Annotated in this window: 59 protein-coding genes (1 of these 59 only partly in view); 40 read left to right on the forward strand and 19 right to left on the reverse strand. The window is 61.2% G+C overall.

What is annotated here, in order from left to right; genetic code table 11:
- Positions 1-823 precede the first annotated feature (823 nt).
- From RA29_RS22675 to RA29_RS23085, 3 genes are all read left to right on the forward strand, one after another.
- Positions 824-1,213: a hypothetical protein gene (locus RA29_RS22675; RefSeq protein WP_152612876.1), complete on the forward strand. Its 390-nt coding sequence runs from the start codon at positions 824-826 to the stop codon at positions 1,211-1,213.
- A complete protein-coding gene (locus RA29_RS00010) occupies positions 1,213-1,914 on the forward strand; it encodes a hypothetical protein (protein ID WP_039681732.1) in 702 nt (233 codons plus the stop codon). The genes RA29_RS22675 and RA29_RS00010 overlap by 1 nt, the downstream gene beginning before the upstream one ends.
- A gap of 266 nt (positions 1,915-2,180) precedes the next feature.
- Positions 2,181-2,336: a hypothetical protein gene (locus RA29_RS23085; RefSeq protein WP_193743426.1), complete on the forward strand. Its 156-nt coding sequence runs from the start codon at positions 2,181-2,183 to the stop codon at positions 2,334-2,336.
- A 150-nt stretch (positions 2,337-2,486) separates the two neighbouring features.
- On the opposite strand, the gene RA29_RS00015 is transcribed toward RA29_RS23085, so the two are convergent.
- The gene (locus tag RA29_RS00015; RefSeq protein WP_152612877.1) at positions 2,487-2,717 is read right to left on the reverse strand and encodes a hypothetical protein; all 231 of its coding nucleotides are present in this window, start codon (positions 2,715-2,717) and stop codon (positions 2,487-2,489) included.
- A 41-nt stretch (positions 2,718-2,758) separates the two neighbouring features.
- Between RA29_RS00015 and RA29_RS00020 the strand changes: the two genes are divergently transcribed.
- Entirely contained in the window at positions 2,759-3,226 is a 468-nt protein-coding gene (locus tag RA29_RS00020) for a hypothetical protein (protein WP_039681735.1), read from the forward strand.
- A 69-nt stretch (positions 3,227-3,295) separates the two neighbouring features.
- Complete coding sequence (locus RA29_RS00025; RefSeq protein WP_039681737.1) at positions 3,296-3,730, forward strand: hypothetical protein; 435 nt, start codon at positions 3,296-3,298, stop codon at positions 3,728-3,730.
- A 32-nt stretch (positions 3,731-3,762) separates the two neighbouring features.
- Here RA29_RS00025 and RA29_RS00030 read toward each other — a convergent pair whose 3' ends face one another.
- Both RA29_RS00030 and RA29_RS00035 read right to left on the reverse strand, forming a co-directional pair.
- Positions 3,763-4,119 (reverse strand): hypothetical protein, encoded by a 357-nt coding sequence (locus tag RA29_RS00030; protein WP_039681738.1) that lies wholly within the window; start codon positions 4,117-4,119, stop codon positions 3,763-3,765.
- Positions 4,120-4,155: 36 nt separating this feature from the next.
- Entirely contained in the window at positions 4,156-4,854 is a 699-nt protein-coding gene (locus RA29_RS00035; protein WP_039682301.1) for a DUF599 domain-containing protein, read from the reverse strand.
- A gap of 84 nt (positions 4,855-4,938) precedes the next feature.
- On the opposite strand from RA29_RS00035, the gene RA29_RS00040 reads away from it, so the two are divergent.
- The 8 genes from RA29_RS00040 to RA29_RS00075 all read left to right on the forward strand — a co-directional run bounded on the left by RA29_RS00040 (position 4,939) and on the right by RA29_RS00075 (position 12,145).
- Positions 4,939-6,387: an FAD-linked oxidase C-terminal domain-containing protein gene (locus RA29_RS00040; protein WP_039681740.1), complete on the forward strand. Its 1,449-nt coding sequence runs from the start codon at positions 4,939-4,941 to the stop codon at positions 6,385-6,387.
- A gap of 59 nt (positions 6,388-6,446) precedes the next feature.
- Entirely contained in the window at positions 6,447-7,562 is a 1,116-nt protein-coding gene (glcE, locus tag RA29_RS00045) for a glycolate oxidase subunit GlcE (RefSeq protein WP_052249406.1), read from the forward strand.
- Complete coding sequence (locus RA29_RS00050; protein WP_039681742.1) at positions 7,562-7,915, forward strand: hypothetical protein; 354 nt, start codon at positions 7,562-7,564, stop codon at positions 7,913-7,915. The genes glcE and RA29_RS00050 overlap by 1 nt, the downstream gene beginning before the upstream one ends.
- 1 nt (position 7,916) lies before the next feature.
- The gene (gene glcF, locus RA29_RS00055) at positions 7,917-9,230 is read left to right on the forward strand and encodes a glycolate oxidase subunit GlcF (protein ID WP_039681744.1); all 1,314 of its coding nucleotides are present in this window, start codon (positions 7,917-7,919) and stop codon (positions 9,228-9,230) included.
- Positions 9,231-9,305: 75 nt separating this feature from the next.
- Positions 9,306-10,100 (forward strand): trypsin-like serine protease, encoded by a 795-nt coding sequence (locus tag RA29_RS00060; RefSeq protein WP_039681746.1) that lies wholly within the window; start codon positions 9,306-9,308, stop codon positions 10,098-10,100.
- Positions 10,097-10,903 (forward strand): trypsin-like peptidase domain-containing protein, encoded by an 807-nt coding sequence (locus tag RA29_RS00065; protein WP_039681748.1) that lies wholly within the window; start codon positions 10,097-10,099, stop codon positions 10,901-10,903. The genes RA29_RS00060 and RA29_RS00065 overlap by 4 nt, the downstream gene beginning before the upstream one ends.
- A 129-nt stretch (positions 10,904-11,032) precedes the next feature.
- Positions 11,033-11,497 (forward strand): Hsp20 family protein, encoded by a 465-nt coding sequence (locus tag RA29_RS00070; protein WP_039681750.1) that lies wholly within the window; start codon positions 11,033-11,035, stop codon positions 11,495-11,497.
- Between the two features lie 144 nt (positions 11,498-11,641).
- Positions 11,642-12,145 carry a ClbS/DfsB family four-helix bundle protein gene (locus RA29_RS00075; RefSeq protein ID WP_039681752.1) on the forward strand — a complete coding sequence of 168 codons (504 nt, stop codon included), beginning with the start codon at positions 11,642-11,644 and terminating at the stop codon, positions 12,143-12,145.
- Between the two features lie 4 nt (positions 12,146-12,149).
- Here RA29_RS00075 and RA29_RS00080 read toward each other — a convergent pair whose 3' ends face one another.
- From RA29_RS00080 to RA29_RS00100, 5 genes are all read right to left on the reverse strand, one after another.
- Positions 12,150-12,899: an alpha/beta hydrolase gene (locus tag RA29_RS00080; protein ID WP_039681754.1), complete on the reverse strand. Its 750-nt coding sequence runs from the start codon at positions 12,897-12,899 to the stop codon at positions 12,150-12,152.
- 56 nt (positions 12,900-12,955) lie between these two features.
- Positions 12,956-14,203: an Hsp70 family protein gene (locus tag RA29_RS00085; RefSeq protein WP_039682305.1), complete on the reverse strand. Its 1,248-nt coding sequence runs from the start codon at positions 14,201-14,203 to the stop codon at positions 12,956-12,958.
- A 117-nt stretch (positions 14,204-14,320) separates the two neighbouring features.
- Positions 14,321-16,492: an esterase-like activity of phytase family protein gene (locus tag RA29_RS00090; RefSeq protein ID WP_039681756.1), complete on the reverse strand. Its 2,172-nt coding sequence runs from the start codon at positions 16,490-16,492 to the stop codon at positions 14,321-14,323.
- 85 nt (positions 16,493-16,577) lie between these two features.
- On the reverse strand, positions 16,578-17,546 hold the full coding sequence (locus tag RA29_RS00095; protein WP_039682307.1) for a threonine dehydratase: 969 nt from the start codon (positions 17,544-17,546) through the stop codon (positions 16,578-16,580).
- A 19-nt stretch (positions 17,547-17,565) separates the two neighbouring features.
- Positions 17,566-18,390: a hypothetical protein gene (locus RA29_RS00100; RefSeq protein ID WP_039681758.1), complete on the reverse strand. Its 825-nt coding sequence runs from the start codon at positions 18,388-18,390 to the stop codon at positions 17,566-17,568.
- 165 nt (positions 18,391-18,555) lie between these two features.
- Between RA29_RS00100 and RA29_RS00105 the strand changes: the two genes are divergently transcribed.
- Positions 18,556-18,846: a hypothetical protein gene (locus tag RA29_RS00105; protein WP_039681760.1), complete on the forward strand. Its 291-nt coding sequence runs from the start codon at positions 18,556-18,558 to the stop codon at positions 18,844-18,846.
- A gap of 529 nt (positions 18,847-19,375) precedes the next feature.
- Positions 19,376-20,389, forward strand: a complete 1,014-nt coding sequence (locus tag RA29_RS00110; protein WP_039681763.1) for a Hint domain-containing protein — start codon at positions 19,376-19,378, stop codon at positions 20,387-20,389.
- A gap of 258 nt (positions 20,390-20,647) precedes the next feature.
- Here RA29_RS00110 and RA29_RS00115 read toward each other — a convergent pair whose 3' ends face one another.
- Both RA29_RS00115 and RA29_RS00120 read right to left on the reverse strand, forming a co-directional pair.
- Complete coding sequence (locus tag RA29_RS00115; RefSeq protein ID WP_039681765.1) at positions 20,648-21,313, reverse strand: L,D-transpeptidase; 666 nt, start codon at positions 21,311-21,313, stop codon at positions 20,648-20,650.
- Positions 21,314-21,501: 188 nt separating this feature from the next.
- Positions 21,502-22,977, reverse strand: a complete 1,476-nt coding sequence (locus tag RA29_RS00120; protein ID WP_039682309.1) for an NAD-dependent succinate-semialdehyde dehydrogenase — start codon at positions 22,975-22,977, stop codon at positions 21,502-21,504.
- A gap of 78 nt (positions 22,978-23,055) precedes the next feature.
- On the opposite strand from RA29_RS00120, the gene RA29_RS00125 reads away from it, so the two are divergent.
- From RA29_RS00125 to RA29_RS00185, 13 genes are all read left to right on the forward strand, one after another.
- The gene (locus RA29_RS00125) at positions 23,056-23,847 is read left to right on the forward strand and encodes an alpha/beta hydrolase (protein WP_039681767.1); all 792 of its coding nucleotides are present in this window, start codon (positions 23,056-23,058) and stop codon (positions 23,845-23,847) included.
- 98 nt (positions 23,848-23,945) lie between these two features.
- A complete protein-coding gene (locus tag RA29_RS00130) occupies positions 23,946-25,154 on the forward strand; it encodes a M24 family metallopeptidase (RefSeq protein WP_039681769.1) in 1,209 nt (402 codons plus the stop codon).
- 119 nt (positions 25,155-25,273) lie between these two features.
- Positions 25,274-26,359, forward strand: a complete 1,086-nt coding sequence (locus RA29_RS00135; protein ID WP_039681771.1) for a histidine kinase dimerization/phosphoacceptor domain -containing protein — start codon at positions 25,274-25,276, stop codon at positions 26,357-26,359.
- Positions 26,360-26,478: 119 nt separating this feature from the next.
- Positions 26,479-27,555: a hypothetical protein gene (locus RA29_RS00140; protein WP_039681772.1), complete on the forward strand. Its 1,077-nt coding sequence runs from the start codon at positions 26,479-26,481 to the stop codon at positions 27,553-27,555.
- A gap of 21 nt (positions 27,556-27,576) precedes the next feature.
- Positions 27,577-27,933, forward strand: a complete 357-nt coding sequence (locus tag RA29_RS00145) for a hypothetical protein (RefSeq protein WP_193743427.1) — start codon at positions 27,577-27,579, stop codon at positions 27,931-27,933.
- Positions 27,930-29,045 (forward strand): hypothetical protein, encoded by a 1,116-nt coding sequence (locus RA29_RS00150; RefSeq protein ID WP_039681776.1) that lies wholly within the window; start codon positions 27,930-27,932, stop codon positions 29,043-29,045. Before RA29_RS00145 ends, RA29_RS00150 begins: the two co-directional genes overlap by 4 nt.
- 71 nt (positions 29,046-29,116) lie before the next feature.
- Positions 29,117-31,051, forward strand: a complete 1,935-nt coding sequence (locus RA29_RS00155; protein ID WP_039681778.1) for an ATP-binding protein — start codon at positions 29,117-29,119, stop codon at positions 31,049-31,051.
- Entirely contained in the window at positions 31,048-32,079 is a 1,032-nt protein-coding gene (locus RA29_RS00160) for a hypothetical protein (protein ID WP_039681780.1), read from the forward strand. The genes RA29_RS00155 and RA29_RS00160 overlap by 4 nt, the downstream gene beginning before the upstream one ends.
- Positions 32,076-32,369: a hypothetical protein gene (locus RA29_RS00165; protein WP_039681782.1), complete on the forward strand. Its 294-nt coding sequence runs from the start codon at positions 32,076-32,078 to the stop codon at positions 32,367-32,369. The genes RA29_RS00160 and RA29_RS00165 overlap by 4 nt, the downstream gene beginning before the upstream one ends.
- Complete coding sequence (locus RA29_RS00170; RefSeq protein WP_039681783.1) at positions 32,366-32,662, forward strand: hypothetical protein; 297 nt, start codon at positions 32,366-32,368, stop codon at positions 32,660-32,662. The genes RA29_RS00165 and RA29_RS00170 overlap by 4 nt, the downstream gene beginning before the upstream one ends.
- Positions 32,659-33,990, forward strand: coding sequence for a DUF6638 family protein (locus RA29_RS00175; RefSeq protein ID WP_039681785.1), 1,332 nt, complete (start codon positions 32,659-32,661; stop codon positions 33,988-33,990). Before RA29_RS00170 ends, RA29_RS00175 begins: the two co-directional genes overlap by 4 nt.
- A gap of 4 nt (positions 33,991-33,994) precedes the next feature.
- A complete protein-coding gene (locus tag RA29_RS00180; protein WP_039681787.1) occupies positions 33,995-34,258 on the forward strand; it encodes a hypothetical protein in 264 nt (87 codons plus the stop codon).
- Positions 34,259-34,270: 12 nt separating this feature from the next.
- On the forward strand, positions 34,271-34,918 hold the full coding sequence (locus RA29_RS00185; protein WP_039681789.1) for a DUF1523 family protein: 648 nt from the start codon (positions 34,271-34,273) through the stop codon (positions 34,916-34,918).
- 57 nt (positions 34,919-34,975) lie between these two features.
- Here the strand turns inward: RA29_RS00185 and RA29_RS00190 are convergent, their stop codons facing one another.
- Entirely contained in the window at positions 34,976-36,094 is a 1,119-nt protein-coding gene (locus tag RA29_RS00190; protein ID WP_039681791.1) for an RNA methyltransferase, read from the reverse strand.
- A 45-nt stretch (positions 36,095-36,139) separates the two neighbouring features.
- The gene (locus RA29_RS00195) at positions 36,140-37,717 is read right to left on the reverse strand and encodes a DUF5928 domain-containing protein (protein ID WP_039681792.1); all 1,578 of its coding nucleotides are present in this window, start codon (positions 37,715-37,717) and stop codon (positions 36,140-36,142) included.
- Positions 37,718-37,859: 142 nt separating this feature from the next.
- Between RA29_RS00195 and RA29_RS00200 the strand changes: the two genes are divergently transcribed.
- On the forward strand, positions 37,860-38,678 hold the full coding sequence (locus RA29_RS00200) for a sulfotransferase family protein (RefSeq protein WP_039681795.1): 819 nt from the start codon (positions 37,860-37,862) through the stop codon (positions 38,676-38,678).
- Between the two features lie 3 nt (positions 38,679-38,681).
- On the opposite strand, the gene RA29_RS00205 is transcribed toward RA29_RS00200, so the two are convergent.
- The 3 genes from RA29_RS00205 to RA29_RS00215 form a co-directional block, all read right to left on the reverse strand.
- Positions 38,682-39,419 carry a leishmanolysin-related zinc metalloendopeptidase gene (locus tag RA29_RS00205; RefSeq protein ID WP_052249375.1) on the reverse strand — a complete coding sequence of 246 codons (738 nt, stop codon included), beginning with the start codon at positions 39,417-39,419 and terminating at the stop codon, positions 38,682-38,684.
- 146 nt (positions 39,420-39,565) lie between these two features.
- Positions 39,566-40,117, reverse strand: coding sequence for a septation protein IspZ (locus RA29_RS00210; protein WP_039681797.1), 552 nt, complete (start codon positions 40,115-40,117; stop codon positions 39,566-39,568).
- 207 nt (positions 40,118-40,324) lie between these two features.
- Entirely contained in the window at positions 40,325-40,996 is a 672-nt protein-coding gene (locus RA29_RS00215; protein ID WP_039681798.1) for an SGNH/GDSL hydrolase family protein, read from the reverse strand.
- Between the two features lie 111 nt (positions 40,997-41,107).
- Here RA29_RS00215 and smpB point away from each other — a divergent pair, with 111 nt between their 5' ends.
- The 5 genes from smpB to RA29_RS00240 all read left to right on the forward strand — a co-directional run bounded on the left by smpB (position 41,108) and on the right by RA29_RS00240 (position 45,081).
- Positions 41,108-41,584, forward strand: a complete 477-nt coding sequence (smpB, locus tag RA29_RS00220) for an SsrA-binding protein SmpB (protein ID WP_039681799.1) — start codon at positions 41,108-41,110, stop codon at positions 41,582-41,584.
- A gap of 124 nt (positions 41,585-41,708) precedes the next feature.
- Entirely contained in the window at positions 41,709-42,563 is an 855-nt protein-coding gene (sseA, locus tag RA29_RS00225) for a 3-mercaptopyruvate sulfurtransferase (RefSeq protein ID WP_039681800.1), read from the forward strand.
- A complete protein-coding gene (locus tag RA29_RS00230; RefSeq protein ID WP_039681801.1) occupies positions 42,563-43,744 on the forward strand; it encodes an amino acid aminotransferase in 1,182 nt (393 codons plus the stop codon). The genes sseA and RA29_RS00230 overlap by 1 nt, the downstream gene beginning before the upstream one ends.
- Before the next feature lie 114 nt (positions 43,745-43,858).
- Positions 43,859-44,419, forward strand: a complete 561-nt coding sequence (locus RA29_RS00235) for a shikimate kinase (protein ID WP_052249376.1) — start codon at positions 43,859-43,861, stop codon at positions 44,417-44,419.
- A gap of 122 nt (positions 44,420-44,541) precedes the next feature.
- Positions 44,542-45,081: a hypothetical protein gene (locus tag RA29_RS00240; protein ID WP_206540127.1), complete on the forward strand. Its 540-nt coding sequence runs from the start codon at positions 44,542-44,544 to the stop codon at positions 45,079-45,081.
- Between the two features lie 510 nt (positions 45,082-45,591).
- Here RA29_RS00240 and RA29_RS00245 read toward each other — a convergent pair.
- Positions 45,592-46,902: an ammonium transporter gene (locus tag RA29_RS00245; RefSeq protein WP_039681803.1), complete on the reverse strand. Its 1,311-nt coding sequence runs from the start codon at positions 46,900-46,902 to the stop codon at positions 45,592-45,594.
- Between the two features lie 28 nt (positions 46,903-46,930).
- Complete coding sequence (locus RA29_RS00250; RefSeq protein ID WP_039681805.1) at positions 46,931-47,269, reverse strand: P-II family nitrogen regulator; 339 nt, start codon at positions 47,267-47,269, stop codon at positions 46,931-46,933.
- Between the two features lie 251 nt (positions 47,270-47,520).
- Here RA29_RS00250 and RA29_RS00255 point away from each other — a divergent pair, with 251 nt between their 5' ends.
- Positions 47,521-49,686, forward strand: a complete 2,166-nt coding sequence (locus tag RA29_RS00255) for a PBP1A family penicillin-binding protein (RefSeq protein ID WP_039681806.1) — start codon at positions 47,521-47,523, stop codon at positions 49,684-49,686.
- 94 nt (positions 49,687-49,780) lie between these two features.
- Here the strand turns inward: RA29_RS00255 and RA29_RS00260 are convergent, their stop codons facing one another.
- Positions 49,781-50,371 carry an ABC transporter substrate-binding protein gene (locus RA29_RS00260; protein WP_039681807.1) on the reverse strand — a complete coding sequence of 197 codons (591 nt, stop codon included), beginning with the start codon at positions 50,369-50,371 and terminating at the stop codon, positions 49,781-49,783.
- Position 50,372: 1 nt separating this feature from the next.
- Positions 50,373-51,134 (reverse strand): VacJ family lipoprotein, encoded by a 762-nt coding sequence (locus RA29_RS00265; protein ID WP_052249377.1) that lies wholly within the window; start codon positions 51,132-51,134, stop codon positions 50,373-50,375.
- A gap of 176 nt (positions 51,135-51,310) precedes the next feature.
- Here RA29_RS00265 and RA29_RS00270 point away from each other — a divergent pair, with 176 nt between their 5' ends.
- The 5 genes from RA29_RS00270 to RA29_RS00290 all read left to right on the forward strand — a co-directional run.
- Complete coding sequence (locus RA29_RS00270) at positions 51,311-53,035, forward strand: type I secretion system permease/ATPase (RefSeq protein ID WP_241462520.1); 1,725 nt, start codon at positions 51,311-51,313, stop codon at positions 53,033-53,035.
- A complete protein-coding gene (locus tag RA29_RS00275; protein WP_039681808.1) occupies positions 53,032-54,333 on the forward strand; it encodes an HlyD family type I secretion periplasmic adaptor subunit in 1,302 nt (433 codons plus the stop codon). The genes RA29_RS00270 and RA29_RS00275 overlap by 4 nt, the downstream gene beginning before the upstream one ends.
- 67 nt (positions 54,334-54,400) lie before the next feature.
- Positions 54,401-54,859, forward strand: a complete 459-nt coding sequence (locus RA29_RS00280) for a RidA family protein (protein ID WP_039681809.1) — start codon at positions 54,401-54,403, stop codon at positions 54,857-54,859.
- The gene (locus RA29_RS00285) at positions 54,856-55,623 is read left to right on the forward strand and encodes a glycerophosphodiester phosphodiesterase family protein (protein WP_039681813.1); all 768 of its coding nucleotides are present in this window, start codon (positions 54,856-54,858) and stop codon (positions 55,621-55,623) included. Before RA29_RS00280 ends, RA29_RS00285 begins: the two co-directional genes overlap by 4 nt.
- 52 nt (positions 55,624-55,675) lie before the next feature.
- On the forward strand, positions 55,676-55,938 hold the start of the coding sequence (locus RA29_RS00290; RefSeq protein ID WP_039681815.1) for a GNAT family N-acetyltransferase. The gene runs 925 nt beyond the window's last position; the window shows 263 of its 1,188 coding nt (coding positions 1-263); the start codon lies at positions 55,676-55,678; its stop codon lies off the right edge, out of view.

The following is a 55,938-nucleotide window of genomic DNA, read 5'->3' on the forward strand; positions in this document are numbered from 1 at the left end:
GGCAGCGATGCAGCTTTGCTTTTCGTCGCCCGCGCCTGGCGCGACGCCGTGCTCGAAGTGTTCCCGCCGATCACCCATCGCAACACGCGGATGCTCAAACAGCGCAAAAAGCGCGACCGGCCCGGCGATCATCCCCGCTCCGAGGTCACCAGCGTCCACTACGCTGCCGCCACCAAGGGCCGCTACGGTCGCTGGATCGCCCGCATCGAGATCAAGGACGACATCCGGCCCACCGGCGCCGGACCATCACCCGGAGCTTCTCCGAAGCAGACCTCGGCACAGATGCGGCACGCGAAGCTGCCGAGGCAGCGGGGCTGCAGATGGTCCTCGCCGTCGAGCACGGAGACGACCCGCCCTCCGCAGCCCCGCTGCCAAGCGCCTGCACAAAAGGCCGGGAAGGGGTCGCGGGGACGGGTGAGGACCGCGATGACACATCGGTACCGAGGCCGCTGTCGCCCCGACTACGAAAGAAGACCTCTACGCAGACGTAGCGAGAAAGGGGGGCAACGACCTGCGCGTTGCCCGCCCGTTTCTCGCTGCACGGTGTTCGAATGGCCGGTATTCACGCCGCGCTGCAGCGCGGGCGATGAGGAAAGCGCCGAAAGATCCATGCTACGTGCGCGCGCAGCACAAACATGCGATGACCGGGTTGGGCTCAGTCTAGACCTTCGCCGCTCTGTGTCTCGACGTCGGTACGCAGCCTGAAGCGGTCATTGGCTCAATGTCTTCGACATGACCGCATTGCGGACGAAGCTGCCGTCTGGAACGTGGCGCAGGATGTCTGCTATCAATTAAACAAACTTTATAAGACAGGTGATTTCCGATGGCACTTCCCGAACCACCATTTGACGGTTCCTGTCTTTGCGGCTCCGTCCAGATTCACATAACTGCACCGCCGCTCCTTACTTTGGCTTGTCATTACTGTGACTGCCAGAAATTTACGGCTAGTGCGTTTTCCCTCACAACTATGTTTCCATTTGATGATTTTGCGTGTTCGGGCGAACTCTTTCAGGGGGGACTCCAGTCAAGCGGAGAGATCAACTGGCTCTTCGACGTTGTCGCCCCGGATCAAAACACGACAGCGCGTGTGCTCGCTAATTTCCGGCAAGTGGTGCAGGAAGGTGGTTTGCGGCTGCACCCTCTGATTGGGCGCTTGGTCGATGAGGAAACGCTCAAGAAGATAGCCGGCCAATCGAAGGGCGGTGAAGACTGATGCCGGTTTTTATTGCGGAAGACTACTACGGGCCATTTTGGAGCAAGTTTGAACTAACGACCTGCGACGAAGCAGATGACGAAAGAATTGCCGCGGGAAAAAAGTATCTAAAGGATGCTGAAATGCAGTTCATCATGGAAGACGTAGCCCGCGCTGGCGATCGGAAGTTCGAATTTATTACGGTCGAAATTGAATGGCCAGAGGAATACTTGCCTCGTAAGCTGCAGCTTTCTCAAGGAACTGCGCTTCCGGATTATATCCACTCGTACCGAGGCGGAAGCAATGGGCATAACCATTCTGCCCTGCTTAGCGAAAAGGCAATGGAAACGATTGATCAGACTAAATCTGGGTCTGATAATTGGAAATTTCATGAAATTAAGATCGAAGATCCCGCCGGTAAAGAGGTCGCAAGGTACTTTGCTTGGCTGATTACAACTCGGAGGGACGCCGTTGATGCTTTGTCACCTGGCGTCAAATCCGTTGGTGGTCCCATCGATGGCAAGCATCTTTTTGAATATTCTGGCGAACGGTCGCCAGAAAATCTTCGTCTAAAGAAAGACGAAGTAAAAGATCTAAATGCCTGGACGGATTTTCGTTTCTATGGCAACTATGGGATTTTTGTCTCTGATGAGGTTTTCCAAAAAATGACCGAAGCGAGTTTATCCGGCTTTGCCGCGCAATCTACTTGGTCCGTAGTCTAGTTTTAAAAAGATTGTTCTATGACTGACTTTTCATTCAACAAGAATACTCCGTCACTTCAACCTATTTTTACGACTGCGCGACCGGGCTTGCCGACAAGCGGTCCTGATATTGGCTAGTTCTTCTCTCCTGAGATTCAGGACGCCAAACTTCGTAAGTTCCTAGGTCAGAAGAACCATACAAGGGGTCCATTGCGGGAAGGACGAACGTCGGCTTAGTCGAAAGTCCTTAGAATGTCGTTTCGCCCCGTACCGCAATGGACCTCTTGATGACTGATGAAAAAATGGAATGGGCATCGATTCCGGCAAAACATAGCTACCGGCAAAGCCCAGATAGTTTGGAAAAACTACACGCTTTGATGGACGAATACACAGCGTCCGGAGGGTTCTTCTCCACCTTTCGCCCGTTCCGGCGCAACCCTTGACCGATCCATAGCGGGCATCTGCGCGTCCTGCAGCATCCGTCACAAAGGGCTCACTGCCAACCTCTGCCGCGCTTGGTCCATGTCGAATTGGCCTCCGCTCAAGAGATCCGGTCGGTGCAGCATCGCTGGGATGCTCTTATCTTGTCAGCGTCAGAAGCGCAGGCTGCGGGCATCGGGCAGCCCACGGCATTCCTCACCGACCGGCGGCTGCGATTGAACTTGCAAAACAGCGGTCTGCGCAGCGCTCCCTTGCTGGGTGAGCTGCCGCAACACGCCTTGCATCGTCTCAACGATCACCGCGCTCGGATTGAAGCGCTGCGCGACATCGCAGATCACCGCCGGCAAGGGATGTTCAAACGCGCGCCCGTCACGCTTCTTCACCCACAAGTGTCACGGAAACCCAGCGCCACAGGAGCTGTCTGATGAACACGATCCCGCAAACCTCCTGCGAAAGGATGAACCGAAACAGCCAAGCGTACCAAGACGCTTTGGAACGTTTGCGCGACGTCTTCGAGCATGCGCGCATTTTGCAACACAGGCTGCAGGGTCTGCCGGGGGACGTCCAACAGCACCACAAGGATATGCTCAACAGCTTCAAAGCTGCCGCAGACCTCCGCGAAGAGCCTGCCGACGACTTCAAGTCGTTGCTCGCAGGCCTATGTACTGCGCTTCAAGGCCAAGAGGCGCGACGCGAAGTGCCTCCTGAGCTGGTCCAAGTTGACATCGATGACTTTGGCGCGCCCATCTACGACTATGTGGCCGAGCCCGCCATGTATTGTCCGTTCGAAGCCGCACGCGAAGCGCTCCGCGATGTGCAGCACCATCTTGATCGCTGGCTGGGCCATGCTGCGGCCTGGGAACGGATCGATGATCTGGTCGCAAAGTTCTAAGCCAAATCTTCTCAGCAAGGGACGTTACACCGCTCCTTGCACCTCCCCCCCTCCGGAAAAGGTGCAAAAATGAAAACGCGCCCAGCCCCCAATGTGTCCTACGAAGACCTCAACCGCCTCATCGATGCCTCGCCAGACATGGCCCAAAAGGTCGAAGTCACACAGACGCTCCTCTACGAAACCGTTGCCCATATCTGCGACATCGCGGACGATGAATTGGACATCATCGAAAGCGAGTTCTTCGATGCAATCCTCCCCTTCGTCGCCGAAAAAGGATGGGTGTCTTACCATGAGGTCCAGAAACCTTCGATGACCTTCCTTGCGATCCTGGTTGGTCGCGACAGTATCCTATCGCCCGGCCCCGATGGGGTGGACGTACAGGTCAAGCTCGCCGACACGTTCCGCGTTTGCAGAAAACTCGCACTCGACATCGATCAAATGGTCGAAGAAGCTATCAAAGACGGGCGAGCCAAACATCAAAACGACACAAACAACGAGGCCTAAACCTCCGAAGTATTTTTGGCCAGAAGAAAGGGTTAGTCACTCGGGAGGGTGACGATGATTGTGTCTTCGTTCCATCCAGCGGGCAGGTCGCGGGCCTGAACTTGCACTTGTGTGGTGCCTGCCGGGATGGTCACGCCGCTCAGCGAGCGGGTGAAAGGCTGTTCGTCCACGTGCGGGTGGTGCAGCACGCGCATGCCGAGTTCATTGCCGTCCATGTCCAGCACCCGCCAGCCGTCGGCATAGTGGTCCCAGCCGGTGTCGGGGTGGCTGATGGTGACGGAGAAGCGGTAGGTGTCCGCGCCTGTCTTGGCGATGTCGACATTTTCGATCACCGGCTCTTCGGCGAGCGCAGGGGTGGCGAGCAGCAGGAGGGGGATGAGGTGTTTCATGTGAGTACGTTACGGTCCGTTTAGGGTGGTGTCATGTCACGTGTCTGTGCCCAGCAGGATCGTGCGCGAGTTTGAGGCAAACTCGCGCCGCCAGATCACTGCCAGTGTGAACAGTGTTGCCGCGATCAATGTGATCGGGCCAGCCAGCCATGCGATGCAGGCGAGGGCGAAGTAGACGGATCTGAGCCCGCGGTTGAACGAGCGTGCGGCGGTGATGTTGATCTCTGCCGCTTGGGCGGCGCGTGGGCTGCACGTGGGGTCCGTGACGTCGTTGGGGACGGCGGCCATGACGACCGCAGCGTAACCAAAGAGCCGATTGGCCCAGACGAATTTTAGGAAGGCGTTGGTCAGGAACAGCACCACGGTCAGCATCTTGATCTCCCACACGAAGGCGGGCGTATCCGTCAGGATCAGGTCGTTTGCAATGCCTGTCAGCCGCTCGGCATTGCCGATCAGGGCCAGCGTGCCCCCGATGGCGATGACCGAGGTCGAGGCGAAGAACGCCGTGCCCTGCCGCAGGCTCGCCACGATCTGGGCGTCGAAAATGCGCGGCTCGCGCGTGATCATCTGTTGCATCCATTCGCGCCGAAACCCGGCCATGATCTGCGAGGTCGAGGGATGCTTGGCCCGCGGGTGTTCGATGCGCCAGCCGATGACCTGCCAGCCCAGCACCAGAAGGCCAAGCGCTGCAAAGTCGAGCGGAGTGAAAAGGGCGATGCGGTCAAGCCAGGTCATGGCTGCGGTCTTACACCGCAGGAATTCAGATTGCATCCCGGCCAAATTGGTCATATTATTTTACCAATCGACGGAGGACGCCTCATGGAAATGCCCATTCCCGATTCTGATGTACTGGCGCGCAAGGCCCGTGTGGTCGAGCGGTTGCGCAGTGTGTTACCCGCCGATGCGGTGATCGACGACCCGATGGAAACGCGGGCCTATGAGTGTGATGCGCTTACGGCCTATCGCTGCCCGCCCATGGTGGCGGTGCTGCCTGCCACGACGGCGGAAGTGTCGGATGTGCTGCGCATTTGCCATGAAGAGGGCGTGCCGGTTGTCCCACGCGGCTCGGGCACCTCGCTTGCGGGCGGTGCGCTGCCCACCGCAGATTGCGTGATCCTGGGCGTCGCGCGCATGAATGACGTGATCGAGACGGACTACGACAACCGCTTTATCCGGGTGCAAACAGGGCGGACCAACCTGAGTGTGACCGGTGCGGTGGAAACGGACGGCTTTTTCTACGCCCCCGATCCGTCGAGCCAGTTGGCCTGTGCCATTGCAGGCAACATCGCGATGAACTCGGGCGGGGCGCATTGCCTGAAATATGGCGTCACGACCAACAACCTGCTGGGCGTGACCATGGTGCAGATGGACGGGACCGTGGTCGAAATCGGGGGGGCGCATCTGGATTCCGGGGGGCTCGATCTGCTCGGTGTCATTTGCGGGTCAGAAGGGCAGTTGGGTGTTGTGACCGAAGCCACCTTGCGCATCCTGCACAAGCCCGAGGGCGCGCGGCCCGTGCTGATGGGTTTTGACAGCGCCGAAGTGGCGGGGGCCTGCGTCGCCGACATCATCAAGGCGGGCGTGCTGCCCGTGGCCATCGAGTTCATGGACAAGATGCTGATCGAGGTCTGCGAGGATTTCGCCAAGGCGGATTATCCGAAATGCGGCGCGCTGTTGATTGTTGAGGTTGAAGGCTCTGACGCCGAGATCGACGCGCAGCTTGCGCTGATCACCGACATTGCCAAGCGGCACAACCCGGTCGCCCTGCGCGAAAGTGCGTCGGCCGACGAAAGCGCGCGCATCTGGGCCGGGCGAAAGGCCGCGTTCTCGGCCATTGGGCGGATCAGTGACTACATGTGCCTGGATGGGACAATCCCCGTGTCGGAACTGCCTTACGTCCTGCGCCGCATCGGTGAGATGTCGGAGAAATATGGCCTGCCTGTGGGCAACGTGTTCCATGCAGGCGACGGCAATATGCACCCGCTGATTTGCTATGACGCCAACAAGCCGGGCGATTTGGAACTGTGCGAGGAGTTCGGAGCCGAAGTGCTGAAGCTGTGCGTCGAGGTCGGCGGCTGCCTGACCGGTGAACATGGTGTGGGCATCGAAAAGCGTGATCTGATGACCCACCAATACGCGCCCGCCGATCTGGAAGCGCAGATGGCCGTGAAGGACGTGTTTGATGCTAAGTGGCTGTTAAACCCTGCCAAGGTATTCCCCTTGGCGGTGTCTGAGCCGCGGCGTGGTGCGGCATTGGCAGCGGAGTAAGGGGGCCAGCCCCCTCGGCCTTGCGGCCTCACCCCCGGAGTTTATTGGGCAAGATGAAGATGAGCATGTTGACGTCAGAAGATGCAGTTGCGCAGGCGATGGCAGAGGCCAAGGGCCCCTTGGTTATTCGCGGCGGTGGCACCCGCACGGTGGGTCGCCCTGTGGTGGGTGAGGTTCTGGATGTATCGGGTCTGTCCGGGGTGACGCTGTATGAACCCGGCGCGCTGACTCTGGTCGCGCAGGCGGGCACGCCGGTGGCCGAGATTGAGTCGGCGTTGGCGGCGGAGAACCAGCGGCTTGCTTTTGAGCCCTATGATTTGACCGGCGTGTTGGGCACTTCGGGTGCCTCGACCATTGGTGGGGTGATTGCCACCAACGCAAGCGGGCCGCGCCGTATCATGGCGGGTGCGGCACGCGATTTTGCGCTGGGCGTCCGTTTTGTCGATGGCACCGGGCAGGTGATCAAGAACGGTGGGCGCGTGATGAAGAACGTCACGGGCTACGATCTGGTCAAGCTCATGAGCGGGTCGTGGGGCACTTTGGGCGTGCTGACCGAGGTGAGCCTGAAGGTGCTGCCCTCGGTCGAGGCCGAGACGACGCTTGTGATTGACGGGCTGGCTGCGGACCAGGCGGTGCTGGCGATGAGCCGGGCGCTGGGCTCGCCTTTTGAGGTGTCGGGTGCGGCCTGGGTCGCGGGTCAGGTCTGGCTGCGGCTTGAAGGGTTCGAGGGCTCTGTGGCCTATCGCGCGTCACAGTTGAAAACCTTGCTGGCCGCGTTTGGCGACATCGCTGAGATGCAGGTCGACTGGCGCACCGTACGAGATGCAATGCCGTTGCATGGGGCGGATGCGGTCTGGCGCATCTCGGTTAAGCCCAGCGATGGGCCAGCGGTGATTGCAGCCTTGCCCAAGGGGACCGACACGCTGATGGACTGGGGCGGCGGTTTGGTCTGGGCCGGGCATTCCGGTGGCGACATTGCAGCGACGCACTCTGCGGTTCAGGCGGCAGTGGCCGCGATGGGCGGCCATGCAACGCTGATCAAGGGGCCGGACGCGGTGCGCTCAGCAGTGCCGGTGTTCCAACCCGAAGCGCCCGGCGTGGCCGCACTCACCGCATCCTTGCGCCACAGGTTCGATCCCAACGGCATCCTGAACCCCGGGCTGATGGCCGCCTGATGGTTGTTGTCCTCTTTATCATGGCCTTTGTGATCGGGCCCGGCCTTTTCTTCCTGCTGGACCGGGCGGCCGGGCGGCACTGGCCGCTCGCCTTTGTCGCGTCGCTCTTTGTGCTGGCCAGTTTCCTGCTGCGCAGCGACGCCTACCTGACCTTCCCCGTTGACGCGACGCGCGTGTTTCTGAGCATCACTTTCATCTGGCTGGGCTGGGTGGTGGTGATGGTTCTGGCCGCCCGCGCCCTGCGCGAAGCATTTCCGACACCGCGCGGGCACCGCCTTGTGCGGGCCGCGGGTGCGATGGGCACAACCGTTCCGTGGTTCGGCTTTGCCGCAGCCCAAATGATGGCGAGATAAGATGCAAACCACATTTACCCCCGAACAGCTCAGCGACCCGCAGATCGAGCGGTCGAACGAGATCCTGCGCAATTGCGTGCATTGCGGGTTCTGCACGGCCACTTGCCCGACCTATCAGGTGCTTGGCGATGAGCTGGATAGCCCGCGGGGCCGTATCTACCTGATCAAGGATATGCTTGAGAATGACCGCGACCCGGACGAGAAGGTCGTCAAGCATATCGACCGCTGCCTTTCCTGTCTTGCTTGCATGACGACCTGCCCCTCGGGCGTGCACTACATGCACTTGGTCGATCATGCGCGGGAATATATCGAAAACCGCTACAAACGCCCCTTCACCGACCGCGCGCTGCGCTGGGTGCTGGCGCGCATTCTGCCCTATCCGATGCGGTTCCGCGTGGCACTTCTGGGCGCCAAGATCGGGCGTCCTTTTGCCCGTCTGATGCCCGACGCCCGCCTGCGCGCGATGCTGGAGATGGCGCCGGATCACATCCCGCCCGTCAGCCGCAATGATGATCCGCAAAGCTTTGCGCCAAAAGCGCCCCGGAAGATGCGCGTTGCGCTGATGACGGGCTGCGCGCAACGGGCGCTCAACACAGACATCAACGACGCCACCATCCGCCTGCTCACCCGGCTGGGCTGCGAAGTTGTTGTGGCCGAGGGTGCGGGCTGTTGCGGTGCGCTCACCCACCACATGGGCAAGGCGGACGAAAGCCACGCAACGGCGGCCAAGAACATCCGCGCCTGGGCCAAGGAAATGGATGGCGACGGCCTCGACGCCATAGTCATCAACACCTCGGGCTGCGGCACCACGGTCAAGGACTATGGCCACATGTTCCGCAATGATGCGCTGGCGGAGGATGCAGCCCGGGTCGCAGGTATCGCCATGGACGTGAGCGAAGTACTGATGAAACTCGACCTGCCCGAAGGCACGCAGCAGGACATGACCATCGCCTACCACGCGGCCTGTTCCCTGCAACACGGCCAACAGATCAAGACATACCCCAAGGATCTGCTCAAGCGGGCAGGCTACAAGGTGGTCGAACCCGCCGACAGCCACCTGTGCTGTGGCTCTGCGGGCACCTACAACCTCATGCAGCCCGAGATTTCGCAGCAGTTGAAAAAGCGCAAAGTGCGCACGCTCGAGGCCAAGAACCCCGACATCATCGCCGCCGGCAATATCGGCTGCATGATGCAGATCGGGTCGGCAGCAGGGGTGCCTGTCGTGCACACGGTCGAGCTGCTGGATTGGGCCACCGGCGGGCCGCGTCCGCCCGCGCTCGACCGCCACCCAAGTGACGTGCCGATTTTGCGTTAAATTGGACCTATGCCCTAATTTTGCCCCCATTCGCGCCTAGATCCGACTCAACCGTGGGATCGGAGAGTGATGAGTATGCGCCGATGGATGGCCTTGTTTGTTTTGGCCCTGGCAGTGACAACGACAGCGGTGGCGCAAGACGCGCAACTCAAGCGTCTCGACTCTGGTGCGGATGCAGCAGGGTGGGAGGCTGTCGGGCGGCTCAATGTCGGCGGCACCGGGTTTTGCACAGGCGCTCTGATCGCGCCGGATCTCGTGCTGACAGCGGGCCATTGCCTGTTTGACAAGGAAACCGGCGACCGGATCGACCATACGCAGGTCGAGTTCCTGGCGGGCTGGCGCAACGGGCGGGCCTCGGCCTACCGCAATGTGCGACGTGCCGTGGTGCATCCGGACTACACCTATGCCGGCCATGTGAAATCCGAAGGCGTGCGCAACGACCTAGCACTTCTCGAACTCGAACACCCCATTCGCGATGGCAAGATCATGCCCTTCGACACCGCCGCGCGCCCGCCGCGCGGGGCCAAGGTCGGTGTGGTCAGCTATGCGACGGGTCGGTCCGAAGCCCCATCGCTGCAGGAACTGTGCCGCGTTCTGGCGCAACAGGACGGCCTGCTTGTGACGTCCTGTTCGGTCGAATTCGGCAGTTCCGGCGCCCCGATCTTTGTGATCGACAAGGGCCGCGTCCAGATCGTTTCGGTCGTGTCCGCCAAGGCCGAGGTTGAGGGCAAGGCCGTGTCGCTGGGCACGTCGCTGGGCGCTCCGCTTGCGCGCCTGCAAGCCGAACTCGTGGCCCAACGCGACGACATCAGCCCCCGTATCTCCGGTGGAATGCGCCGCGACACGGGCGCGAAGTTCATCAAACCATGAGAGCGCTGGCACTCCTCCTGGCCCTGTTGACGGCCACAGCCACGCAGGCGCAGACGACAAAGCTGCGCACGCTCGATACCGATTACTCTGCCGCCAGTTGGAAGGCCGTGGGCCGGATCGAGTTTGGCGGCGGTCGCGCCTTTTGTTCCGGCACGCTGATCGCGCGCGATCTGGTGCTGACGGCGGCCCATTGCCTCTACAAACCCGATACCGACCAGCTTTGGCCCACGGACACGATCCGCTTCCGGGCCGGGTTCCGCAATGGCGAGGCGGCAGCCACCCGCCGCGCATCGGATGCCTCGGCCCACGAACGGTTCGATGCAATAGGCCCCCTGACAGCCGAAAACGCCAGCTACGACGTGGCCCTGATCCGGCTGGCCGAGCCTGTCTCGACCTTCGATGTACCACCGTTCTACGTGCACGAAGGGGCTGTCCCGAGCGGTCCTGTCAGCGTTGTCAGCTACGGGCGTGGCCGCGAAAATGCACAGTCGCGGCAAAAGCAATGCCAACTGCTCGACCGGGCCGATGACGCGATGCTGTTTGACTGCGACGTCACCTTCGGCTCCTCCGGCGCGCCGGTCTTTACCCACAAGAACGGGCGGGGGCAGATCGTGTCGGTGATCTCCGGCATGGTGCATATCAAGGGCGAAAAACGGGCGCTCGGGATGGTGCTGCCCGAGCGCATCACGGAAGTGAAACGCCAGCTCAGGATGCAGGTGGCACCGCCCGTCGCACAGGTGCGCCGGATCACGGTGGGCGGCGGCACTCGCAGCGGCACAGGCGCGAAATTCGTCAAACCCTAGGGGTCTTGAACGGCCAAAAATCCTCACCACATTGATGGTATCGGATGCCCAGCCGGGGTCCGACCATAGCAACCTTGCGGGTTTGTCCGGACCGGAAAACCCGCCGTTAATCGCTCTGATGAGGATGACATGCGTACATACGACTTTGCACCGCTTTACCGCGCAACAGTTGGTTTCGACCAGATTGCCGACCTGATGGACCGGGTCCTTGCGACGGACAACAACGCGGGCACATACCCCCCCTACAACATCGAAAAGACCGACGATGATGCCTACCGCATCTCGATTGCCGTTGCGGGTTTTTCCGACGCCGACCTTGGTGTCGAGGTCAAGGAAAAGTCGCTGATCGTCTCGGCCCGCAAAGCCGACGAACAGGACAAGACCTACCTCCACCGCGGCATTGCCACCCGCGCGTTTGAACGTCGCTTCCACCTGGCTGACCACGTGGTCGTGACAGGTGCCTCCCATGTCGATGGCATGCTGCATATCGAACTTGTGCGCGAGGTGCCCGAGGCCCTCAAACCCCGCCGGATTGAGATTGCCAGCCAAAAGGCGATTGAAACGGACGTGGTGGACGCCAAGGCCGTGAACTAAGCCGACCCAAGTCCGACCTCCTCCTCCCTGTCGGACGACCCCGGGGTGCTGCACGCGCCCCGGGGTTTTTTGTGCCCAAATGATCTGGCGCAAAGACGAAGGCCCGCGCCCCATGCATGGATCGCCCGCAACGGAGGATACGCCATGCCCGCAGCCCAGACGAAAACGGACCTGCTTGCCGTCACGCACAAGGAGTTCGAGAAACTCACAACGCTGATCGCCCAAGTCCCGGACGACATTGCGGTCGAGAAACTGGAAGATGACACCTCAATCAAGGATGTCATCGGCCACCGGGCCCATTGGATCGACCTGTTTTTTGGCTGGTACGCAGACGGGCAGGCGGGCAAGCCGGTCTTTTTTCCCGCCGAAGGGTACAAGTGGAACGACCTGAAAAGCTACAACGCCCATCTGCGGCAACGTCAGGCCGATCTGGACTGGGCCGAGGTGGTTGCGATGCTGCGGGACGGCCACGCGCGCCTGCTGGAGTTCATCGAAACCCGGTCCGAAGCAGAGCTTTATGGCGGGCCGATGAAAGGGGCCAAGAACGCGTGGCGACTTGGCCGCTGGGTCGAAGCGACCGGGCCCAGCCACTACCGCTCCGCGGCCAAGTTCATCCGCAAGGCGGTCAAGGACAAGGCGTTGACCTGAGCCGTCAGGCGGTGTCGGCCCCGATGGCCAGCAGCCGGTCTATCTCCGCATTCACAGCCTCGGGCGCATCAAGGTTCGCGATATGCCCTGCGCCGGGCAGCACGACATGCCGACAGGCCGGGATGGCCGCCGCCATCGCCGCTGCGCGCCCATGAATGCGCGTGTTGCGCGCACCGACCATGACGGCACAAGGCATCGTCAGCTCCCCCAGATGTCGCCGCCCGTCATAGGCCGTCGCCAGACACAGAACCGCATGGGATTGCGTCGCATCCAGCCGCGGCAGGGTGGCTTTCAGGTAGGTCGCCGCTTCGGGCGTCTCGGCCCCCAGATGGCGCGCAGGCAGCCGGGCCATCCAGCGCGGCGGGATCAGTGCCATGGGCCACAGGCAGGCGTTTATCAGGTGCCGCGCCACCGCACTGCCGGTCACCGTCGGCACCGCTTCGATCATGGCAAGGTGTGATACCGCGCCCGGCCACCGCGCCGCCATCTCCAGCGCCACCATGCCGCCCATCGACAGCCCGACCACCGCATATCTGTGCACCCCGAGTGCCTCCAAACGCGCATGCACGTTCTCGGCCATCTGCTCTACGCTCGTTGCTGCCGGAACACTTCCATGCCCAGGCAAATTGGGAACGATCACCCGGCGCGTGCTCCGAAAATGCGTGCGTTGCGGCGCCCACATGTGGTTGTCCACGCCCGCCCCGTGCAGGAATACAAGGGCAGGGCCATCGCCTTCGTCAATCAGGTCCGTCATGCGCTGTGGCTTAGCATCGCGCAGGCCCAAGTCCCACCCGTATGGCCCGCCTCCGCCTAGCCTGCGTCCCGCGCCCCCGCAGCCAGCGCGAGCCCGTCCGCAACGGCGGTAAACACCTCGGAAAACGAATGCCGCGCCGCTGGAAACTGATCCTTCATCGTGTCGGTCACCATCGACATCAGGCTCGACCCGCCCACATAAATCACCTGGTCAATCTGCTCGGCACGCACCTGCGCCATCTCCAGCGTCTCCGCCACACCTCGGCGCAAAGCAGCCGCATGCGGATCGAGAATGCCCCGCAGCGCCGCCCCCGGCAACGCCGCCTCCAGCCCCCGCGCGACCTCGCCCAAGGCTATCACGGCATCCCCACGCCCCGAATTGGCATCAATCTTGCCCTGCTCCACGGCAAAGGCGACGTCATGGCCCAATTCATGCTCCAGCACAGTGCCCAGCCGCGCCATCTTCTCCCGCTCCTCAGCCATCTGCACCATGTCAGCGACCATGCGCCGGGTCTGCGCGGTATAGAGAAACGGGATCTTCTCCCAGGTCGCCAGATCATTGAAAATCGCCTTGGGCGCGGGCAGGGTGCCCGGCCCGATGGCGTTCCTTATCAGCGTCCCAGCCCCAAACAGCGGCATCACCCGGTCAATGCTGATTGCGCGGTCAAAGTCGGTCCCACCAATGCGCACCCCATGGTTCGACAGGATGGAGATCCCCTCGCCACCGGTACGAAAGATCGAAAAGTCCGATGTCCCGCCGCCAATATCCACGATCAGACCCGTAGCACCGGGATGGTCCAGCGCGCCCGCCGCAATGGCTGCTGCCTCAGGCTCCGGCAGGAACGACACGTCCTCAAACCCCGCCGCCAGATAACAGTCCCGCAAATCCGCCTCGGCCTGCGCTTCTCGCGGATCGCCAGAGCCGTGAAACACCACCGGACGCCCCGACAGGGCGTGATCAAACACATGCCCGGCCTCCGCCTCCGCCCGCCGCTTCACCTCCGTCAAAAACCGCGCGATGATGTCGACAAAGGTGATCCGCTCATTCAGCAACTGCCGCTTCTCGTGCATGACGGTCGTGCCCAGCACGCGCTTCAGCGCCCGCATGAACCGCCCTTCGACCCCCTCCAGCAGCGCGTCATTCGCCGGATGGCCCATCAGCATCTTTCGCGCGTCATAATCAAAGAACACGGTGGTCGGCAGCGTCGTCTGCCCTTGCGCCATGCTCACCAGATGCGGCTGACCATCCCGCACGTAGCCCGCCGCTGAATTCGACGTCCCAAAATCAATACCCAAGGTTGCCATGACGCGCCGTCCTGATCCTTCATCTTGCCAGATAAACTCTCCCCGAAGGGCCGTTTGGCAAACAAAAACGCCGCCCGATTTCTCAGGCGGCGCCAGCAATGTAAACAGGCAAAAAGGTCAGTCCACGGACCCGATGGAAAAGAACATCGTCTCGCCCGAATGGTCATCGACACCGTCATTGTCGGTCGAAATCCAGGCCGTCCCATCGGCCAGGATCGCCAGCCCCTCGACCTTGTCCAAGACATAGCCGCCGGTCGAGGTCAGATCCGGGATCAGGTCCCGCACCTCTTCCTTGCTGACGACAGGCAACTCACCACCCAAGGGCGCAGGTTCCATCTCCGCCAGCGGCACGCGGTAGATCTTCTTGGTCACGGCTTCGATGCCATGCTGGTTGTCACGCTCCACGACATAGACGTGATCGCCATGCGCCACGATCTCAGACAGGCCAACCCAACCCTTGGCCGGTTCCGCCTTCGGGTAGTGGACTGCGCCCCACTCCTCGGTCTCAAGGTTATAGGCCACCAGCTTCACATGATTGGCCGGATCATCCTTCCACTCACGCTGCACGGCCATCCACAGGGTATCGCCGACCTTGGTGATCCCCTCAAAGCCAAAGCGCCGCTCGACCGCCATCAATTCCGGGGGCAGGCCGATCTCTTCTTCAATGCTGCCATCGGCAGCCACCTTGTAGATCGCGTGCGGAATGACGCGGTCCGTGCGGCCTTCGCTGGCGATCCAGAACGCATCACCATCCAGCGTGATCCCCTCCATGTCCAGCTTCTGCGCAGGCCGACCTGCACGGGTCACGTCAATCGCCTCTACAATCCGCGCTGGGGTCTGCGAGGGATCAATCTTGAAGATGCGCGGCTGGAACCCATAGAAGCTGTCGGACACGGCATAGATCATGCCATCCGCATCAGCGACCATGCCCGAGATAGCACCCCACCCGGTCAACTCCTCCATCCCTTCAGATGTCAGATGCGGATAAATCGCCGGACCTTCGGCATATTCAAACAGCATCACATGCGCCCGCGCCGCACCATCTTCCAGCCCGTCCACTTCATTGGCCGACACCAGCAGGTTCCGCTCCGGAATCACCACATAGCCTTCCGGCCCGATGCCCGACGGCAGCATCTGCGTCAGCACCGGCGCTTCCAGATTGGTGACGTCATAGACCCCGACGATGGACCCGCGCTCGGACCCCACGAACACAAACGGCGTGCCGTCAAAACTGGCAAAGGTCACGCTTTCGGGCTCCACGCCCTTCGCGTCCGACCGCTTGTCCGGGTAGTGCCCGATCTGCACCATCGCGTGCTCAAAGCTCACGCCGCTTTCATAGACAACCCGCCCGTCCTTGCGGAAAATCGTCCAGCCGCGCGACCCGCCTTCGTAGTCGCCCTCGTTGGCGGTGGCAAAGTGTTCATCATCAATCCACGTCACCGCATCGGGCTCGCGCAGACGACCCATCTGGCTCTCGTTAAAGATCAGCGCACCACGCTCATCCGTGGCGTCGATGCCCTCCAGGTCCACAGCCCCGGCAGAGAAATGGCTGACGATGCTACCATCACGCGCCACCACCACCATGTGGTTGTTCTCTTGGAGCGTCACCACGGTCTCACCCAGAGCATTGATGGACACATATTCCGGCTCGGGGTCCGTGGGGGCGACATCGGCCAACCCTGTCAGATCGGCGGTCAGGATGCTGTCGCAGTCCAGCGACCCGTCCACCACGTCGATCATCTGCAACGACCCGGCGGGCAGCTGCGGGATCACCCCGTCGTTCAGGTCTTCGTCCCGCTCATTCTCAATCGCGACGGACACAAAAGACCCGTCAGGCGCCTTGGCCACACTGTCCGGCTGCCCGGCCAGATCGCAGGACGCGATGACGGACCCGTCCGCCACATTGATCGCCAGCATCTTGCCCGACGGGTTGGTAAAGCTCTCCGACGTGTTGATCCCGACAAAAGCGGTCGTGCCGATGACGGCCACGGATGTCGGCTCGCCCTCAAGCGCGATATTGCCCAATGGCTGCGGGTTGGCAGGGTCGGTGATGTCCACCCGGCCCAACGCCTCAAGCGGGCTGTCGGTATAGACCAGCGTCATCCCGTCAGCGGTCACATCGATGATCTCGGGCGAGCTTTCGCGGCTCGTGTCCTCGCCCTCGGCCATATTGGTCACGACCGGGAACGACGCGATGCGGTTGAAATGCTTGGCTGCATGGCCGTCAGCCACAGCCGCGCCTGCCATCAGGGCCAGCGCAGAGGTCATGCAGAAAAAGGGTTTGGTCATAAGACACTCCATCGGGATCAAATCCCGGATGCAGTGGCCGCGTTCGTTGACGCTGACGTAACAGTCAGATGTCAGTTTTGTAAAATCAGACCTGCGGTGTCGCGCCGTCCAGCACCGTCCGGAACCAACCCGTATCGATGTTGCCGCCGCACAGAATGACGCCGACCTTCTTACCCGCCATCTGCGCCCGCTCCTGCATCAACCCGGCCAGCGGCGCGGCCCCCGCGCCCTCGGCCACATTGTGCGTCGCGGTGAAATAGAGCCGAATGGCTTCCGCCACCTCGTCATCGCTGACGGCAATGATCCGCTCCGCCCCCTTCGAATAGACTTCAAACGCCTCTTGCACGGGCACCCGCACGGCCATCCCATCGGCGAATGTCGCGGCCGAGTTCGTCTCGATCAGCCGCCCTGCCTCAACCGACAGTTTCGCCGTCTGCGCCTGATCCGACACGACGCCCACCACCTTGGTCGCCAACCCCAACGCATCCCGCGCCATGATCGTCCCGCAAATCCCCGACCCGCAGCCAATGGGGACATAGACGGTGTCCAGATCCGGCTGCGCACTGAACAGCTCATAGGCATAGGTCGCCACGCCCCGCACCAGCTCCGGATGATAGGGCGGCACGATAAACAACCCCTCGGCGGCGGCCACGCGATAGGCTTCCTCGCGCGCGGTATCAAAGTCATCGCCAAATTCGATCAGCTCCGCGCCGAACGCTTTCATGGCGGCATTCTTCTCCACCGAATTGCCGCGCGGCACGTACACTTTCGCGGTCAAGCCCGCCCCCGTCGCGGCCCAGGCCTGCCCCTGCCCATGGTTGCCACGGGTTGCGGTGCAGATGCCCGGCACCTCCGGATGCGTGCGGGTCAGCCAGTCCATAAAGGTCAGCGCGCCCCGCACCTTGAAGGCGCCCGTGGGCGTGTGGTTCTCGTGCTTCACCCACACCTCGGCCCCCGTGGCGGCACTCAGCAGCGGCCAATGGTGCTGCGGGGTGGGGGCCATGCGGGCGTGAACAAAATCGGCGGCGGTCTCAAGATCGGAACGGGTCAACATGCGGCGCATCTGACCCCGATCAGCCCTCAGGGTCCAGCCCCTTGCCCTCAAACCAGTCCATCACGCGCACGGCCCACCCCTGCGGCGCCCCATGCCCGCCGGGATGCAGCATCAACCGAATGTCGCCAGCGGCACAATCAGTCCAATGACGAAACCACAGATCGCCCTCGAAACTGTTCCGCTCCGGCTGGCGGGCATCACAGCCGTTGGTCTCGCGCAGGATCTTCAGCGATGCCCACACATCCCCCTGAACGACGGCCCCACCGCCAAAGGACCGCCCCTCAAGCGGCACCACCCGGTCGTTCCAGCCATGGGTATGAAACAGACGCACGGGCGCATCACAGCCCACAGGCAGATCATCCCAGAACGCCCCGGCAAGCGGTGCATAGGCATCGGCAAAGCCCGGCATCTGACAGGCCATATCCCAGACAAAGGACCCCCCGCGCGAAAACCCGGCCAAGAGCACCGAGCCCCCCTCCACACCCGTCCGCGCCCGCACATCGGCCATCACATCCGGCAGAAACCCAAAATCCTGCCGGTCGTACTCCAGCCCCTTGCCACGCACGGACCAATCCCGCTTGAACCGGCGGGTGGGCTGCTCGCCATTGGGGGCGACAAAGACATAGCCCCGCGCCAACGCCTCCCGCGCCAGACCGGAGGTCAACAATCCCTGACCGCGCGCGCCGCCGCCATGCAGGTGCATGACAATGCCCTTCGGCACCGCACTCTCCGGCAGGGCCATGTGGTAACTGCCGCCCGGCACCGCACAGGCATCCTCGGGGCCACCGCAGGCCAGGGCGGGCAGGGACAGAAAGGCAAACAGGACGGCAAGGATACGGGTCATCAAAACACTCCGGCTGAAATCTGCGCCCACCTGAGCGCAATCGTTGCGGGCGCGCAACTCACGTCGATGTCAGTGTCGTCACGCCGTTGCAGCCACGCGCCGATGCCGTGATAAGTGAAACGAGTGGCGGGCAGGCCCGTCAGACAAGTGCCTTGGGGGACGACTATGACACGGACAGGACTGATGCTGGCAGCGGCGGCTTTCGCGCTGGCCGCATGTGACGAGACCACGCAATCGGCCGGTTTGGGCGGACCGTTCCTGTCGCCCCTGCCGGACAATATCGTCGCCATAGCCGACCCGAAACAGGACCTCGACGCGGTCAAGGTCGACCCGGTGGACGGCTGCCTCGTCTACCGCCACGTGGGCCCGGTCGAAACCACCTTCCTGCCCCTGCGCAACAAGCAAGGGCGCCCGATCTGCACCCGCGCCCCGGCAGAAACGACGCCCGCGACCTAACGCGAGACCTGGCGAAAGCAGTGCCGAGACAGGGTGCTGCGCCGGAGTGACGTGCGAACAGAATACACCTGTTATCCGTTTTTGACCTTGGCGGACGAGTGACCGCTGAGCGGACTTGGCAAACCCTGCTTCAAAGCACTGACAGGACCGGAATCAAGCCGAAGGCGCCGGTCCAACACAAGCCCGTCCCGGCGGGCTGGTGTTTTGGTTTCTGTGCCGAACGGAAATTCTGTGGGATGTGCTTGGCTGCGATAAAGCGCTGCCGAAGGGATGGCGCGACACCAGCCCACGGGCTTGTCTTGGATCGGCTTAGTGTCGGCTGTGCGCAGAAAGCCGACTTTGCAAAGCGTGGCAAGATTTCTGCTTCGAGCCCGGAGTGACGGATGTTGCGATGGGCACGAACGTCCGTACTCAGCGACGACCAGACACATACCGGTCGAAATAGCCGCACCGGTCAATTCTTGGGAACGTAACCCGCCCTTAATCAAAATCGACTTCAACCTTGGCGCGTCCAACACGGAGCGCCCGAATGCCTGTTTATCCATTCAACGTTTATGAAGTTGACAGCAGTTACTACTTCACAGACGCACAGAGTCTCATTCTCTCAAAGAACACCTTGGAAATCACAGACACCGTTGACGATGATCTGCACCGAACTCAGGCAGATGATCCCAATAACGATCAGACTTTCTCATTTGCAGGCGAGAGTGCAGTCACGGATTACACTGTTCAGTACCTGGACTTTGCGCAGGTTAACGGAACTGGGCAGGAGTTTGAGCTGTACGCAATGGAGGTGTCTTTCGCTGACGGTTCCACCAAGTACTACGTCATGTCAAAGGATGAAAACTTCAAACCAGACATTGGCGATGATCTGGCAGTTACAACATTCAGCAGCTTTATCTCCACCGACTATGGATCCATTGGCGCTGCCGTTTGCTTTGCGGAAGGTACGAGCATTCAGACCAGTTCGGGTGCGACGTCCGTTCAGAACATCAGCATCGGAGACTTTGTTCAGACAAAAGACAACGGTCTCAAAGAGGTTCTGTGGATAGGGAAACGACACATCCATCGCGCAGAGCTACAGCGCTTTCACCAGCTGCGGCCGGTTCTCATTCGACCAGGCTACTTCGGGGATCATGGACCGTTGCTCTTGTCACAACAACATCGAGTTCTGGTAACGGGTGATCAGCTGGGGCTTTCATTAAGCTGTGGGGAGGCCTTCATAAAGGCAAAGCATCTCGCGGAATACGTCCCAAAAGCCGCCCGTGTCGCGAATGGTAAAACTAACGTCTCCTACTACCATATCTTGCTGGAAGGCCATGAAGTTCTGATTTCCGGCAGCATCGAGACTGAGAGCATGTTTCCGGGAGCAATGGCTCTAAAGGGCATCTCAAGAACTGATCGGCAGCACATAAAACGTTTGTTTCCGAACCGGCCTTCAAACCAAGAAACGGCCATAGATGGTTTCTCTCTTGCTCGCCCGTGTTTACGAAGAAAGCAGCTCGAACAAGCGACAGTCGCGCTGACAAAAAAAGCGTCGTAAGCGCCCAAGGACCGGTCGAAATCCACGCCAGCGCAGTGTCCGGTTTACCCTACACTGGTGTCATTCATTGATCAAAGGCAAACGGCGGCAAAGTCCGCAAAGCCGTCATCTGACCGTTTTTGACCAATGTTAGCTTTGGGCTGAAACCGAACTTCCCCGCCCGCCAACAGGCGCCACGACCTCACCGAAACCCGTCAAAAATGGAAAGGGCACCGCACAGGTATCATACCCCACGCAGTGCCAAGTGCTGACTCACTTTTAGCTCGCCGCGGTCAGCCCATCCTCCGACGGGTACAGGAACGCCGTCGAGCCGGGGGTCACATTCGGATAAAGCTGGTTGATATGCGCCATGATCATACGCACGCAGCCCGAGCTTGCCCGACCGCCGATGGAGCGCGGGTGGGGGGTGCCGTGAATGCGCAGATACGTGTCGCGGTTGCCCACAAACAGGTACAGCGCCCGTGATCCCAGCGGGTTGCGCGGTCCGCCGTTCATGCCATCGGCGTGCTGTTCAAACAGTTGCGGATCGCGCTCGATCATCGCCTTTGTCGGCGTCCATGTGGGCCACTTGGCCTTGCGCTTGATGTTGTAGGTGCCGGGTTCATACAGGTTGCCCCGCGCAATCGCCGCGCCATAGCGCATCGCCGTGCCGTCATCCTGGATATGGTATAGGTACCGCGCCACGGCATCCACGTGGATGTCGCCGGGGGTCAGCCCGTCATTGGCCTGCACCCGCTGCGGCAGGAACCGGCGGTGCACACCCCAGGGGTTCGACGTGGCCAGGTCAAAATTGGCCGGTGTCACCTGCGCGTCCCAGGCGGACCACTTGGACCGGTCAGAAATCGGGCGGGCCAAGGCGGGCCCTGCAATGGGTGCCGAAAAAAGGGCGGCGGTGGTGATCACGAAATGGCGTCGGGTCAACATGAATCAAAATTCCTCGCACTCAGGTCGCCTATAGATAGAACAAATGTGGGTCTTCGGGCAATCATACGGGCCCGAAGTCACGGCGATGTGAGGGCGTATCCTCGCCGGCGCAAATCCTAACATCCGGTAAATACGCCCCTGTAACCCCCTGAATTCTCACAGGTCGCGCGCTGTCCCAGCGTGGGACATCACACGCTCATACAGACGTATTTCATCTCCAGAAACTCCTCGATCCCGTGGTGCGACCCCTCCCGGCCGAGGCCGGATTGCTTGACCCCTCCAAAGGGCGCCACCTCGGTCGAAATGATGCCGGTATTGACCCCCACCATCCCATATTCCAGCGCCTCAGAGACCTTGTGGACCCGGCTCAAATCGTTGGCATAGAAATACGCGGCAAGGCCGAAAATGGTATCGTTGGCCATCTCGATCACATCATCCACGTCTTCAAATTTAAAGAGCGGCGCCAGCGGCCCAAACGTCTCCTCATGCGCCACTTTCATATCCTGCGTGACCCCGGTCACGACCGTAGGCTGCAAGAACGTCCCGCCCAGATCATGTGGCTGACCCCCGGTCAGAATGGCCCCCCCATGCGCCACCACATCCGCCAGATGATCCTGCACCTTCTCAACGGCCTTGTCGGTGATCAGGGGGCCGGTGGTCACGCCATCCTCAAGCCCGTCACCCACCTTCAAACCCTCAACCGCAGCCTTCAGCTTGGCCGCAAAAGCGTCATAAACCCCCGCCTGCACATAGATCCGGTTGGCACAGACACAGGTTTGCCCGGCATTCCGAAACTTGCAGATCATCGCGCCCTCAACAGCGGCATCCAGATCAGCATCATCAAAGACGATGAAGGGCGCATTCCCGCCCAGCTCCATCGAACACTTCATCACCTGATCAGCCGCCTGTTTCAGCAGGATACGCCCCACTTGCGTAGAGCCGGTAAAGGTCAGCTTCCGCACGGCGGGGTTCTCGCAAAACTCCTTGCCCGTCTCGGAGGCATTCGAGGTCGTCACCACCTGAAACACCCCCGCCGGAATGCCCGCCCGCTCGGCCAGCACACCCATCGCAATGGCCGACAGCGGCGTCAGTTCCGCAGGCCGCGCGACAAAGGCACAGCCCGCCGCCAGCGCGGGTGCCGCCTTGCGCGTGATCATCGCGTTCGGAAAGTTCCAAGGGGTGATGGAGGCGGCGACACCGATGGGCTGTTTCAAAACCGTGATCCGCTTGTCGCGCTGATGGCCGGGGATCGTCTCGCCATAGACGCGCTTGGCTTCTTCGGCAAAGAACTCCACGAACGAGGCGCCGTAGCCAATCTCGCCCTTGGCCTCTGCCAGCGGCTTGCCCTGCTCGGCGGTCAGGATCACGCCCAGATCATCCTGGTTCTCCATCATCAGGTCGAACCACTTGCGCAGGACAGCGCCACGCTCCTTGCCTGTCCATGTGGCCCAGTCCTTTTGCGCTGCCTGCGCCCCCGCGATGGCGTTCGCCACCTGCGTCCGGCTCAGGTCCTGTACCTGCGCGATCACATCGCCACGCGCGGGGTTGGTCACTTCGAACATGCCCTCATCACCCTCCACCCAAGTGCCGTTCACATAGGCGCGGGTTTCCAGCAGCGTGGGGTCGTTGAGCATGGATTTCAGGTCGGTGGTTTGGTCAAGCATGGCGCGTCCTTTTGCGGTCCTTTGCATGTCAAACAACACGGGCTAGTCTTGTCCAGTTCCAAAGTAAGGGGGGACGTGATGCCAGACATGGACGATGCCTATGCCAACGGGGCCTATATTGGCGGGGCCGCTGACTACCCACCGCGCTGGGCAGAACAGGCGGAGGCGTTCCGCAAAGCCCTTGGGCCAAGGGCGCGGCTGGGGCTGAGCTATGGCCCGTCCGAACGCATGGCGCTCGATCACTTCCTGCCGGAAGGCGAGGCCAAGGGCACGCTGATCTTTGTTCATGGCGGCTACTGGCTGAAGTTCGATCGCTCCTATTGGTCGCATCTGGCGGCAGGCGCGCTGGCGCGGGGGTGGAGCGTGACGATGCCCTCCTATGATCTATGCCCAAGCGTCCGGATCGCCGGGATCACGCAGCAGATCGCGCAGGCGGTGATGGCGGTGGCCGATGGCAGTATGGGTCCGATCAGCCTGGCGGGGCATTCGGCAGGCGGGCACCTTGTGTCGCGCATGCTGGCGCCGGGGATGTTGCATGCGTCCGTGATCTCACGCCTGAGCCATGTCATGCCGATCTCGCCCGTGTCCGACCTCGAACCGCTCTTGCAGACGATGATGAATGCCGAATTCGGCATGGACATGTGCATGGCGCGCGCCGAGAGCCCGGTGCATCAGCCCAAACCGGATGTGCCCGTCACCGTCTGGGTCGGGGCCGAAGAACGCCCCGTGTTCCTGGATCAGGCGCGCTGGCTGGCCGAAGCATGGTGTGCTGATCACGTGATCACCAAGGGCGAACACCACTTCAACGTGATCGACGCGCTGGCCGATCCCGACAGCGACATGATCCGGCGCTTGACGACGGCCCGCTGACGCGCAAGATGACGATGGCTGCGGGCGATGGCGTCGCCCGCATACCCAGCCCGAAACCGTCCTGCACGCCGGGACCTTTCTGCAAAGGAGGGTCAGGCATGACCGCTCGCCCCGATTTCTACCGCTTCCAAAACGGCACCAAAGACGCGCTGCCATTCGACGCCGCCGAATACGACGCCCGCCTGACCGAACTGCGCGACCGGATGGAGGCGCAGGGTGCCACTGCCGCCGTGCTGACCTCCATGCACAACGTCGCTTACTACTCAGGCTTCCTCTACTGCGCCTTTGGCCGTCCCTATGCCTGTGTCGTGACCGAAGACGCCTGCGTGACCATCAGCGCGGGCATCGACGCGGGCCAGCCCTGGCGGCGCAGCCACGGCGACAATATCACCTACACCGACTGGCAGCGCGACAACTTCTGGCGCGCCGTGCGTGAGGTGACGGGCGAGGGGGCAGTTATAGGCGTTGAATCCGACCACCTGACCCTGCTGCAACAGGGCAAGTTGGAGGATTTCCTGAAACCCGTCGCCACTGTCGACCTGTACGAGACAACCATGCGCCAGCGCATGAACAAATCCGAGGCCGAGATCGCCTTGATCCGCCATGGTGCCCAAGTGGCCGATGTGGGCGGCTACGCCATCCGCGACGCGATCAAGGCGGGTGTGCGGGAAATTGACGTCGCCATGGCAGGCCGCGATGCGATGGAGATGGAGATTGCCAAGCGCTTCCCCGATGCCGAATACCGCGATACCTGGGTCTGGTTTCAATCCGGCATCAACACCGATGGTGCGCACAACCCGGTCACGGGTCGCGTGCTGGAGCGGGGTGATATCCTGTCGCTCAACACCTTCCCAATGATCTCCGGCTACTACACCGCGCTGGAACGGACGCTGTTTGTTGAGACGGTCGATGACGCCAGCCTCAAGCTCTGGAACCACAACGTCGCTGCGCACGAACTGGGCATGTCGCTGTTGAAGCCCGGCGCGACCTGCGCCGAGGTGACCGAAGGCGTGAACGCCTATTTCCGCGAACACGACCTGCTGCAATACCGCAGCTTTGGCTACGGTCACTCCTTTGGCGTCCTGTCCCACTACTACGGGCGCGAGGCGGGGCTGGAACTGCGCGAGGACATCGACACGGTGCTCGAACCCGGCATGGTCATCTCGATGGAGCCGATGCTGACGATCCCCGAGGGCCAACCGGGTGCAGGCGGCTACCGTGAACACGACATTCTGGTGATCACCGAGGATGGGAACGAAAATATCACCGGCTTCCCCTACGGCCCCGATCACAATATCATCGGCTGATTAAACTATGACATACAGGGTTGAATTTGTTTCACTCTTTGTAGCCTGAGTTTGCGGCCTAACTGAGAATCGCGTACCGTCAGATGCGAGCGGTGCGCGTTCAACAATTAGGCCCCCACATGCTGGCTGATCGCCATCCTTTTCAGGACGAACGCCTTGACGCGCTACGTTCATATGACGTGCTCGACACCGCTTACGAAGCCGAGTTTGACAGTATTGTCGATGTCGTGGCTGACCTCTGCGAGGTGCCGATTGCCCTGATCAGTCTGGTGGACGGCCAACGGCAATGGTTCAAGGCGGTCAAGGGGCTGGACGTGCCCGAAACGCCGCTTGAATCCTCGATCTGCTCGCACGCCATCCTCGAAGGCGACCTGGTCGAGATCGAAGACACCCATGCCGATCCGCGTATGGACGGCAATCCGCTGTGTGTGGATGATGCGGGCCTGCGCTTCTATGCGGGCGCGGTGCTCAGGTCGCCCGATGGCCTGCCGCTGGGCACATTATGCGTGCTGGATCGGCGCCCCCGCACGCTTACCGATCCGCAGCGCAAAATGCTCAAGGTGCTGGCGGGGCAGGTCATGGCGCAGTTCGAACTGCGCCGTACCCTTAAGCAACAGGCCATCCTGCACAGCGAGGCGGATCACCGGATCAAGAACTCGCTCCAGATGCTGTCGTCGCTCACCCGGTTCCAAAGCCGCGTGTCGGAGCTCGACGAAACGCGCGAGGCGCTGGATGCCGTCGGCCAGCGGATCGAGACGATGGGCCGGCTGCACGAGGTTTTGCAGGCGGGCAACGTTCAAACCCATGTGGACCTCGACGACTACCTGATCCGCATCGTGGATTTCCTGACCGAACAGTCGCCGGAACACGTGATGATCGACACCGCGCTGTCGCACATTCGCATGACCCCATCCCGCGCCGCGTCCATCGGGATCGTGCTGAACGAATGGGTCACAAACGCCTACAAACACGCATTCCCGTCAGAACGTCCCGGCACGATCCGGGTTACGGTGACGGATATGGGATCAGGGACCGCTCAACTTGAAGTGGCCGATGACGGCTGCGGCACGACGGTCGAGACGCCCACCCGCCGCTCCGGCCTTGGCACACAGATCACGGACGCGGTCGCGCAGGCGCTTGACGGCACGCTGACGGCAGATGCCAATGCCTTCGGCACCCGCCACCGGCTGCTTTTCGCCGTCTGACCACCTTTCCTTGTCGCAACCTTTTTGCAACTATTCGCTCGAATATCGGCCGGTGCCGATGTAAATGCGTGTTACATTGCCTATATGTAACGCAACACATTGAACGTAGAGGACATTTTATGGCCGATTTCGCAAGTCAGGTGGCAGAATCTCAATCCCAGGTGGCCGAGGCGCAACAAAAGATCTCGGAACTCACCAGCCGGATCGAGGCGGCGCGGTCCAAGATGAAGTCGGGCGATGACATCTCGATGGACATCGAAAACGCGACGCTCGAGGACGTCCATGCCCACACCGACGTGATGAATTCTAACATCGCCGAGCTGATCATGGGTCTCGACGATGTCACCGCTGCATTCTCCAAGGATTTTGACGAGATGCGGTCCAAGACAGGCTGGGAAAGCTTTGTCGGCATCTTTGCCAAGGCCAAGTCGGAGAGCATGCGGCAAGAGCGCGTGCGCTCTGCCTCGATTGACGACAAGCTGCAGGATCTGATCTCGAAATCCGACGTGATCGTGCAGTTGTTGCAGGGTCAGCTGACCATGCTGGAAGATCAGAAAACGAAGGTCGAGGCCAACCTGACCGAAACGCTGGACGAGCGCGAATTCACCGTGCAGGAACTTTCCGCCCTGCAAGCCGACATCCAGGCGATGGAGCCGCAGACCATCACGCTGGAAAACAAGATCGCATCCGAAACCGACGCAGCCAAGCGCACGGCGCTTGAGACGGAACTGGCCGACCTCAACTCGAAATACAACGAGATGGTGCAGGAAGAGCAGGTCAAGGTGGCCAAGTCCCAGACGCTTGAGCGCTATATCGAAAAGGGCAAAACCTGGGTGGACAGCCTGCAAAACCAGGCTGCGACCCAGATGGTGCTGATCAACAAGCTGCAAACAGACACCAAGCAGCGTGTGGTGCTGTATGATGCGCTTACGAAGTCGCTGAAAACGGCCCAGCAACAGGACGTCGCCCACCGCATCAACGAGATCGGCGTGAAGACGGACCAGGAGGCGCAAACCGCCATGGCCGGGATCGGTGCGGCGACGAACGCCCGCATGGCCGACATGCTGGAAGCGCACGAAGACCAGATGGTCTTTGCCCGCGACGTGCTGGAGCAGAAGGCGAAGGCGGATGAGCGGTTTGCCCGGCGCTTCGCTCAGATTGTCGAGAAGCATGACAGCAATGCGTATGGTGGGTGAGGTCAGTAAATGCTGACTGGCATGGCCGGGGTTCTCTACGGCTTTCTTCTGATGATTGCGACTTTCTTTCGTGTTGTTTTGCCAATCTTAGCGATTTGGTTGCTGATGGTGATGGCCGCGATGGCTTTGGGGTATTCATCGGGCGATGCGGTTGGCTTTTCGTCAGCCTTGATGATGCCTTTTGTGCTTTTCACTTTCGTCGTATCGGCGCCTATTTTGTTTGGCAGTTACTTTGAAATCTTCAAAAGTGTGGGGCCGTTTCAACAGCGCCTCAACAACTTCTCTCCAAATGAGGCTTCGAAGATTGTGGCGCGAAACAAGCTAAAATCGCGAAATCTATGTCCTCCGAAATTTCGCTGGATCACGGGCCTAGAATGACCAAACCTGAAACCTCCGGCCTCACTGATCTCTTCGCCTCCCGCCGTTACTTCAAGAAATTCGAGACGATCACCGGGCACCTCGCCCGTGTCGCAGGCGTGATGGAAGCCGAGGGCGATCTGAACCGGGACGAGGTCAAGATCCTCACCCGCTACATCGCCGAGTTGACCTTCACCTTCCGCGCGCTCAGCCAGAAGTACCTGCTTGTCGGGCGCGACACCGGGCGGTTCTTCGGCTCGCTTGCCATCGACAAGCGCTATAGCGGTTTTCCCGCGGCCGAAGAACTGCTCACCATGGCCTCGGACGCGATCCAGGCGGGCGTCCATCTCGATCGGATCGACCCGGCGGATGAGCTGAAAAAGCAGATGGTCGAGGTGATCATCGGCGACCGGCAGGTGCCCACGAAACTGCAATTCGCCCTGTCCCAGCGGCTCTACTACGAGGACCTGCAACGCGGCCAACTCTTCTGGCCCCGCAACGACCCGCAAATCGTCTGGACCGGCAATCTGAGCGACGACCGCCGCAGCTTCCGCATCCATTGGGCCGTCTACGACACCGAACTGAACCTGCCCGTCATCTACATGATGGAGGTTGAGGACACGGGCCGCACAGCCCTGCCCAAGGACCCCCGCCGCTGGCCCGAAGCGCAGGCGCATCTGATGGCGCAGTCGCTGGGCAAGCTGAAGCTCGTGACCATCGCCAAAGGGTTCGACGAGGATTTCGACGACATCCACCCCAAACGCCTGCGCCGCTTTTACGTGGGGCCGATGTACTCCTCCGCCTTCACCGCGCAATCGGGGCCCATCCTCGATGTCCTCAAAGCCGCCCGCGCGCCCGAAGGGCAAGACTGGGCGCTGGTCTGGACCGAGGAAGACCTGCGCTCCGAACGGGTGATCGAGGAACGCTCCGGCTGGTTCTCCTCCGTCGAACGCCAGATTTTCACGCTCGATCCGTTCTCGCATCACGGCGCGGATATTGGTGCCACAAGGATGCAACGCAGCATCGTCTTGCCCCAACGGGCATTCCAGGCGCTGCAAGAAATGAACCCGCAGGGCTTCGGCTCCGTCCGCAAATTCGTGGTTAGCCCGTCGGGTCGGGTCCTTCGGTATTGACGGGTGGGACAGGTGGTAAATCGGCCCTCCGGGGGGAGTTTATTTTGCAAGATGAAGCAGGGAATCAGTGAATGAGCCAAACGTCAGATCAGATGGAACTGCGCGAGGCCGAGATTACGGCGCATTACCCCATGGCGCTGTCCATGCTGCAGGGGTTCGACCATGCCCCCCGGATCGGGAAGGGCAAGGAGGTGGCGCAGCAGGAACGCTCAAGCGGTGTGGGCACCCGCCGCCGTTTCCGCACCACGACGCCGGGCCTTGTCACCCGCCGCACCGTGCCCACCGGGGCCGTGCAACTGATGGCCACCATCGAGGGGGCCGATGACGACGACGCGCTGATGTCGCCCGTGCAGGCCACCACGCTCAACGCCCTGCGCCGCGCCATCTCTATCGCGCTGGCGGTGGCCGAAAACTACGCCTCTGTTTCCGGTCTTGGTGATCTGAAACGCGCCAACCTCGAAGGGGCCCTGCCCGCCGCCCGCAAGACCGAGTTTGCCGAGCTGCTCGCCGCAGAGGCGCTCATCACCCTCTACGTCTTCGGCAACGCCACTGCCTACCTTCTCTCGGCCCACCAGACCGAAGTTACGGCCGAGGTGGGTGAGATCGAGGAAATCCTCACCGACAACGGTCAGACCGCCCTGCACGGCTGCCTCTGGGAACTCGACCAGGACATCGCCATCCACGCCCCGGACGACGCCCACCTTGTCGCCACGATCACCGCCTTTGCCGAGGCGCTGATGGAAAAGGTGTCCTTGCGCGCCCAGAACGCCCCGCGCCTTGCCCCCTTCACCGGGGCCTCATGGCATGTTGAGGCCGACGACTTCACCGTCCAGGGCTTTACCCCCGCAACGAAGGCCAAGACCCAAACCCTCACCATGACCTTCAAGAAACCGCACGAGGTCGTGGGCAACCATATCGCCAAATACCAAGCCATGAAGCTCGCCAAGATGCTGATGGCCTATGATTTCGACCGGCGGCTCAACCCTTTTGCCGAGTTGGGCGGCTTCATCTTTACTTTCATGGGCGACGGCAAGCCCGGCACGGGCAAAACGACGCTGATCCAGATGATGGCCGGTCTGATCAACGACTATTGCAGCGTCGCGGGCTACGCCTTCCGCTACCAGAACCTGTCGACGGACAACATCGACAGTTACCAGGGCAAGTCGGGCCAGAACGCCAAGGCGTTCATCTCGAACGTGCTCGATCCGGGCGTGATCGGCTTCGGCACCATCGACGACATTGACCAGCTGGCGGGCAAGCGCGGCGACCGCCAATCCTCCGCCGGGCAGCTCGAAATCACCGCCGTGCTGATGGAGAGTTTTGCCGGCGCCAACACCGTCGTGCGCGGGAACTGCACCTTCGGCATGTTCTCGAACTACCCCGAGAATGTGGACGACGCCCTGCGCCAACGCGCCGGGGCGCGGTTCCTCGTGGACGGGCCGCAAACGCGTGAGGACTATATCGACATCCTCGCCCTGCTGATGGGCAAGAACCACGACATCCCCATGGGCGCGCACGAACTGTTCTCGGCCCAGGAGATCAAGAAAGCGGTGGCGGCGTCCTTCGACAGCCACAACCGCCCGCACGAGGCGGGGCTGATGGACGTGTTCGACCGTGTGCATTCGGACGTGGGCGAGTTGGACACGATTGCCAAGCTGGGCACGTATCTCAAGGCGATCCAGCAGGCGGATGAGCGCTTCACCGGCCGCGCGATCAAGAACATCACGGACGCGGTCAAGGTCCGCGCCATGGATTTCGAACTGCCCGACGAGTGGATGGAAAACCCCGAGCTGTTCCTGTTCAAAACCTACGACGAGAAGAAAGCGATGATCGAAGACCTGCGCGTGCCGATCACGGTCGACATGGTGGTGCAGGAGATCAACCGGTACGCGGATTCTGAGTTCCGCTATGCAGACAAGTCGGACGAAGTCGCGATCGAGGCGATGGTGCGCGACTTCGGACGGCAGGAAGAGGCGAAGAAGCGGTATTTGGGGGGTGAGCGATGATCAAGAAACGCTCCGGGGGAGCGTTTCCATCGCGAACGGGCGGAGCCCCATTACGAAGCTCGTACAAAGCCGTTACATTCTTGTTCGTTTTGATCTTTGCGATTTTTGTGTTCGCGCAAGGCCATGCCCGCACATGGAAGGAATCCATTGAAATAGTTGAAGAAAAGTCAGAAGAACTCTGGCAAAAAGGCTTGTCGCTCGGTGGCTTTGGTCACTTAGGAACGGCATACAACGAAATTGATATTCCCAAGCACCGTTGTGCCATTCTGGGGCGCATGTTTGAGATGTCAGACGTCATTTCCCATCTCGAACATCATCCGGAACCGGAGTTGTCGGATTCGCCGAGTCCGGATGAAATTCATGCACTCATGGTTTACGCTCACTCGTTGAGTAACTGGGCGTTTGTCGCCTCGCATCTGCTTGAACAAAATGAAGAAACGCGCAAGCAAGTTTGGAACCTGGATTGCGTAGGAAAGATGGGGATTGGGAAACAATATGCGCTTCCGGTTGTCGATAGCGCCGCAAAATTCCGCGTCGAACAGCATGATCTTTTGGTACTAGGAAACATAGTAAGCGGGTTCGCTGAAAGCCTGGAACTCAAGTTGTCAGAAAACCCAGGAATAGATCGTGTTGTCCTAGGTAGTGGGGGCGGCAATGTCGTCGAAGCTCTTCACGCTGGTGTGCTAATTCGAAAGCTGGGGCTGAAGACTACATTGGGACAAAGTTGCTATTCTGCGTGTCCGCTCGTCTTCCTTGGCGGTGTTGAAAGAACAGTTTGGTCGCCATACCCAAAACTCGGATTCCATAAACTGTCTGACGGTGAAGGGGATGCAATCGGTACTACACACCCGGCCTATTCCTTAATCTTTGACTATGTGAAAGCCATGGGGAGCGATCCGAACTTTGTTTTAGCCAGTATTTTGCGGGCCGAACCTTCCGATATGTACGAGCCAACACTTTTGGATTTGTGTGAGTACTACGTGGTTACGTGGGTACAACGGGCTTGTTTCGGCGGTGACAAACAATGACCCTCCTCCTCGCCACAACCATCGCCGCCCTCATCCTCGGCACCTTCCTCCCCCTGCGCTGGGGCGTCTTCGGCTTCCTCGCCGCCGCTGCCCTCCTGTTCCTCACCCAAGCCGCCATCCACACCCTCATGGGCTTCGAAGGCACGCCGCTCTCTGAAACCATGCTGCTCTTCAACAACTCCTGGCCTGCCTATATCGGCTACAACCTCCAGATCACCGTCCGCAGCTTCGCCCTGCCGCTTCTGGCCCTCTCCACCCCGCTGATCTTCCGCATGGGGAGGCGCGCATGATCCTGACCGGCATCATCGCAATGGGCCTGATCGTGGTCGCCGCATGGCTCCTGCCGCCGTACATCAAGCGCGCGCTGCCGTTGCCGGAGTTCCTGTTTGGTATGGTCTGCACCAGCGCCATCATCGGGATCGCTGCTGTGATGGTCCTCCTCATCCAAGCCATGGGGCTACCGCTGCCAATCATTGGCCCCAGCGGGGACGCAGGCTTTGCCAACGCGCTCCTGTCACTCTCCATGCCCAGCGTCGGCGTGCTGGTCATCCGGCTGGCGCAACTTAGGGGGACCCGCCCATGATCCGCCTCATCCAACGTGGCCTCATGTTCGGCAACCTCTTCCACGTGGCCTCACCTGCGCTGGTCGAACGCTACAACCGCGCGCTCGAACATCTCACGGGCAAGCGCACCGCCCTCACCGACTTCTACATCGACATCTCCGGCTACTCGCCCGAGGTGGGCAACGAGCTGAACGACCCGCTCTACCTCAACCACAACGGGGTCAATCGGCAGTTCATCCTGCTCTCGACCGAACAACGCAAATGCCCGCTGCTCGACGCGGAATTCTCCACGTCCCAAGGTATCCTCAAACGGTTCATCGCCGAAAACGAGGCGGCGCTCTTTGCCCTCACCGCCCGCGACGCCGTAGCGGGGGAGCTGGTGAACTCCGTCTACGACATCTCCAGCCCCGCGCGGCTGTTCGATCTGCGCGCCATCACGGTCGAGGCGGACACCACGCGAGGCACCGTCCGCAACGCCGCCAGACTGGCGGAGAAGGTGGACACGTTTCTGCAAGAAGACGAGGCCTGGTTCGACGACGTCCTGATTGGCGAGATGATCCAGCTTGCGGGCCAGACCGGCGACGTCAGCCGCAACCCCGTTTCGCTCAAGCCCATGCGCGTGGAAAAAGGCAACTTCTGGACGTCGCATTTCGGCGGGCTCTACATCTTCCAGACGCTTGACCACCCGGCGACCATCGCGGCGACGGAGAAGCCCGAGGATGTGCCGACCAAATACACCTTCGATCTGACCCAACGAAACCGCATCGCCAAGTTCCTCGAATACAATGACTTGGTCGAACCCATCGTCAAAGCGCGGGGAATCGATGGCGCGGCCATCCTGAAGCAAAAGATGGACTTCATTCTCGTGTCCGCCGTGACCGAAGCGGGCGTCGATCTCGCCGGCACCACACGCCGCGACATGCGCAGGCTTGCCCGCGACCACGGGCATTTGCTGCCCGATGAATTCCACGGTCTGGCACAACTGGTCGACTGGGCCGAACACGGCGGCAAATGGCCCCGCATCAGCTCCGAACACCCGGCCTATTTCTACACCCTTCGCGCCGCCGATACGCCTGACGCAGACCTCGTCAACATGCTGCTGTCGGAACTCAGCCCGCGCGACGTGCGGCAACTCTTCATCTGCCACAAACAGGCGTTCTACGCGGCTTACGCCACTTGGGCGGACGCGAAAAAGGAATATGTCGCACAGTATCTGGAAGATGAGTACAAAGCCGACAAGGCGGGCGCGCGCGAGGCGCTCTTTGGGCACGATGCCCCCATGGAACCCGACCCGCAGCCCCGCGACCTAATCGCGCGCGTGGGGCCCTGGGGCGCAGTACGGAGGTAAGGACATGGCCGTAGCGAGACTGTTTCTGATCGCCCTCGTGGTGCTGACGGTGATCTACTTTTCGCTGTCGCTCTATTCACGCGCCCGGGCCCGCGACCGGTTGGAGGCCGAATGGGACGAGGGCGACAAACCCGGCCCGCGCGAGGCTTACATCAAACACGGGCTCGCTGATTATGATGGCTCGCTGCGGCGCAAGCTGATCCTCGGGGTCTATATCGTGCCCATGGCGCTTGTGTGCCTTATCATCTACCTTGTGAACTTCGCCTAAAAGGACCCCGCAATGCGTTACATCGGCTGGACCCTCCTGATCACCTTCTGGGTCGCTTTCGGAGCGTTCCTGCACTACACCCTACCGCAACGCGACATCGTTCGGATCGTGAACACCTACGAGGAACGGCAGGAGCTGGGCGACTGGACGCGCATGTTCTGGTCGCGGCCCGACACGCAGTCCGACGGGCTGATCAACCGCGATGTGCAGTTCATCCAGACAGTGCGCGCCAATGGGCGGCCCATGGTCTACCGGAACGAGGACACGGGCTGGAGCTGGCCGCCCTATTTCAAGTTCGACACCTCGAACCTTTATACTGAGGCAGCGGATTCCGTGTCGCCCCGCGCAGCTCCTGAATGGTACGTGATCACGCATTACGGCTGGCGGAACGAGTTCCTGACGATCTTCCCCAACGCGATCTCCCTGCGGCGGGTGGACGGGCCGGACGCCTCCAAGGGCATCCCGTGGATCAACATCCTGATCCTAACGACCATCGCGGCGATCTTCTACGCCACCTGGGTCCGCTGGCGGCGCTTCCGCCGGGCGCGGATCGATCCCAAGCTCGAAGAAATGCAGGACAGTTGGGACGCGGCCGGGGACGCGGTCTCGGAAAAGCGGGGCCGGTTCCAGCGCTGGCTTGGCACTTGGAAAGCCAAGTAATCCACTCCTTCATCTTGCCAAATAAACTCTCCCCGAAGGGCCGGTAAGCAACTGGGCCTATCCTAACGGGTCTGTGCGCCACAACTTCACACGCAAACCGCCATGGGCGATGCTCGGACCTTCGGGCAGAAACGGCAGCCCCGTGGCCTTGGCCAGTGAGGCCTCGCTGGTGACGATGCCCACACGCCAGCCCGAAAACCGCTCGGCCAGAACCTGCCCCAACCGGCCATAAACCGGGTAAAGCGCCTTCTTGTTCCCGATCCGCGCGCCGTAGGGCGGGTTCACGATCACCAGACCCGGCGGCCCGTCGGGCGGGGTGATTTCCCCGGCATTCCCGGTCTCGAATGACACAAGGTCCGCGACGCCAGCCCGCTCCGCATTGGCACGCGCCATGGCGATCACGCCCTGATCCCGGTCCGACCCTGTAAGGCGCACCTCAGGTGCGCCCCGGCGGTCAGATGTCCGCAACGCAGCCACCGCATCGGCGTCGAACCCGGCCAACTGCTCAAAGGCAAAGCCGCGCGCTCGTCCCGCCTGTAGGCCCGCCGCCATCTCGGCCGCCTCAATGACAAAGGTGCCAGACCCGCACATTGGGTCGAACACCGGCTGCGACCCGTCAAATCCGCACTGGCGCAGGAACAGCGCGGCGAGCGTCTCACGCATAGGGGCCTTGCCCACGGCCTCTTTATGCCCGCGCTTGTGCAACGGCTCGCCGGATGTATCGACGCTGATCGTCACCCGGTTGTCGTCAATGCGCACCTTAAGCGTGACAGGCGCATTTGCGGCCACGGTCATCCCGGCACTCTCAACCAACGCCGTCTCGATCCGCTTGGTCGCCGCACCTGCGTGATAGATCTTGGACTTGCGCGAGGTGGCAACCTCCACCCGCACGGGCACGTCCGGGCGCAGCACATCGGCCCACGGAAACTTCCGCGCCCGCTTGTCGAGCTGTGCCAGATGAAACGCCATGAAGGACCCCATGCGCCACAGCACGCGGGTGGCGCCCCGCAGCTCCAGATTGGCGCGCCAGACCTCCGCCCAGCCGCCGCGCAGGCTGACCCCGCCCGGCACCACATCGGCCACGTCAAAGCCATGTTCCCGCGCCTCATCGGCGAGGGTCTGTTCCATCCCCGGCAGGGTGATGGCAAAGATCGGGGCAGGTGTTTCGTCGGACATGGCGCCGTCTATAGGGCCGCCTGCCTCGATCCGCAAAGGTGCAGATCAGTCGGCAAACAGATAGTCCACCGCCGCGATCTCGCGCGCCTTTTCCGGGGCGACGCTCAGGAAACCGGTCAGGGCGGCGGCATTGTCGTCCAGATCGGCGGTCTCCTCCATCCGGTACAGATGCTCGAAATCCGCATCACGAAGCCTGTCGGATTCGTAGGTCATGTCGTGGCGGATGGTGGGCAGCAACCGGTCCAGCGTATCGGTGCTCGTCTGCTCTCCGGCCAGCCCGACACGCATGGCGTGCCCAATCAGGTATTCATCGGAAAACGAACACTGAATCTCAAGAATACGGGTGATCGAGCGGTCGCCAGCAAAGTCCTGCAACAGGTCCAGATTGCCGGGGTCCATACATACGATCAGCCGGTCGGTGTCGAAATAGTCAAACAGCATCCGCATCAATGCGCGGCGGTGGCGGGTGCGCTTTTCCAGTGTCTTCTGGATACCGCCCAGATCGGGCAGGGGGGTGTGCTCTTCGTTGAACAGGTATTCGATGGCGGGCACGTTGGTCATAACCCGGATGCGCTCCAGCAACCGCTTGGCCACATGCCACTTCTTGCACACGATGATCAGCAATTCGCGGTTGCGGCCCAGGGTGCTCTCGGTCTCCCAGAACCGCATGGCAAAGCGGCGCCCAATCCGGCCCCGGCCGGTCAGGAACTTGAACAGGCTCGCCCCCTCGTTCGAGATCTGGAATTGCACGTTTTCAGCCGCATACAGCAACCCAAGACGACGCTTGAGGTCCTTGGCCTCGGGGCTGATCTTGCGGGCAAACAGGAAATCCTGGCTCAGCAGCAGATCATAGTGATCGTCATAGAAGGTCACCGGCATACCGTAGTCGGTGAACATCAGGAATGTCAGCGTGCGGCTGCGGATCTCCTCTTCGGGCACGACATGGCGCACGATGGTCTGAAAGAACGTCTCGTCCGGGATCCACGTGGTACGGAAAAAGCGCATGACATCCTTGCGCTCTCGGGTGAAATCCAGAACCCACTCGATGGTGCGACGGCGCAGGCACCACCACTGGCTGCCGATCTGCACCTGGATATCGGCGGGTATCTCCCGCTTCAGACCAAAACGCTCCTGCAGGCGGTAGCTGGTGTAGAACCGCCACTTCTGGGTGCGCTCGTTAAAGAAGTGGCGGTAGATCAGCCGCTCTTCCCGCATGCCGGTCTTGATCCAGTCGCTGTCGAAATAGTCCAGACTTTCGATAAAATCCGCGTCGTTTTCGTCCAGAAAGTGATGGGTGTATTCGGCGCTCTTGATCGCCATGCAGTCGCCCGACAGCATGTAGAAATGCGTCGCCCGCGGGAACGCGTCTACCGCACTTTCGACAGCGTACAGGGTGGCCTGCACCAGGCTCCACTCGCCCCAGCCGCACCGGATACGCCGATGGGCAAAGGTGACATTCGGGTTGTGTTTCAACGCCTTGGTGATCTGGGCAAAATGCGCAGGATTGGCGCGCGCGTCAAAATGAATCGACATGTAGTCGCCCGCCGCAGTCAACCGCTCCGCTTGCTTGATGATGGCATCGGGGTCCTTGTGACATAGCAGAATATAGGCGATCTTTGCCATTCAGGAAACTTTACCACCGATCAACATGCGATTGTTTACGGTGATAAAGCTAAGCAGAGATTGAATAAACAGGATTTCTTTGCTTTTTTGCGCGACAAGCCAGTGACGCGGAGCACTGCAAGTAAAAAGGGCGAGTAGTCGTATGGGTTTCCCTGGCACCTGGATGACGGAAAGCGAAAGCGTGGTGTATCGGGTTGTGCCCAAATGCGCCTGTTCGACCATCGGTCAGATCATGTTCTACTCGGACCATGGCGCATTCTTTGATGGCGACATCCACGACGCCCAGGGCGGCATGCACAAATGGGCGCTTGAAGCGAGCCAGCCGGTCATCACCGACAACGTGAAAACGCACGGCTCCTACGCCTTCACCTGCGTGCGCAACCCCTACACCCGCATCTTGTCGTCCTTCTTTGACAAGATCTGCGGCATCCAGCGCAACGGCAAACGCTACCGCGGCAACCTCGTGCCGCTCCTGATCCAGAAATACGGGATCGAGGTGGGCGGCGACGACGGCAAACAGGAGTTCGACCAGATCAAGTCGTTCCGCCGCTTCCTGCTCTTTGCGCGCGACACCATCCGCTGGCGCCGCCCGATGGAGCCGGACATTCACTGGTCCGCGATGTCAGGGCACGTCTCAACCTTCATCGTGAACGGCGGCCGCTATGACAAGATCATTTGGACCGAGAAATTCAACGACGGCATGGAAGAGGTGATGCAGGCGATCAAGACGCCGCACGCCGTCAACATCGCCGACATCCCCCGCTTCAACGAAAGCGAAGGACACGGGCCCAAACGCGCCCACCCTGTCGAGGATTACTTCGACGACCTGTCCATGCACCTCGTCTACGAAATCTACAAACGCGACTTCGACCTCTTCAAATACGATTTCGAGGATCCCTCGAACAAGATGCCCGTGGGTGAGATTGACCTCGACGAGGTGCACAAGAAACTGGGCGACTGACCCCTAGTTCAACAGCACAGGCTCGGTCCGGCCCATGCGGCACAGGTCACAGACGCGCACGGCCTCCGTGATCCCCATCTTGGCCAGATCACGGAACTCAGGCAGGTCAAACGGGTCCGCAGCCGCGTAGTCCACGGCATAGCCAAGGTCTTCGAACGACCCCAGCGTCAGACGGCTCAGCGGGCGTACCTCGCCCGACAGAAACCCGGTCATCAACTCATTGCCAAACACCAGCTCGCGCCAATGCCCTTCGCGCGTGCCGGGGCCGCCGGTGTTGGCAACCGGCACGGCCTGTCCGCCAGCGGGGTCCAGATCGGCAAACTCGCGCGTCGCAGACGGCCCGACAAAGCGCGGGTCCATTGTGCCAGTCCCCGCAATCAGCCCCTTGCGCGCCCACAGCGTGCCAAAGCCCAGCACATGGGCCATCTCGTGCAGTACCACGTCCTCGAACCGGTTCTCGGCCTCCAGCGTTTCAACATCGGCCTGGTCAAATTCCATGATGCCCACGACCGGCAGTTCGGTGTCGGGCCGTAACACGGTGGGGCCAGCCTGCCCCAAAACCCCGTTCGCCCCGTCGAGGGGGCGCACCGACACGTCAATGCGCACGCCGCTCAGGGTCTCTCCCTCAAAGGTGACGGGCTCAAACTCCGTCTGCATCACCGCGTCCCAGCGTTCGGCGGCGCGGTCAAACACAGCGCGGCGGGCGGTGGGCAATTGTCCATCAAATCTCAGCGTGATCATGATCCTGCTCCGATTTTGTCAGTGGTCCATCCAATGTTGGAACCGATGGGCCGGGTGCCAATGGCAGACGGCAAACCGGCACCCCGCAGCCGAAACGCGGGATCAGCACTGGCCAAATCCTGCCGGATGTCAGGAAATTGAACCGCTTAGGCGTCCTCTTCCTCTGCGTCCTCGTCCCAGTATTCCCACGCCACCACCCAAGTGACGGCAAAGAACAAAGCGAACCAGGCAAAGTCGGAAAAGCCGTTATACAGCACCCACACCCGGTCGGTCGCATTGCGCCACACCAGTTCATTGGCACCGGCGCGCAGCAGCGTGATGCCGATCCAGCTGTAGTTCAGCAGCAGCCACCCTTCATCGACCAGCTTGATCTTGTAGCCCAACGTCCGCTCGACCAGGCTGGGCTTGAAAAACAGCCCCACGCCCAGAATCACGGCAAAGACCAGCGATCCCACGGTTGCGCTGATCTTGACGAAGGCCGTGTCGTTGAAAAAGAACCCCGCCGTGACCATGACCGCCGTGAGGAAAAAAATCGAGATGGCGAGCCACGGCAGGCTCTGATCCCACCGCCACCGCAGGACAATAGCGATCAGTGTTGCGACAGCGGCAAAGGCCGACCCAACCCAGATGCCTCCCAGCGTGTCTCCAAGGACAAAGGCGATGCCCGGCGCAAATTCGACGATCAGACGTTTGTCCATAAATTCCTGCTCTCAAATCGCTCAAAGACAATGACGCCAGCCAGTAGCGCGCCTGATGACGACACCTGCGGTCAGCGAAAGACCGAAATCCGTTTTATTATTTAAGAACGCGCCGCGCGCATGGAATACGCACCCGTCCAAAATTTACGGATGCTGGGGTCTGAACGGCACGCAGCATACATCGCGACGACCTGATGTGGACTGTGACTACCTGATGATGGCAGCAATCCGCGCGGCAATGGCCGCACTGCCCTTGGCTGAGGGGTGAATGCGGTCGATGTCGTGAAAACTCAGATCGCCATGCGGCACCAGATCGGCCACCGACACGAACGTCACCCCCGCATCGCGCGCCGCCATGCGGGCCAGCCGCGCCTCGAACCGGTCACCCAATGTGCGGCAGTGATCAATAATCGACCCGCGCCCCGGCGTGCGCAGATACCCGACATAGGCGACCCGCGCGCCGTCGGCCCGTGCCCGCTTCACCGCAGTGACAACCGTTCCGGAGGATCCGTCCTCGGCGATCAGCCGATCAAGCTGCGCCTCGCACTTGCGGCACCCGCAGCCCAGCCACAGATCATTGCCGCCCCCGTTCATGACAACCCAGTCCCACGGACCAGACCGGTACTGACTGCCAATACGCAGGCCCAGACTGCCGCTGACCGGCAAGACATAGTGATACCGCGCGCCGACCACGGATCGGTCAATCACTTGCGTGCCCAGTCGCCGCTCCAATTCCGACGCTACCGATTTCTTGGATGCGGCATTCCACGCCAGCATACTGTCGCCCGTCGCGATGATCCGCGCGGCACCCGATGACGGCACCGGCTCACCGCATGCCAACAGCATGACACAGGCCATCAAGGCCACCCAAAGCCGCATGTCATTCGCTCCAATCCGTCCCGTATGGGCACCCTACACACGCGAATCCCAACATTCCATAAACACCGGCCCCCTTGCTTGCATGCGCCCGACCGCCTACATGCGCATGCCATGGCGCAAGGAAAATCAGACCCAAACTACAAGGTCGCCGCCGAAAACCGGCGCGCGCGCTTTGACTACGCGATCGAGGATGACCTCGAATGCGGCATCGTGCTTGAAGGGTCCGAGGTCAAATCCCTGCGCGCAGGCGGCGCCAACATCGCCGAAAGCTACGCCCACGTGGACAATGGCGAGTTGTGGCTGGTGAACTCCTACATCGCCCCCTACGACCAGGCGAAATCCTTCAAACACGAGGAACGGCGCCCGCGCAAACTGCTGGTCAGCCGCAAGGAACTGTCGAACCTCTGGAACGCCACCCAGCGCAAGGGCATGACGCTGGTGCCCATCGTGCTCTATTTCAACCACAAGGGCATGGCCAAGCTAAAGATCGGTATCGCCAAGGGCAAGAAGCTGCACGACAAGCGCGACACCTCCGCGAAACGCGACTGGAACCGCCAGAAACAGCGGCTTCTCAAGGAACGCGGCTGACGTCCCCTTCCCTGTTTCCAAAAAATCCCGGGGTGAGCGCGCAACGCGAGGGGCAGAGCCCCTTGAACGGCGGCCCCCACAGCGGTACGAACAAGCGTTTTTTGTCGCCCGAGGGGACTCACCCATGTCCGATGATCCACGCACACTCGTTTCCACGGACTGGCTCGCCGCCCATATCAAGGACCCGGACCTGCGGATTCTCGACGCCTCTTGGTATCTGCCCGACGCAGGCCGCGACGCCCGCGCAGAATACGAAGCCGCCCATATCCCCGGCGCGCGGTTCTTTGACATTGACGAAATCAGCGACGCCCGCTCGGACCTGCCGCACATGGCACCTCCGCCCGAGAAATTCATGTCCCGCATGCGCGCCATGGGTGTGGGTGACGGGCATCAGGTCGTTGTCTACGACGGCGCTGGTCTGTTGTCTGCAGCCCGCGTCTGGTGGCTCTTTCGCCTGATGGGCCACCGCGACGTCGCCGTGCTCGACGGCGGTTTCCCCAAATGGCATGCCGAAGGGCGCGCTATCGAAGACATGGCCCCCGTGATCAAGGACCGCCACCTCACAGCCCGCTTCCAAAACCACCTCGTCCGCGACGTCACCCAAGTCAGCCAGGCGGCCAAACTCGGCTCCACCCAAGTGGTCGATGCCCGCGCCGCCGCCCGCTTCAAGGGTGAAGCGCCGGAACCACGCGAAGGCATGCGCCCCGGCCACATCCCAGGCTCGCGCAACGTGCCCTACGACACGCTCCTCAATGACGACAAGACGATGAAATCCCCCGCCGACACCCGCGCCGTATTCGAAGCGGCGGGCGTGGACCTGCAAAAACCCATCATCACCAGCTGCGGCTCAGGTATCACCGCCGCAATCCTCGCCCTCGCGCTCGAACGCATGGGACACGACAGCTGGTCGCTATATGACGGCAGTTGGGCCGAATGGGGCATGTCGCCCATGGTCCCCGTCGCAACCGGAGAGGCCTGATGTTCGAATCCCTCAAAGCCCAGAAACCCGACGGCATCCTGATGCTGATGCAAATGTACCGCGAGGACCCGCGTGAGGCGAAGGTGGACCTCGGCGTCGGCGTCTACAAGGACGCCTCGGGCAACACGCCCGTCATGCGCGCGATCAAAGCGGCGGAGCAAAGGGTCTGGGAAACCCAAGACAGCAAGTCCTATGTCGGCCTCGCCGGTGCGCCCGATTTCAACGACGCCATGGTCAAGCTGGTGCTTGGCGAAGCGCTGCCCCGCGACGCGGTGAACTCGGTCGCCACACCGGGCGGCACGGGTGCTGTGCGCCAGGCCTTCGAACTGTTCAAGATGGCCAGCCCCGGCGGGCGCGTTTTCGTGTCGAACCCCACATGGCCGAACCACCTGTCCATCCTCGACTATCTCGGCCTCGAAACCGTGCTCTACCGCTATTTCGACGACGACACGCGCGGCGTCGACTTCGACGGCCTCATCGCAGATCTGAAACAGGCGAAGAAGGGCGACCTGATCCTCCTGCACGGCTGCTGCCACAACCCCACGGGCGCCAACCTGACCGGCCCGCAATGGGACGAGGTGATCAAGGTTCTGCACGACACCGGTGCCACGCCCATGATCGACATCGCCTACCAGGGTTTTGGCGACAGTCTGGAGGAGGACGCCGCAGGCACGCGCAAGGTCGCCTCAGCCGTGCCAGAATGCCTGATCGCGGCCAGCTGCTCGAAAAACTTCGGCATCTACCGCGAGCGCACCGGCATCCTGATGATGGTCGCAAACAGCACCGAAAAGGGCATCGCTCAGGGCACGCTTAACTTCCTCAACCGCCAGAACTACTCCTTCCCGCCCGACCACGGCGCGCGGCTGGTGACAACGATCCTGAACGACGACGCCCTGCGCGCCGACTGGATGGCCGAGCTGGAAGAGATGCGGACCGGCATGCTGGGCTTGCGCGAACAACTCGCCAAGGAACTGGAGACCCGCTCCGGCTCCAACCGCTTCGGCTTTATCGCGGAACATCGGGGCATGTTCTCGCGCCTGGGCGCGGCACCCGAACTGGTGGTGAAGATGCGGGAAGAAAGCGGCATCTACATGGTCGGCGACAGCCGCCTGAACATCGCAGGGCTCAACGCCCAAACAGTGCCGGTACTGGCCGAAGCAATCGTTAAGGCTGGGGTCTGACCCAAGGTGCGCCGTGAAGGCGCACCGTACACCACCCTGTAGGGTGTGCGGTCCTCGCGCACCATCCGCGTGATCTACATCGCGAACGGGTCCGATTATCCGAGAAAACCCCGCATGGAAAAGCACGTCTTTCTCATCGGACCCGGCGGGATCGGAAAAACATCTACCGGCCCGTTTCTGGCGCGCCTCATCGGGCGGGAGTTCGTCGACCTCGACCAAGAGTTCATGGTCCGCATCGGACATATCGGTCGCTACATTCGGCAACACGGCTACGCCGCCTATGTACGTCAGAACGCAGATCTGTTACTTCAGCACGTCGCAGGCCGATCCTCGCCCGCCGTTGTCGCTCTGTCATCGGGGTTTCTGATCGCAGAGACCGAACATGACACAGTGATGAAGAACAGACAGATCGTCAAAGATCTCGGTCATACGGTGATGCCACTGCCTTATCACGATATTGAGCGTTGTGCAGACATCGTAACAGCCCGGCAAGTCGGGCGAGGCTTCAACCTGCAGCGCTCCATTGAGCGGCCAAAGTTTCTGGCCCGCGTGGCTGTGTACCGGACCCTCGTGGATCACATCGTGGTCTCACAAGGACGACCGGAAGAGGTGGCGCGTGATACATTTATGCGCATCTCTAACGCCGATACGGCACTTGGCAAACCGGACCCGTAGGGTGCGCGATCCCCGCGCACTGTCCGCATGATCCAATCAGACCTTGCGCAAAGACCAGTGCACGGGACACGATACATGAAAAGGTTGACTATACGCCTTCCGAGGTCTGCTACGACGCCACAATGCGCCGCCCAAATTCTCCCGATCATCTCCGCGCCGCCCTGTCCCACATCCGCTGGCTGGGCGGCGGCAGCGGCGCAGGCAAAACGACGCTTGCGAGGGAACTGGCGCAGACCCACTGCGCGCATCTCTATTCCAGCGACGACACCATGCAGGATCACGCCGCGCGCTGTTCTGCGCATCGCTGCCCCCGCCTTGCCGCCTTCAAGCGGATGAGCATGGACGACCGCTGGGTGAACCGGCCACCGGAGGAGATGCTGGACAGCTTCCACTGGTTCGCGGGCGAAGGGTTTGACCTGATCGTGCAGGACCTCCTCGCGCTGCCCCGCGACACACCGGTCATTGTCGAAGGCTTCCGCCCCTGGTCGCGCCCCTCCTGTCGGACCCGCAACACGCGCTCTGGCTCCTGCCCACCGCGGCCTTCCGCCGCCGCGCCTTCGACGCACGGGGATCAACATGGGACATCCCGAACCGCACCAGCAATCCCGAACGCGCGCTTGCCAATCTGCTGGCACGCGACGCGCTGTTTACGACCCGTGTAGAGGCGGATTGTGATCAGCTTGGGCTTCATACTATGCCGGTCACCGGCTCACCTGGGCAGGCCGACATATTGCACCATCTGAGCGGGCATTTCTTCGCGTGATGCGGTGCGCTCACCCGGTAATTTTGCGCGTCGCGCAATCGCAAAATCGGACCGTGTCAGAGAGCCATACAGCCCTCATATTCGCAACATGTCCCTTACCAATCCGTAAACGGTGCACAAATTTCCAGCGAAATGCGTTGCGTTAACCCGCACCCGTCCGACCGCTGGGAGAAAACGCGCAGTTTCGGCTCCAAAATGTGCAGTTCCCGGAATCCGCCCCAAAAGACGCCCAAGTCGTCCCCCGCAAAACACGCAGTTTGCGGCCCAAAACATGCAGTTTCAAATCAAAGCACGTGCGCTGATGGGTGTTGCACTAGGCGGGTAAACGCACCGCACGCCCCCGTCACAAAACAAAAAGACCGGGCGCGAACGCCCGGTCAGTCGGTTCTCTAACTGAGAGGAAGGAGCCTCAGCCTTTCGAGAAATCCGGATAAGCTTCCATGCCCATTTCCGACATGTCGAGGCCCGCGATCTCCTCCTCTTCGCCGACACGGATGCCGACAACAGCTTTGAGGATGAACCACAGAACCAGCGACGCGACGAAGGTGAACACGCCGTAAGCGATGATACCTGTGATCTGCGTGCCGAGCGATGCGTCGGAGTTGTAGAACACAACGGCAATGGTGCCCCAGATGCCTGCAAACAGGTGGACCGGGATCGCACCAACAACGTCGTCGATCTTCAGCTTGTCGAGGAATGGCACAGCAAAGACAACGATCACACCACCGATGGCACCGATCCAAAGCGCACCGAACAGCGTGGGTGCAAGCGGCTCAGCCGTGATCGAAACAAGGCCTGCCAGCGCGCCGTTCAGCACCATGGTGAGGTCAGGTTTTTTGTATAGAACCTGCGTCAGGATGAGCGCTGTGACAGCACCGGCAGCCGCCGCCATGTTGGTGTTGGCAAAGATGCGTGACACGTCAGATACGTCACCCACGGTGCCCATTGCGAGCTGCGAACCGCCGTTGAAGCCGAACCAACCCAGCCACAGGATGAATGTCCCCAGAGTGGCGAGGGCGAGGTTGGAACCCGGCATCGGGTTGACCTTGCCGTCCTTGTATTTGCCCAGACGCGGACCCAGCACGATGGCACCGGCCAGAGCGGCCCAGCCACCCACGGAGTGCACGACGGTTGAGCCAGCAAAGTCGGAGAAACCGGCTTCGGACAACCAGCCGCCGCCCCACTGCCAGGAGCCCGAGATCGGGTACATAAAGCCAGTCAAAACAACGACAAAGATCAGAAAGGGCCACAGTTTGATACGCTCGGCCAGGGCACCCGAAACGATGGATGCGGTGGCCGCAACAAACACCAGCTGGAAGAAGAAGTCAGAGCCGATGGATGCGTAGTCCAGTGCGGCATCAGCGGCTGCGACACCCACGGGATCCAGCACGGTTTGACCGCCAAGGGCGAAGTAACCGTTGAAGTCACCGGGGTACATCGTGTTGAAACCAACCAGCCAGTACATGATGGCCGCGATCGAGAAGAGACCGATGTTCTTGGTCATCTGCATGGTCACGTTCTTGGAACGGACCAGACCACCTTCGAGCATGGCAAAACCGGCCGCCATGAAGAAGACCAGGAAGCCTGCCATGCAGAACAGCAGGGTGGTCATGATGTAGGGGCCGATCTCGTCAAAGCCCGGGGCGGCGTCTTGCGCCAGCGCCAGCGTCGGCAATGCGGTCAGCGCCGCGCCGGCAATAAGAGATTTCGTGAGTTTCATTGTGCGTGTTTTCCCTTTGATGGCGCGCTTAGATAGCGTCTTCGTTGGTTTCGCCGGTGCGGACACGCACGGCCTGCTGGACGTCGAGAACAAAGATCTTGCCGTCCCCGATCTTGCCCGTCTGGGCGGTTTTGGTGATGGTTTCGACGATCTGATCCGCCATGGAGGCGGCGACCACGATCTCGATCTTGACCTTCGGCACGAAGTTCACCGCGTATTCCGCACCGCGATAGATTTCCGTGTGCCCCGATTGCGAGCCGAAGCCCTTGATTTCCGTGACCATCATGCCGCGCACACCGGCCTCGGTCAGCGCTTCGCGAACCTCCTCCAGCTTGAACGGTTTGATCGTAGCAATGATGAGTTTCACCACATGTCCCCTTACGTTGGCAGGTCGCCCTGCGATATGCGGGGAACAGAAAGCAAAGGGTCCAAACGGCAAAGATTTGCTCAAAGATTCACACTGGCGATGCACCGCCGTGTGCATAAAAAATGCGCAAATTGGCGCATTTGCATAATTTATAAGCGTTTAGGAATCGTTAACGAAGCGCGCGCAGGGCGTGGCAAACCCCGTCAAAACGGATAAACTGGCGCAAACAAAAGGCCGGGCAGGGGTCGTCAATGAGTGATTCAAGAAAGGGCAAGCGCCCCTTGGTGGCGGACCGTCGCTATCCAAAAAAAAAGAAGACGGCCAAGCCAGCGGCCCGCAAGGCACCGGCGAAGCTTCGCAAGGCGCCCGCCCGCAAGCCTTCACGCAATATCTTTGTGCGTTTGTTCAAGTGGATACTGCGCCTCGTGTGGTGGATCACGTGGCGGGTTGGTCTGACGGTTGCGGCAGGGATTGCCTTGGCCGTTGGCTATTTCTGGACCACGCTGCCTGACGTAGATGAACTGCTCGACGGACGCGCGCGCGGCTCGGTGACACTGCTGGACGGTGAAGGGAACCGATTTGCTTGGCGTGGCGACCAGTTCGGCGGCGTCGTCATGGCCAGCACCGTGTCGCCTGGCCTCAAAAATGCGGTGATCGCGATCGAGGACAGGCGGTTCTACCGCCATTTCGGCGTCAGCCCGCGGGGCGTTGCCAGCGCCGTGCGCATCAACCTGCGCGAAGGGCGCGGTCCGCTGCAGGGGCATGGCGGCTCAACGATCACACAGCAGACGGCAAAGCTGCTCTGCCTTGGTGTGGTATACGATCCTGCCGAATGGGAATCCGAGGCAGCCTATGTCTCCGACTGCCGCCGAGGTTCGCTTCAGCGCAAGGCCAAGGAAGCCGTCTATGCGATGGCGATGGAGGCAAAGTATTCCAAGGAAGAGATCCTCTCGATCTATCTGAACCGTGCCTATATGGGCGCGGGCGCCTATGGGGCCGAGGCTGCGGCACAACGCTATTTCGGCAAACCTGCCGCCACGCTAACGCCTGCCGAAGGGGCGATGCTTGCGGGCCTTCTGACGGCGCCCTCGCGCCTGGCGCCTACATCGAACCTAGAGCGTTCGCGCGACCGAGCAGCGACCGTGCTGCGCCTGATGGGCGAGCAGGGATATCTGTCGCGCGCAGAGGTTGCGCAATGGCAGGAGAACCCGGCCAGCCTGTCACCCGCTGCGCGGCGCAACGCGGGCGGGTACTTTGCCGACTGGGTGATGTCGACGGGGCCGGAGTTCTTCACCCGCAACACAACTGAAGACGTGATCATCCGCACGACGCTGGATCAGCGCCTGCAACGCGCCGCCGAAGACGCGCTGAAACAGGTGTTTGAAACCAAGGTGCGTGAAGGATCGAAAGCCCAGGCTGCCATCGTGGTGATGAGCGCAGATGGCGCTGTGCGCGCCATGGTCGGCGGACGCGAAACACAGGTGGCGGGCGTATTCAACCGGGCGATCCAGGCGCAACGACAGACGGGATCGGCATTCAAACCCTTTGTCTACGCTGCGGCCTTGGAACTGGGGTATTCACCGCTCGATTTCGTAGATGACGAACCGCTCACCCTCGATATTCCTGGGTCCGGTCGCTGGTCGCCTCGCAACTACACAAATACCTATTCGGGCCGCGTCACGCTCACCAAGGCTCTCGCGGACTCGTTGAACATTCCAGCCGTTAAGGTGTCCGAGAGTATGGGGCGGGATTTGGTGCGCCGTGTTGCCACTGACTTCGGGATCGATGGCGCGATGGCCGACGGACCGGCGCTGGCGCTTGGCGCGTCCGAAAGTACACTTCTCGATATGACAGGCGCCTATGCGGGAATTCTGAATGGCGGCTCGTCGGTCACGCCCTACGGGCTGATCGACCTGCGCTTGCGTGGTGACAGTGAGCCGCTGATGGGCACAGGCGGCGGCATTCGCGAGCGTGTCATACAGGAGGGGGCCGCCAAAGAGCTTATCTGGATGATGGAAAAGGTCGTGAGCGAGGGCACCGGTCAGCGGGCTCAATTCGGCGGCTGGCAAATTGCGGGCAAGACGGGAACGACGCAAGCGGCCAGAGATGCCTGGTTTATCGGCTTTACAGCAGACTACGTGGCAGGCGTCTGGATGGGGTATGATGACAATACGCCGCTCACAGGCGTCACCGGGGGCGGGCTCCCGACAGAAATCTGGCGCGAAACCATGGCGCGCGTCCACGAGGGCATGTCCCCACGCCCGTTGCCTCTGCAAGTGCCAGAACGGGCCGTACGCCAGGCGCAGACTCCCGCCCAGCAGGCACCACAGTCGCGCCAACCCGAAGTGCCCCGCACCACGGAAGGTCTGATCGAGACGCTGCTCCGCGACATATTGGGGGGTGGCCGCGATCGGTAGGCTCAGTGTGCAAGGGCGCGAAATCTTATCGACTTCGCGATCTTTCGTAGCGCATTCATGTCCGAACTGAACTCACAGAGCGGAGTCTGGCGATTTAGCCCAGATTTTTGAGATCGGCGATCATGGCGTCGATATTGCCGCCATTGCGGTCGATCAGCGCGCCAATCTCTGTCCGTTCGGTCAGCAGCAGGTTCACGCCTTCGATGAACATATTGAAGAACAGGTCGCGTCCGGACCGGTTCGACACATGAAAGGTCACGGCAAAGGGCGACTCACCACGCAGAAACGCCGTGGTCTCGACCTCGAACCAGTTCTTGACTTGACGCACGCCCTTCACTTCCAGCCGTCCGCCGATGAACTCGCGGAAGCGACGGCCATATTTGCGGGCGATGTACCCTTGGAACGCATTCGAAAATGCGCGCTTCTGCGCGTTGCTGGCGCGGCGGCCATCCACACCCATGGCGTAGGCCGAGATGTAGGAGGTGTCGCTGTAACGGGCAAAGATGCGCTCGAAATCCCGGAACATCGCGCTCTCGCCCTTGCCCGAGCCGATGACGTTGTTGATGTCGCCGACCAGCGAGTTGATCAGCTGCTTGGCGCCTGCTTCGTTCAGAGCAAAGGCCGGCAGTGCAGGCGCAAACGCGGCAAAGCTGGTGCCGGTTGCCAGGAAAAAACGTCTGTTCATGTCAAAATCCCTCGGTGTCCAAGGCAAACGGGTCAATCTCTGCAGCCGCACCGGTGTCACCCAACTCGAACCGTCGGTTCTGTAGCCAGATCAAACGTGCCTGGGCGTAGCTGTCAGCACTCTCATATAGAATGGAATCGACAGTATCGGTAAACCGGCCGCGCCGGGACAGGCCGGAAGCTGCCGCAGCGACCGTTCCGTAATACTGTTCCGGGCTGTCCACCATATAGCTCAGCGGGTTGGTGAACAGGTCAACGACCTTGCCGGTCGTGTTACGGGCCGTCGATGGCCCAAGAAGGGGAAGTTCAAGATAGGCACCTTCGCCGACGCCCCAAACAAACAGCGTTTCGCCAAAATCGGTATCGTGCGGCGGCAGTTGGAAGTCGGATGCGACATCGAACAGGCCAAAAATGCCAAGAACCGAGTTTGCCATAAAGCGAACGGTCGAAATGCCCGCACCTTCCAGATCACCTTGCAGCAGGCTGTTTACGACAACCGATGGCTCACCCAGATTGCGCGCGAAATTGCTCACGCTGTCTTCGATCTCGTCCGGCAGCACCGACGAGTACCCGATGGCGGCGGGGCGCACCAATGCGCGGTCAAGGCCACGGTTGAACGCATGAACCTTACGATTCTGGCGTTCATACGGGTCATTTATCCCGTCTGGTTGCGCCAGGCGCTGATCAGAAGCCGCACACGCGGCGAGCAGCCCAGCTGCCAGCAATAAGAATGCGGCATTCCGGGCGCGATAAAAAAGAGACAAAGCAAATCTCCGCTGGATATTTACGACGTGTAATTAATGGTGTTGTCCTAAATGCCCATAGCGCCGAAAGTGTATCCTTGTACATGTGGCACTTGCGCGACACGCAAAATACTCGATCGTAGACAGAAAACAAATTTGAGCAGCAGACAAGCGAATTGATGCCGATGCAAAATGACATGACAAAGCGGGGACATGCGGAACTGCGATCCGTAAGGCGCAAGAGCCGGGGCCTGTACTGGGCCGTTGGCTTGTTCAGCCTCTTCGCAAACCTGCTGATGCTGACCGGCCCTATGTACATGCTGCAGGTCTATGACCGCGTGCTTGGCAGCCGCAGCGAGGAAACGCTGATCGCGCTCTCGCTGTTGGTCGTATTCTTGTACGGCATCATGGGTATTCTCGACTTCACTCGCAGCCGGGTCATGGCGCGGGTCGGAGCGCGGTTCCAGAACGATCTGGACCGGCGAGTCTTCGATGCCGTTGTCCGCAAGTCGGCCGTCGCACCTGATCTGCGGACGCAGACCGGTCTCGCCGATCTCGAAGCGGTGCAGCGGTTCATCACGTCGCCGGTTCTGATGGCGTTTTTCGACCTGCCATGGACGCCCATCTTTATCGCTGCGATCTTTATGTTTCATCCCTGGTTGGGGTTCTTGGCGCTTGCGGGTGGTACGCTTCTGATCCTGATTGCGCTGGCCAACCAGCTTCTGTCACGCCTGCCACAACAAAAGGCGGGTCAGGCAGGGCAAGTGGCGTCCTCCATGTCTGATCAGCTTCGGGTCGAGGCTGAGATGGTGCAGGCCATGGGGATGCGCGGCGCTGCCTTTGACCGCTGGCAAAAGGCCCGTGGCGTTGCCCTCGACGAGCAGATCAAGGCCACCGATGTGGGGGGTGGCTTCACATCCCTGACCAAGACGCTGCGCCTGTTTTTGCAAAGCGCGATGCTGGGGCTCGGGGCCTATCTTGTGCTGCAGAACCAAATGACGCCGGGTGCCATGATCGCAGGTTCGATCCTTCTGGGTCGGGCATTGGCGCCCATCGAACTAATGCTGACGCAATGGCCTGTGGTGCAGCGCGCGATCAAGGGGTGGTCGGCCCTTGCCGAGCTTCTTGGCGCGGTGCCCCCCGAACAGCCGCGCACGGCATTGCCCAAACCCAAGGCCAGGCTTGTGGCCAAGTCATTGATCGTCGTGCCGCCCGGCGAAACTTCGGCCGCGCTGCGCAGCCTCAACTTCGACCTTCCGCCGGGCCACGCCATGGGTGTCATCGGCCCGTCCGGAGCAGGCAAATCCACCCTTGCGCGATGCCTCACCGGCGTGTGGCGCCCAGCAGGCGGATCGATCCGCCTTGATGCAGCGGCGCTCGATCAGTACGCACCCGAAGTCCTTGGCACGCACATAGGCTATCTGCCGCAGCGGGTGCAGCTGTTCGACGGCACGATTGCCGAAAACATTGCGCGTCTGTCCACCGAACCGGATGATGAAAAAGTGGTCGCTGCCGCACAGAAAGCAGACGCGCATCGCATGATCCTGGAGTTGCCCGACGGGTACGACACGAGAATCAATGCGGGTCAGCAACGCCTCTCAGGTGGCCAGATACAGCGCATCGGCCTTGCCCGCGCGCTTTACAACGATCCGGTCATCCTTGTGCTGGATGAACCCAACTCGAACCTCGACAACGAAGGAACCATGGCACTTAACAAGGCGATCCGCGCGTCAAAGGCAGACGGGCGCTCAGTCATCATCATGGCGCACCGGCCTGCCGCCATTCAGGAATGCGACCTGCTGTTGGTCATTGATGGTGGCGTGCGGACGGCGTTTGGCCCCAAGGACGAGGTGCTGAAATCCATGGTCAAGAACCACCAACAAATCCAAACTGCGCCAGCCAGTGCAGGAGGCGTGACATGAGCGAGAAACGCTGGTCCGCGACCACACCTCTGATTATCGGGTTCTTCGGCCTCTTCGGTTTGCTAGGCGGGGTGGCAGCCTGGGCCACGCTCACCGAGATCGCAGGCGCGGTTATCGCCTCCGGTCGGATCGAAGTCGACCAGAACCGCCAGATTGTGCAGCATTCTACCGGCGGCATTGTGTCCGAAATCGCGGTTAAGGAAGGCGACAGCGTCGATGCTGGCGACCTTTTGATCCAACTCGACGTCGCGCAAATGCAGTCCAGCCTCGCCATCGTTGAAAGCCAGCTTTACGAATTTATGGCCCGCCGCGGTCGTTTGGAAGCCGAGCGCGATGAGCAGAACGTGATCACCTTCGAAGAAGAGGTTCTGGCCGTCGCCAAGGATTGGCCCGACGTGCAGGAACTGATCACTGGGCAGGAAAACCTGTTTCATGCGCGCCGCGAGTCGATCGAAAGACAGACCGAACAACTGGCCGAGCGTGCAGCCCAGACGCGCAATCAGATCAAGGGGATTGAAGCGCAGGAAGCGTCCCTTGGCCGCCAGCTTGAACTGATCGAACAGGAACTCGCGGCACAAGAAAGCTTGCTTGAACGTGGTCTCACGCAGGCGTCTGGCGTGTTGGCCCTGCAACGGCAGCAGGCCTCGCTCGACGGGCAGATCGGCGAATTGGCCGCGTCCAAGGCACAGTCCGAACAGCGCATCACCGAGATCGAGATCGAGGTGCTACGCCTCAACTCCACCCGGCGCGAGGAAGCGATCACCATGCTCCGCGACCTGCGCGCGCGTGAGTTGGAATTGATCGAACAGCGCCAGTCTCTGCTCACCGACATTGAGCGCATGGAAATCCGCGCGCCTGTGTCGGGCATCGTCTACAACATGCGTGTGCAAACCCCTCGCTCGGTTGTGCGGGCGGCCGATCCCGTGCTGTTCCTGATCCCGCAGGACCGCCCCTTGGTCATTGCTGCCCGTGTCGATCCGATCCACATCGACCAGATCGTGGCTGGGCAGTCGGTGAACCTGCGCTTTTCTGCCCTCGACCAGCGCACCACCCCCGAACTCATCGGCGAAGTGGTCCTTGTCTCTGCCGACGCGTTTGAGGATGAGGCCGTTGGCATCAGCTACTACCGGGCCGAGATTGTGCTGAGCCCGGGCGAGATAGACAGATTGGACGAAAACCAGATCCTTGTCCCCGGTATGCCGGTCGAGGCGTTCATCCGCACCGCCGACCGCACGCCGCTGGCCTATCTGGTCAAACCGGTGGCCGACTACTTCAACCGGGCGTTCCGCGAATCCTGACATCGGCCCTTTTCAGTCCCGCGCGGGCGGTCTAGCGTCCGCGCAACAGACAAAAAGGAGCCGTTCAATGTCCATCGAATCCCGCCTTGCCGAACTGGGCGTGACCCTGCCCGACGCCCCCGCGCCTGCCGCCAATTACGTGCCCTTCGTGCAGGTGGGCGACATCGTCTATGTCTCGGGCCAGATTTCGAACGGGCCGGATGGGCTGATCACAGGCAAGCTAGGCCATGACATGGAGGTCGAAGCAGGCGCCGCCGCCGCCAAGACCTGCGCCATCAGCCTGCTCGCTCAGGTCAAAGCCGCGTGCGGTGGCGATCTCGACCGCCTCGTCCGCGTGGTCAAACTGACCGGCTTCGTCAACTCCACCGCCGACTTCACCAACCAGCCGCAGGTCATCAACGGCGCTTCAGACTTCCTGGTCGAAGCGCTGGGCGATGCAGGCCGCCACAGCCGCTCCGCCGTGTCTGCCGCGGCCCTGCCCCTCGGCGTCGCGGTCGAAATCGAAGGCATCTTCCAGATCAAATGACCCCCCGACTGCCCGACGCCTTCCTCGGTGCGCCGCTCGCGCACCGGGCGCTGCATGACGTGACCGATGGCCGTCCGGAAAACAGCCGCGCCGCCATCCGCGCGGCCATCGCGCATGGCTACGGCATCGAGATTGACCTGCAACTCAGTGCCGACAATCAGGCGATGGTGTTCCACGACTATGCCCTCGACCGTCTGGCCAAAGGCACAGGACCAATCCGCATTGTCCCCGCGGGGACACTCACGAAGACGCCGCTGAAAGGCGGCGATGAGGGCATTCCGACCCTGACCGAAGTGCTTGAGATCGTGGCGGGCCAAGTCCCCCTGCTGATCGAGATCAAGGATCAGGATGGCGCCATGGGTGACGTCATCGGCCCGCTGGAACAGGCCACGGCAGACGCGCTGACAGGCTACACAGGCCCCGTCGCCATGATGTCCTTCAACCCGCACAGCGTCGCGCGCATGGCGGACCTCTGCCCCGATATCCCCCGCGGCATCGTCACAAGCGCTTATGCCGAAGGGGACTGGCCCCTCAACCAAACCACCCGCGACCACCTGCGCGACATCCCGGATTACGACAGGGTCGGCGCCTCCTTCATCAGCCACGAGGTCGCAGACCTCGCTCGTGCCCGCGTGGCCGACCTCAAAGCCCAAGGCGCAAACATTCTCTGCTGGACTGTCAGATCGCCCGCTCAAGAGGCCCAAGCGCGCAAGGTCGCGCAAAATATCACGTTCGAGGGCTACCTCGCCCCCCATCCCGGTTGAAGCGCGGCCCGCGCGCTACACATCTCAACCTGTTGAGCAGGGAAGGCTGTTTGTGTCCGAACAAGAAATAGAAATCCGTGTGGTGCCCAGTCTGTCCGAGATCCCGGAGACGGAGTGGGACGCTTGCGCCTGCCCAGAAGCGGCAAATGGCGGCAGGCCCAACGACCCATTCACCACGCACCGCTTTCTGAAAGCGTTGGAAGACAGCAATTCCGTGGGCCCCGGCACCGGTTGGCAGCCGCAGTACCTGCAAGCGGTCGTGGACGGGCAAACGGTGGGCTTCGCGCCCATGTACGCCAAGAACCACAGCCAGGG

This window comes from Tateyamaria sp. ANG-S1 (assembly GCF_000814025.1).
GTDB lineage: Bacteria > Pseudomonadota > Alphaproteobacteria > Rhodobacterales > Rhodobacteraceae > Tateyamaria.

What these genes read in the sequence shown, in the direction of transcription:
- RA29_RS22675 (WP_152612876.1), top strand. Translation starts at nt 824, where the DNA reads ATGGCACTTCCCGAACCACCATTTGACGGTTCCTGTCTTTGCGGCTCC.
- RA29_RS00010 (WP_039681732.1), top strand. Translation starts at nt 1,213, where the DNA reads ATGCCGGTTTTTATTGCGGAAGACTACTACGGGCCATTTTGGAGCAAG.
- RA29_RS23085 (WP_193743426.1), top strand. Translation starts at nt 2,181, where the DNA reads ATGACTGATGAAAAAATGGAATGGGCATCGATTCCGGCAAAACATAGC.
- RA29_RS00020 (WP_039681735.1), top strand. Translation starts at nt 2,759, where the DNA reads ATGAACACGATCCCGCAAACCTCCTGCGAAAGGATGAACCGAAACAGC.
- RA29_RS00025 (WP_039681737.1), top strand. Translation starts at nt 3,296, where the DNA reads ATGAAAACGCGCCCAGCCCCCAATGTGTCCTACGAAGACCTCAACCGC.
- RA29_RS00030 (WP_039681738.1), bottom strand. Translation starts at nt 4,119, where the DNA reads ATGAAACACCTCATCCCCCTCCTGCTGCTCGCCACCCCTGCGCTCGCC.
- RA29_RS00035 (WP_039682301.1), bottom strand. Translation starts at nt 4,854, where the DNA reads ATGACCTGGCTTGACCGCATCGCCCTTTTCACTCCGCTCGACTTTGCA.
- RA29_RS00040 (WP_039681740.1), top strand. Translation starts at nt 4,939, where the DNA reads ATGGAAATGCCCATTCCCGATTCTGATGTACTGGCGCGCAAGGCCCGT.
- glcE (WP_052249406.1), top strand. Translation starts at nt 6,447, where the DNA reads ATGAGCATGTTGACGTCAGAAGATGCAGTTGCGCAGGCGATGGCAGAG.
- RA29_RS00050 (WP_039681742.1), top strand. Translation starts at nt 7,562, where the DNA reads ATGGTTGTTGTCCTCTTTATCATGGCCTTTGTGATCGGGCCCGGCCTT.
- glcF (WP_039681744.1), top strand. Translation starts at nt 7,917, where the DNA reads ATGCAAACCACATTTACCCCCGAACAGCTCAGCGACCCGCAGATCGAG.
- RA29_RS00060 (WP_039681746.1), top strand. Translation starts at nt 9,306, where the DNA reads ATGCGCCGATGGATGGCCTTGTTTGTTTTGGCCCTGGCAGTGACAACG.
- RA29_RS00065 (WP_039681748.1), top strand. Translation starts at nt 10,097, where the DNA reads ATGAGAGCGCTGGCACTCCTCCTGGCCCTGTTGACGGCCACAGCCACG.
- RA29_RS00070 (WP_039681750.1), top strand. Translation starts at nt 11,033, where the DNA reads ATGCGTACATACGACTTTGCACCGCTTTACCGCGCAACAGTTGGTTTC.
- RA29_RS00075 (WP_039681752.1), top strand. Translation starts at nt 11,642, where the DNA reads ATGCCCGCAGCCCAGACGAAAACGGACCTGCTTGCCGTCACGCACAAG.
- RA29_RS00080 (WP_039681754.1), bottom strand. Translation starts at nt 12,899, where the DNA reads ATGACGGACCTGATTGACGAAGGCGATGGCCCTGCCCTTGTATTCCTG.
- RA29_RS00085 (WP_039682305.1), bottom strand. Translation starts at nt 14,203, where the DNA reads ATGGCAACCTTGGGTATTGATTTTGGGACGTCGAATTCAGCGGCGGGC.
- RA29_RS00090 (WP_039681756.1), bottom strand. Translation starts at nt 16,492, where the DNA reads ATGACCAAACCCTTTTTCTGCATGACCTCTGCGCTGGCCCTGATGGCA.
- RA29_RS00095 (WP_039682307.1), bottom strand. Translation starts at nt 17,546, where the DNA reads ATGTTGACCCGTTCCGATCTTGAGACCGCCGCCGATTTTGTTCACGCC.
- RA29_RS00100 (WP_039681758.1), bottom strand. Translation starts at nt 18,390, where the DNA reads ATGACCCGTATCCTTGCCGTCCTGTTTGCCTTTCTGTCCCTGCCCGCC.
- RA29_RS00105 (WP_039681760.1), top strand. Translation starts at nt 18,556, where the DNA reads ATGACACGGACAGGACTGATGCTGGCAGCGGCGGCTTTCGCGCTGGCC.
- RA29_RS00110 (WP_039681763.1), top strand. Translation starts at nt 19,376, where the DNA reads ATGCCTGTTTATCCATTCAACGTTTATGAAGTTGACAGCAGTTACTAC.
- RA29_RS00115 (WP_039681765.1), bottom strand. Translation starts at nt 21,313, where the DNA reads ATGTTGACCCGACGCCATTTCGTGATCACCACCGCCGCCCTTTTTTCG.
- RA29_RS00120 (WP_039682309.1), bottom strand. Translation starts at nt 22,977, where the DNA reads ATGCTTGACCAAACCACCGACCTGAAATCCATGCTCAACGACCCCACG.
- RA29_RS00125 (WP_039681767.1), top strand. Translation starts at nt 23,056, where the DNA reads ATGCCAGACATGGACGATGCCTATGCCAACGGGGCCTATATTGGCGGG.
- RA29_RS00130 (WP_039681769.1), top strand. Translation starts at nt 23,946, where the DNA reads ATGACCGCTCGCCCCGATTTCTACCGCTTCCAAAACGGCACCAAAGAC.
- RA29_RS00135 (WP_039681771.1), top strand. Translation starts at nt 25,274, where the DNA reads ATGCTGGCTGATCGCCATCCTTTTCAGGACGAACGCCTTGACGCGCTA.
- RA29_RS00140 (WP_039681772.1), top strand. Translation starts at nt 26,479, where the DNA reads ATGGCCGATTTCGCAAGTCAGGTGGCAGAATCTCAATCCCAGGTGGCC.
- RA29_RS00145 (WP_193743427.1), top strand. Translation starts at nt 27,577, where the DNA reads ATGGCCGGGGTTCTCTACGGCTTTCTTCTGATGATTGCGACTTTCTTT.
- RA29_RS00150 (WP_039681776.1), top strand. Translation starts at nt 27,930, where the DNA reads ATGACCAAACCTGAAACCTCCGGCCTCACTGATCTCTTCGCCTCCCGC.
- RA29_RS00155 (WP_039681778.1), top strand. Translation starts at nt 29,117, where the DNA reads ATGAGCCAAACGTCAGATCAGATGGAACTGCGCGAGGCCGAGATTACG.
- RA29_RS00160 (WP_039681780.1), top strand. Translation starts at nt 31,048, where the DNA reads ATGATCAAGAAACGCTCCGGGGGAGCGTTTCCATCGCGAACGGGCGGA.
- RA29_RS00165 (WP_039681782.1), top strand. Translation starts at nt 32,076, where the DNA reads ATGACCCTCCTCCTCGCCACAACCATCGCCGCCCTCATCCTCGGCACC.
- RA29_RS00170 (WP_039681783.1), top strand. Translation starts at nt 32,366, where the DNA reads ATGATCCTGACCGGCATCATCGCAATGGGCCTGATCGTGGTCGCCGCA.
- RA29_RS00175 (WP_039681785.1), top strand. Translation starts at nt 32,659, where the DNA reads ATGATCCGCCTCATCCAACGTGGCCTCATGTTCGGCAACCTCTTCCAC.
- RA29_RS00180 (WP_039681787.1), top strand. Translation starts at nt 33,995, where the DNA reads ATGGCCGTAGCGAGACTGTTTCTGATCGCCCTCGTGGTGCTGACGGTG.
- RA29_RS00185 (WP_039681789.1), top strand. Translation starts at nt 34,271, where the DNA reads ATGCGTTACATCGGCTGGACCCTCCTGATCACCTTCTGGGTCGCTTTC.
- RA29_RS00190 (WP_039681791.1), bottom strand. Translation starts at nt 36,094, where the DNA reads ATGTCCGACGAAACACCTGCCCCGATCTTTGCCATCACCCTGCCGGGG.
- RA29_RS00195 (WP_039681792.1), bottom strand. Translation starts at nt 37,717, where the DNA reads ATGGCAAAGATCGCCTATATTCTGCTATGTCACAAGGACCCCGATGCC.
- RA29_RS00200 (WP_039681795.1), top strand. Translation starts at nt 37,860, where the DNA reads ATGGGTTTCCCTGGCACCTGGATGACGGAAAGCGAAAGCGTGGTGTAT.
- RA29_RS00205 (WP_052249375.1), bottom strand. Translation starts at nt 39,419, where the DNA reads ATGATCACGCTGAGATTTGATGGACAATTGCCCACCGCCCGCCGCGCT.
- RA29_RS00210 (WP_039681797.1), bottom strand. Translation starts at nt 40,117, where the DNA reads ATGGACAAACGTCTGATCGTCGAATTTGCGCCGGGCATCGCCTTTGTC.
- RA29_RS00215 (WP_039681798.1), bottom strand. Translation starts at nt 40,996, where the DNA reads ATGCGGCTTTGGGTGGCCTTGATGGCCTGTGTCATGCTGTTGGCATGC.
- smpB (WP_039681799.1), top strand. Translation starts at nt 41,108, where the DNA reads ATGGCGCAAGGAAAATCAGACCCAAACTACAAGGTCGCCGCCGAAAAC.
- sseA (WP_039681800.1), top strand. Translation starts at nt 41,709, where the DNA reads ATGTCCGATGATCCACGCACACTCGTTTCCACGGACTGGCTCGCCGCC.
- RA29_RS00230 (WP_039681801.1), top strand. Translation starts at nt 42,563, where the DNA reads ATGTTCGAATCCCTCAAAGCCCAGAAACCCGACGGCATCCTGATGCTG.
- RA29_RS00235 (WP_052249376.1), top strand. Translation starts at nt 43,859, where the DNA reads ATGGAAAAGCACGTCTTTCTCATCGGACCCGGCGGGATCGGAAAAACA.
- RA29_RS00240 (WP_206540127.1), top strand. Translation starts at nt 44,542, where the DNA reads ATGCGCCGCCCAAATTCTCCCGATCATCTCCGCGCCGCCCTGTCCCAC.
- RA29_RS00245 (WP_039681803.1), bottom strand. Translation starts at nt 46,902, where the DNA reads ATGAAACTCACGAAATCTCTTATTGCCGGCGCGGCGCTGACCGCATTG.
- RA29_RS00255 (WP_039681806.1), top strand. Translation starts at nt 47,521, where the DNA reads ATGAGTGATTCAAGAAAGGGCAAGCGCCCCTTGGTGGCGGACCGTCGC.
- RA29_RS00260 (WP_039681807.1), bottom strand. Translation starts at nt 50,371, where the DNA reads ATGAACAGACGTTTTTTCCTGGCAACCGGCACCAGCTTTGCCGCGTTT.
- RA29_RS00270 (WP_241462520.1), top strand. Translation starts at nt 51,311, where the DNA reads ATGACAAAGCGGGGACATGCGGAACTGCGATCCGTAAGGCGCAAGAGC.
- RA29_RS00275 (WP_039681808.1), top strand. Translation starts at nt 53,032, where the DNA reads ATGAGCGAGAAACGCTGGTCCGCGACCACACCTCTGATTATCGGGTTC.
- RA29_RS00280 (WP_039681809.1), top strand. Translation starts at nt 54,401, where the DNA reads ATGTCCATCGAATCCCGCCTTGCCGAACTGGGCGTGACCCTGCCCGAC.
- RA29_RS00285 (WP_039681813.1), top strand. Translation starts at nt 54,856, where the DNA reads ATGACCCCCCGACTGCCCGACGCCTTCCTCGGTGCGCCGCTCGCGCAC.